The following is a 57671-nucleotide window of genomic DNA, read 5'->3' on the forward strand; positions in this document are numbered from 1 at the left end:
CAACAATTCGTTTTGAGCAAAATCTCTGGCGGCTTGTTGAATCATTAAATGTTCTTCGGTAAGATTGAAATCCATAGTTATCTTATTTTATTGTTTTGCTAAACCCAATTTCAAATATTTGATTTAGATGATGGTTATTTTTGTTTTTTGAATTGTTTTATTTCCTTAAAAAGGCTTTCAAAGATAATTTTTAAATGTGAAATTAACAATGCGCGCATATAAATTTAATAGATCAGCAACAATTACGATATCGTTTTCGTAATAATGATGAAATTTAGCAATACACACGCTAAGTTTGCAATGTTTTCTATAAAAATTAAGAATATAAACACAGTTAAAAACAGCGTAAAACTTAAAGTTTAATGTATACTACAATTCTAAAATGATTAAACAATTCACAAAACACGTAAAAGTACGTAAAACTAGTCTTACTAATTTGATTATTAATATCATAGGTCCAAAAAAAAACAAATTACAGAATAAAAAAACATACTTAATAATGACCAATAATTAAGAAATTAACATTATTTTTGCCTAAAAATTATAAAATTGACAGAATATGAAAAAGATTTTACCACTACTGATACTCCTTTTAATCATACCTTTTTCTACAATCTTTGCCCAAAACCAATTAGAGGTAAACGGAGTTACAGTTCCGCGAAAAATTGAATTTCAAAGCAAAACTTTACAACTTAACGGAGCCGGAGGAAGATCTAAAATGTGGCTCGAAGTTTATGTTCAGGCACTATACCTATCACAATTAAGTCAGGATCCGCAATTTATTATCGACAGCGATACTGAAATGGCAATTCGTATCGAGATTACATCTTCTATGGTTTCTTCAAACAAACTAACGAAAGCAATGAATACTGGTTTCGAAAAATCTGCAGGAAACAATCTTGAAGAATTACGCCCCAGAATAGAAGAATTTAAAAAACTGCTGAGCGATCCTATTACAGAAAAAGATGTTTTTATTTTAGGATATAATCCGCTTGACCAAACAATCAATGTGTATAAAAACGAAGTTCTAAAAGGAAAAGTTTCCGGATTTGATTTCAAAAAAGCATTATTCGGCATCTGGCTTTCTGACAAACCGGTTGACGAAACGTTGAAAAAACATTTATTAGGAATATAATAATTATCCTAATTTTTATAGAATCGTAAAGCCGAAAACGCATTGTTTTCGGCTTTCTTTTTTTTGTTTGTTAAAATTGCCATGAAATACATTATTCGCATTATTCTATTTTATACTTTTACACAAACTAAACATATCTCAACAAAATGAAAGATTTATTACAGCAATTTGAAAATAAAGCACCTGAAATTGTTTTTAACTGGAAAGATTCTGAGACAGAAGCTGAAGGCTGGACTGTTATTAATTCACTTCGCGGAGGAGCTGCAGGTGGAGGAACAAGAATGAGAAAAGGCTTAGATATGAATGAAGTTTTATCATTGGCCAAAACCATGGAAGTAAAATTTTCAGTTTCGGGACCTGCAATTGGAGGCGCTAAATCCGGAATTAATTTTGATCCTAATGATCCTCGCAAAAAAGGCGTTTTACAGCGTTGGTACAAAGCCGTTTCACCTTTATTAAAAAGTTATTACGGAACCGGTGGAGATTTAAATGTTGATGAAATTCACGAAGTAATCCCTATGACAGAAGAATGTGGTGTCTGGCATCCGCAGGAAGGTGTTTTTAACGGACATTTTAAACCAACCGAAGCAGATAAAATAAATAGAATTGGTCAATTACGTCAGGGGGTAATTAAGGTTATCGAAAATCCTAAATTCTCTCCGGATGTAACCCGAAAATATACCATTGCCGACATGATTACAGGTTATGGCGTTGCCGAAGCGGTACGTCATTTTTATGCCACTTATGGCGGAGACATCAAAGGTAAAAAAGCAATCGTTCAGGGCTTTGGAAACGTAGGTTCTGCAGCTGCTTTTTACTTAGCCGAAATGGGAGCAAAAGTTATCGGAATTATCGATCGTGACGGAGGATTAATTAAAGAAGAAGGCTTTTCTTTTGAAGAAATTAAAACGCTATTTTTAAATAAAGACGGAAACAAATTAGTCGCTGACAATATGATTCCGTTTGACGAAATCAATTCAAAAATATGGACAATTGGTGCTGAAATCTTCACACCATGCGCTGCTTCAAGATTGGTACAACAAACCCAAATCGATAGTTTAATTGCTAACGGATTAGAAGTTATTTCTTGTGGAGCGAATGTTCCTTTTGCAGACAAAGAAATTTTCTTTGGTTCGATCATGGAAGAAGTAGATCATAAAGTAAGTTTGATTCCGGATTTTATCTCAAACTGCGGAATGGCAAGGGTTTTTGCTTATTTTATGGAGAAAAAAGTTCAAATGACAGATGAAGCGATCTTTAATGATACTTCTGAAATTATAAAAAATGCGATTGTAAAAGCCCACGCTTTAAATCCATCTAAAACCAATATTAGTGCAACCGCTTTTGAAATTGCATTGAAACAACTAGTATAAACTTTTTATACTTTAATTCTAAACGAGTCAAATAATCTTTGGCTCGTTTTTTTTGTTTAACCGCAAAGTGCGTAAACCCTTGCACGTTTTGCGGTTAAATTCTCTCTTTGTTTCTAAACAATTTTTACTACTTTTAAACGTTTTTATTAAATACAATTACAAAACTCAGAATCAAAATGACTTTTACGGATTCTTCAGACAAAAAGAAATCGCTATTAATATCTACAGCTATTTATGCTGTATTACTATTGCTTCTATTTTTCATTCGCTTTTGGCCTCCATATAATCCTGAAAATAATTCAGCACTTGCTGCTGGCGGTGGCGGTGGCGGCGTAACGGTAAACTTTGGAGACAGCGATTTAGGCTCCGGAGCAAACTATAAAAGCGAAGTTCTGAATGTAAAAAATGAAACCAAACAAGCTCCTGCAAAAGCAACTCCCGACGAAGCAGTTATTACGCAGGAAAATACAGCAGAAGATAAGAATGATGTTGTTATCCCGACAAAAGAAAAGCCTAAAAAAGCTACACCAGTTGTAAAACCGGAAGCAAAACCTGTTCCTGAAAAACCAAAAGTTTCTAATTCTACAAACGATGCTTTATCAAGCATTTTAAAAGGTTCTAACAAAGGTGGTGACGGCGATGATAAAGTGGCAGGAAATAAAGGAAAAGCAGGCGGAAGTTTAAGTTCTAACGGATATTACGGTAGCGGTGGTTCCGGAGGCGGAACAGGCGGAGGAAATGGTACAGGAAATGGCATTGGTACTGGAAGCGGTTACGGAGCCGGAAGCGGCGGAGGTTCTGGTGGCGGATCAGGATATTCTTTAGGAAACAGAAGAGCATTATCAAAACCGGCACCAAAATATACCTGTGATGAAGCCGGAAAAGTAGTTGTAGAAGTTACCGTAGACCAAAACGGAAAAACAATAAGTGCAACGCCAGGAATAAAAGGAACAACAAATACAGCAAGATGTTTACTGGATCAGGCCAAAATTGCAGCCATGAATACCAAATGGGATGCTGATGCCGATGCACCGGCAAAACAAGTAGGTAAGATTATTTATAATTTCAGTTTGGATTAAAACACCAATTTCACTGATTTACATTAATTGTAATAAACATAAAAAAAGGCTTTCTGAAACATTCAGAAAGCCTTTTTTCTATTGTCTTTATTCTAATATTTTATGATTAGATTGTCATCCTGGCCGAAGTCGAAGGACACACAAATAACTCCCCAACGAAAATCCAATCTTTGTAGAGCTTCTCACGAGGATTTCTCCTTCGTCGAAATGACATACTCTACAGCTACTCTTTCTTCTTTACTCTTTACTCTTTACTCTTTACTCTTTACTCTTTACTCTTTACTCTATTCTCTTTACTCTATTCTCTTTACTCTATTCTCTTTACTCTATTCTCTTTACTCTATTCTCTTTACTCTATTCTCTTTACTCTATTCTCTTTACTCTATTCTCTCTCTTTTTTTCCGCGTGAGGGATAGAAGGAAGCTACCGCAGTAGCCCGGATAGCCCGACCACAATAAAAAAATGGGCGAATCAACGTTATGCTGATTCGCCCATTTTTTTATTGTGGTCACGCCCTAATGATATTTTTACTTCGGACTTGTAGCAATCACAAACTTTAAATTGTTCTTCACTCCTATTTGCAATACATCGACTAAATCCTGTACCTGCAAATTAAACGGAATTCTAACAACAACGGTTTGATCTTTATCTGCTCCTATTTTCGACATTAAACTGGTTTCCAGATTTTCAAATTCAACCGGCTCTTTGTCAATGTAGAACTTTTTATCTTCGGTAACTGATAAGCTGATGAGTTGCTTATTGGTTTTTTCATTTGATTTCGCTTTCGGCAACGTCATTTTAATAACATTAGGATTTGCAAGCGTTGAAATAATAAGAAAAAACAACAGCAGGAAAAACATAATATCACTTAATGATGAAGTCGCCACTTCGGCATGAAATCTTCTTTTTCTCTTAATAGACATACCTTATGCTCTTTGAATTATATTGACAAATTCTAATATTTGTTTTTGGATTTTTAAAGCAAAATCATCAATTTTTCCGTTCAGTAAGTGGTAAGCACTATAGGCAATAATACCTACAATAAGACCTGATCCTGAACTGATCATTTTCTCGTATAAACCTCCGGAAATGTTTCCGATACTAATATTCTCTGTAACTGAGATACTGTAGAAAATCTTAATAACTCCGGAAATTGTTCCAATAAAACCTAATGTTGGCGCAATACCGGCAATAAGCCCTAAGTGACCTAAACGTCTTTCCATTTCACCAATTTCGATATCGGCAGCACGGTCCATGTTTGATTCAATTTCTGCAATTGGTCTTCCGATCACTAAAACCCCTTCTTTCAATATATTTCCGGCTGCAGTATTACTTCTCTCGACAATTGTTCTGGCCAATTCGATATTTCCGGCATTCAGTTTATCCCCAACATCCTGCATTAATCTGGCATCAATTCTGGAAGCTTTACTAATATATAAATAACGTTCTATGATAACATAAAAAGTGTAGAACAATAAGATAGCGATTGGAATCAGGAAAAAACCTCCCTTTAAGATAAATCCTAAAACAGAGATCTCCGTATTTGGTGCAATTTTTTCGATAACTACGTTAGATGCGTTTGCAATGGTATCTGTTTGTAATTGAATAAAACTAAACATATATTAATTCTGGTTTTTAATAATTAATTCTAAAAAATATTTGAAATTTGCAATAAAGATAATTTTCGCTCTAATATAAAACTAAAAAAATCGAAAATTATTTCAATCGACAACTATTTTATCCTAAATACATGAACTATCAGGAAACTACGAATTGGATGTTTAATCAACTCCCAATGTACCAACTTCAAGGCGCTTCGGCATATAAGGAGGATTTGACCAATATTAAGTTATTGGCGGCACATCTTGATCATCCTGAAAATCAGCTAAAATGCATTCATGTTGCGGGAACAAATGGCAAAGGCTCTACTTCGCATATGCTGGCTTCGGTTTTGCAGGAAGCGGGATATAAAGTGGGATTGTATACTTCGCCTCACTTAAAAGATTTCAGAGAGAGAATCAAAATTAACGGTGCAGAAATTTCAGAAGATTTTGTTTGTGAATTCGTTGCCAGACATAAAGCCTTTTTTGAAGCTAATGATATGAGTTTTTTCGAAATGTCTGTAGGTTTGGCTTTTGATTATTTTGCTTTTGAGGAAACTGACATTGCTATTATCGAAGTTGGTTTGGGCGGAAGACTTGACGCAACTAATATCATTACACCTTTGGTTTCGGTAATAACAAATATTGGTTTAGATCATACCCAGTTTTTAGGCAATACGCTCGAAGCCATTGCAGGTGAAAAAGCTGGCATCATAAAACCAAATGTGCCTGTTGTTATTGGTGAATATACGAATGAGACTCAACCGGTATTTTTGGCTAAAGCCGAAGAAAATAAAGCCCCCATCTATTTTGCCTCTGATTTGATTTCAGAAATTTTTCTTTCTGATTTAATTGGAGATTACCAATTTCATAATAAGAAAACCGTTCAACAAACGATTGCCGTTTTGAATTCACAAAATGAATTTAAAGTTTCAAACGAAAGTCTACAAGAAGGCTTATTGAATGTTGTAAAGAATACAGGTTTACTGGGCAGATGGCAGCAATTGGGCGAAAATCCTAAAATTATTTGCGACACGGCACATAACAAACACGGATTAGCCGTTGTAATGAATCAGATTCAGAAAGAAACTTTTGACAATCTACATATTGTTTTGGGAGTTGTAAATGACAAAGACCTGGATTCTATTTTACCGCTTTTTCCTAAAAATGCACAATACTATTTTTGCAGACCTGACTCGTCAAGAGGTTTAGCCACTGAAATCTTAAAAGAATCGGCTAAAAAATATGATTTATCAGGAGAGAAATATGATTCTGTAGCCGAAGCTTTCGCTGCCGCGAAGCAAAATGCCTCACAAAATGATTTTATTTATGTTGGCGGAAGTACTTTTGTTGTTGCGGAATTACCATTAAACTAGCAAAATTTTAAATTATCAGAAAAAGACTAAAAAAACGTATTTTATAATAAATTCAATTACAACGAGATAGAAAAAACTTTAAAAAAACTTTAAATTTTTAGCGGTTTTTGTTTGCAGAACTGAAAAAGTGCCTTATATTTGCACTCGCAATCACAAACGATAGCAACCTAATAAAATAGGGCGATTAGCTCAGCTGGTTCAGAGCACCTCGTTTACACCGAGGGGGTCGGGGGTTCGAACCCCTCATCGCCCACCAAAAAACTCCTTAAGAAATTAAGGAGTTTTTTTATGGCTTATATTTTCGAAATTCTATAATATGAAGATCAATCAAATCATTTTTTTTCTTTTTATAAGTTTCAAAAGGTAGAAAGCCAAGTTTCTCAGGAATTTTCCTGCTTCTAATATTTTCTTTATCAACAGGATAAATTATATAATTAAACTCAAAATTTTGTTCTACAAAATCAATTAAAACATTGATTATCTCTGTTCCAAAACCTTGATTTTGATATTCTTTTTTCAACCATAATCCAAGTTCAACAGATTCTTTATTAATGTTATGTATTCCACAGCAACCAAGGAATTCTCTTTTTAAATTAAGAACTACAAAAACAATATCCGTTTTTTGAATTAATTTTTTCTTAGCGCTCTCTACAAAATTTATGATTTCATTTTTATCTCCATTGGGATTAAAAGGCATGTACTTTGTGACTTCTTGTGTAAAGCTTAAATTGATATCATCAATATATTTTTCATGAATCGGCTCAAAAATTAATCGATTTGTATTAATTACTATGCTTGAATTAAACTCCATTATAAAAATATTTACTTTACTAAGAGAAGAACCTGGTCTTCATAATTAGAATTACACCAATTGTATTTTTCTAAAAAGGCTTTACGCACTTCGATGCCTTTTACCTGATTATCTTCCAATATAAATTTTACCTGAAAATTATTAAGTTTTCAGTTCCTCTTTCCATTTTCATCTGTTTTTTCGCAATATAAATATATTGTACTACAATTTAATCTTTTTGCATTTAATCATAAAAAACGGAAAACTCTCATCAAGTTCTATAATCTCAAACAATCCAAACTTACCAAACTCTTCGTGAACTGATTCTCTATCATAAAAGAACATTTGTACTCCGTCGAATATTTCGTAGCGATCTTTGCTCATAAATTTACCTTTACCATAAGTCTGAGCTTCTTTGCTAATAACAGTAAAAACCATATATCCGTTCTCTGATAATTGATTGTAACAATCCTGAATTAGTTTTTTCCTGTCTTTACTATCTAATAAATGAATTAAGGCATAACAAAATATCCCATCGTATTTATTACTATCAAAAGGCATATCAGTTACAGAACCGTGGTAAATGTTCAGATCCGCCCCGTAATGTTTCTTTGCAAGTTCAATAGCCGTTTTTGATATTTCAATTCCCGTTACCGTTATTCCCTCATCCCTAAAAACCTGAGCATTTCTTCCGTATCCAATTCCCGGAATGAGAATGTTCTTAACTGAATTCTCAATAAAAAAATCCTTTGTCGATAGTGCTGACTTTGATGGCTCAAACCCCCACATTTCCTGTTTTTCAATAAAATTATCTTCCCAGAATTCTGCCATCGTTTTTTTATTTATTTTTTTTGCTTTTTACGCACTTCAGCCAAAGTTAGCAATAATTTAAATTATCGCAACAAAATTGCATTAACAATTATGATTACAATATAAAAATTCCCCGATTGCCCTTCATTATCATACTGCAGAAAAAAAACTCGTCAAATTTAGAGTACGCTTCAAATTTTCATACATTTGAAAAAATAAAAACAATGAACAGAAAAGGTTGTCTTCCTCCGCCAAGAGTTTAATTTCTTTCTAAAATGAGATGAAGTTACAAGTTGATTTTTACATCAACTGATTCTGTATACTTCATATTTAACTAGTAATTAATTAAATCTTGTTCGGTTTCGGGCAGACAATTTTCATGAAAAAATCCTATTTAAAGTTACACTTAGCTGTACTACTTTCGGGCTTTACCGGTATTTTTGGTAAACTCATTTCTCTTAATGAAGGTCTTTTAGTTTGGTACAGAACCTTCTTTTCTGCCATTATTTTATTTTTTCTTATCAGGCTGACCAGGACATTGGCACAAATCAATATCCAGGAAAAACTAAATATCGCTAAAATTGGTGTTTTTATAGCCATTCATTGGGTGTTTTTTTACGCCAGTATCAAATATTCTAACATTTCTATTGGTGTCGTTTGCTATTGTTTAACGAGCTTTTTTACAGCAATCTTTGAACCGCTCCTCAATAAAAACAGACTCATTTTTTCTCAATTGCTCTTTAGTGCCATAACGCTATTTGGAATCAGTTTGATTTTTCATTTTGACAGTTCTTATCATGCGGGAATTATTTTAGGCTGTATTTCATCTGCATTTGCCGCGCTTTATACGATTTACAACGAACGATTGGTAAAAACATATGACAGCAAAATCATCAATTACTATCAGATGATTGGAGGCACAATTTGTCTGGGAGTTTTAATGCCTTTGTATCTCATTTTTTTTCCTGTTTCAAGTTTAATTCCGAATGAGAGTGATTTCTTCTACCTGATATTATTATCCTTATTTTGTACGGTAGGACTTTACGTTTTATTTGCAGAAGCATTAAAAAAAATACCGGCTTTTACTACCAATCTTACCTTTAATCTGGAACCTATTTATGCTATAATTTTAGCATTTCTATTTTTTAATGAAGGCAAAGAAATGAGCAAATCATTTTATATCGGATTGTTTTTCGTAATGATTTCGGTCATTCTGCAAACCATTATTTCATTAAGAAAAAAGAAATAAAACAAAGAAACCTCCAAAGTCATTGATTTTGGAGGTTTCTTTATTTAGAATAATCTTCTTTTATTTACCAAGGGCTTATTCCGGTTTCATCTTCTATATCATTACTAAAAAATTGTCCCGTAGGTCCGTTTTCATCTGTAAGCGTATGTTTAAGAATAAAAGCTGCAGCACTCCCTACTGAACCGGGACCACTATGATGATTGAAATCTGTTGCAGTATAACCCGGGTCAATTGCATTTATTTTAAATGAATCTTTCAATTCATAAGCCAATACGATAGTATAAGCATTCAAAGCTGCCTTTGAAGTAACATAACTTGTGGCTTTAAAATTATAATACTTCCAGTTTGGATCGCTGTGCAAAGTCAAAGATCCTAATCCTGAAGTAATATTAGTGATTCTTGGGCTTTCAGATTTTTTAAGCAAGTCTAAAAACACTTGTGTTACACTGATAACGCCAAAGAAATTTGTGTCAAATACATTCTGAATATCCGCAATAGATGTGTCTAAAGCACTTTGAGGAAGTTCGCCGCTAATTCCTGCGTTGTTAATCAGGACATCTAATTTTCCCTGTTCCCTTTCTACAATATTCTTAGCTGCCACAATTGTGTCCGGATTGGTAACATCAATTTGAATGGGTTTGATGTTTTGAAATCCGTTGGCGCTTAACTCTTTTACTACTGCCTGTCCTTTTTCAAGATCACGAGTACCTAAATAAACGAACAATCCTTTTTTAGAAAATTCTTTTACCAGCTCTAAACCAATGCTTCTATTTGCTCCTGTAATTAATACTGAATCCATTTTTTTTCGTTTTAAATTATTAAAGCAAAGGTGATTCGTTTACAGACAAAACCATTTGCCATTTGACAAAAAGCATTTTTAACGTATGTTTTTTCTAATTCTGCTCAAAGAAGATTGGGTAACACCTAAATAGGAGGCAATGTAAGATAACGGGATCCTGTTGATGACATTGGGATAAATTTTCAGAAACATAAGATAGCGCGTTGTCGCATCTTCTGACACCAAAGGACTTCTTCTTTCTACTTTTTGCCTCAATGCTTTTGAAATAATTTTGTGCACAATTGCTTCCCACGGAATAATCGTATCTAAAAGTTCCTGCCAGTCTTTTCTGGAAAAAACCAATAGTTTGCAATCAGTGATTGCCTGCACGTAAGCATTTGAGCAAATTTCGTTGTCAAAACTTTCCAAATCTACCACCAGATTATTTTCTTCAATAAAATATTTGGTGATTTCTTCGCCCTTGTTGTTGTAATAACAAACGCGTATAATTCCATCTAAAATAAAACCTACTTGCTGCGCTACTTTTCCTGCTTCCGAGAAATATTCATCCTTCTTAAGCTCTAGTTCAGTTCCTTTCGTGAGAATTAAATCAATTTGTTGTTGGTTTAAATTTCCGAACTGCAAAATATAATCTATAAATACTTTCATAGCACCAAGGTAATCAAAGTTATTTTTACAGAATTTGTCATTTGACAAAAAATAACACAAACAACAAATTCAAAAAAGTGAGTTACGATTGATCCGCTAATTCCCCGTTAACTTTTCTGTTTGAACCAAAAATGCTTCGGTGACTTCTTCTATATTAATATTCATCCTTTCTGCCAAAATCGTAAGCCACCATATAGATTCTCCTATTTTATGCTTCAATTCTTCTTCGGTATTTTCTTTTGGCCATCTTCCTTGTTGCGACATGACGTAACGTCCTACCAAGCCTGCATCCGTTAAAAAAGCCAATGCATCTTCTTCGACAGTCCATTCAGTTCCATGATGTGTAAGCTCTAATTCGTGATAACGCTGTCTTATTTTTAAAGAACGTTCTTTCAGTTGTTCAAAATTTAGTGATGCCATAATTTAATTTTTATTGAATAATTCTTTGAATGCAATTGGACTGAGATTTGTTTTTTTCTTAAACAATTTATTAAAAGATTGGGGATGCTCGAATCCTAATTTATATCCAATCTCTGAAACTGACAAAGTACCTGTTGCAATATATTCTTTTGCTTTCTCGATTAATTTGTCATGAATAAACTGTTGAGTATTTTGTCCAGAAACATTTCGCAGCAAATCACTGAGATATCTGGGAGACAAACTCAATTGTTCTGCTAGAAACTGAACAGTTAATACTCCATTTAATAACGTTTTTTCGTCATCAAAATAATCATTTATTACCGTTTCTAATTTAGCCAGTACGTCATGATTAAAGGCTTTACGGGTAAGAAACTGTCTATTATAAAAACGATTACTATAATTTAGCAACAATTCGATTTGTGATATAATTACATCCTGACTAAAGTGATCTATCCGCTCATTTAGCTCATTCTGAATAGATCCAAAAACACCCAAAATAGTTTCCTTCTCTTTCTCTGACAAATACAAAGCTTCAGAAGCTGAATAATTAAAAAAGCCATATTTTTTAATGTTACTATTTAAAGAATATGGACGAATAAAATCAGGATGAATATGCAAGGACATTCCGCTATAATCTGCTTCTTCATCCTGCATCTTCAAAACTTGCCCGGGAGAAACAAAAGACATTCCGCCTTCTTCAAAATCATAAAAATCGTGACCATATCGAAGCTTTCCTTTAAAATGAGTTTTAAAAGAAATCTTGTAATAATCTAAAATAATTCCCTGTTCAAAATCCTTTGCATCAAAAATAGCTTCTCCGTAATTCAGAATACTAATAAGCGGATGCATGGGTTTCGGCTGCCCCATAGCAGTATGCAGTTCAGCTATAGTGCTGAATATTTTAGGCTGATTTTTCATGATACTGAATTCGTTATACCTCCCTTTTTCTAATCCTTATTACACAAACTTACAAAATGCTCTATTGGTGCAATATTCCAACTTACCGTACTTTGATCAATTAGATCGTGAACAGCAGCATCACTTAGTTCTGTCATCAATTTATGCATGGCATTTGTACCATCTTCAGTACTTTCCCATACCAAAAGATCATAGACAACATCTTTTTTCAATTCAAAAATACTTCTGGAAACAAATCCTTTTTGTCGTTTCAAAAATTCATCAACCTCTTGATTAGCTGCAATAAATTGTAGTATTGTACAATTATTTAATTTAAAGGTAGTCAGTTCTGTAGCTTGATTTTTCATATTTGTCTAAAATTTAAAAAGTAAACATTGTTTTAATATTCTGAACCTGTGTTTCAATACCCGATTTTAGTCGTTCATCATACAATAAATTAGCATCATCACCCGCAACATATCGCAATTGATTTTTTTGGTCCGTAGCCGCTTGATAGACAATTTCAGCTATATCTTCCACTTTTGTATAATTACTAATTTTCTCAGCACTATACCCTTTACTCACTTCCTCACTTAATTTTTCATAAGCTTCATGTTGCCCCAGTTCCATAGACCGAACAGCAAAGTCAGTTTGCATTCCTCCGGGCGCAATAATTTTTACTTGTATCCCAAATTGAGCCAATTCATAAGACATGCTTTCTGAAAAACCGTCGACAGCAAATTTAGTCGCACTATAAATGGAACAAGTTGGAAATCCCATCAATCCAAAAGTAGAAGTAATATTAATAAACGTACCGCTCCTCTTTTCACGAAAGTGAGACGTGAAAGCTTTAGAAACTCTAATAACACTAAGCAGATTAGTCGTTATCTGACGTTGTATTTGTTTATCGTCTAAAGATTCCAACACACCAATCAGACCATAACCCGCATTATTCATCACAACATCCACTGAATACAAATGAGTGACTTGTTCTATTGTCGAAATAATTTGCTCCGGATTGGTCACATCCAAAGGAAGTAGTATTACATCTTTAAGTTTATTTAATTCGGTTTCCTTTTCAGGATTACGCATTGTGGCTATCACGCGCCAGCCTTTAAGCTGAAATAATTTTGCTGTAGATTTTCCCAAACCCGATGAAGTCCCTGTGATAAAAATTGTCTTTTGCATTTTTTTATTGTTTTAAAATTACAATACAAAAGTCTAAAGAAGTACGACTGAGAATGTAGCCATTTTGATGTTTGCATTAGCCAAAATGACGAGAGCAGATAATTGGCTTACTAATAACAAAAGTTTTCTATTGATTCCAAATCCGTTATCAAAAAATGGTTCTTTTTATAATACCCCTTGTTGATTGTTTAATAAAAGCAATAATCCTGTCGCGTTCTAATGTTGGCACAAAATTTTGCTCTATTGATTCTAAAGCAAAAGTAATATTACGTTTTTCCTCAAAAACAATGCGATAAATATCTTTTAACTCCCTTATCTTATCACTTGCGAACCCTCTTCTATTTAATCCTGTAATATTCAATCCAACATAGCTTAAAGGTTCACGGGCTGCAATTATATAAGGCGGAACATCTTTTACAACGCGACTCATTCCGCTAATCATACAATGTTCCCCAATAATTGAGAACTGATGTATTGCTGTCAAACCACTTATGTTAGCGCAATCACCAACGATTACTTCTCCGGCCATCCCAACATTAAAACCAATAATACAATTATCTCCTATACAACAATCATGACCAATATGAGAATTTGCCATAATTAAATTACCCTGACCAATTACAGTTCTTCCTTTAGACGCAGTTCCTTTGTTAATCGTAACAAATTCTCTAATAACACTATCACCTCCAATATCGAGCAACGTATATTCTCCCTTGTACTTTAAATCTTGCGGTATTCCACCTAAAACAGCACCAGCATGAACTTGACAGTTTTCTGCAATCCTGGTACCACTCAAAATATTTACATTATTTCCAATCCAGGAATTATCTCCAATTACAACATCGTTTTCAATCGTTGTAAAATTTCCAATATATACATTATTACCAATGAAAGCCTTTTTTCCTATTATACTATTTTTCAATTTTATCTATTTTATATAGAATACAAATATTGAAAAGAATAAAAACTTTTTTATTGACCTACAGTCAAGTAATTTCACTTCTGATTCTACTTAATGTTTCGGGGCTCACACCAATCAATGATGCAACATGTTTCAATTTAGCTTTTAATATAATTTGAGGAAGTAAATTCAGGAGGTATAAATATTTTTCTTTAGCGTTCATTGACGCATACAAATGATGAAATTCATTTAATTTAGAAAGATAAAGCCTAAGTAATTTGATATGAAATTTAGCAAACAATGGGTATTCCAATAGAATTTGTTCATCGTGATAAGACAGAGAGTACACTATAGTTTCTTCTGAGGCCTGAAAAGTTTCAAAAGAAGGTTTCTTCTCAAAAAAACTACTCAAAGATGTAATAAATTGATTATCGGTATAAATCCATTTGGTCACTTCGATTCCTCCCTCCAAACAAAACCTCCGAACCAAACCCGACTTAATAAAATAAATCTTTGAACAGATTTTACCTTCACGAATAATAACTTCATTCTTTTCAAATCTTTCTTCAACAAAGTACCTGCTTATCGCCTGCTCTGTTTCTAGATCTAACACCTGAAAGTTATTGATTAAATTTAATAATTCTGTCATGATCTAAACTATTGCGAAAACAAATTTATCAATATAATTTAAGAATAATCCAAAAACACATTTCATTGGTTGAGAATTATTCTACCCAACAATTAGCCGAAGTAAAAAGAGGAGATTTGGAAGCACTTTTTCCTCTTTATCTATTATCACACAAAAACTCCAATAAAAGCTAAAAAACACACTTAAAATAATAGTAGCCATGGCGTTTCCCTTCGGGTCGGGCTGTACGCTAAATCTTTTGCGATAGCGGTATTGGTTTGCTTCGCCAGAGGGGTTTTAGTATCGCAAAAGGATACCGCTTCCATCCCTAACGCAGTCTTCGATAAAGAGAAATTTCAAATTTTAAAAATCCAAATTCCAAAGTATTATACCTGCAAAAGCTTACCAGGCGATTTATAGAATTTCGCAAACCTTGCCAGTGGTTTGAACTATCGGAGCTCACAATATATTGTCATAATTCTGATAAATAGATTTTTTTACCGCAAAGCCCCCAAAGTAAAACCGTAAAGTTCGCAAAACTGTAAAATTAAGCCTTGCGAACTTTGCGGTTTTCAGTAGATTCTAAAACTTCCTTGCGATCCTTGCAGTCAAATTACCAACCCATATAAAACAAAAAATTCCCTCCCGATTTATCGGGAAGGATTCTTTAAAAGAAAGGCAACGACCCCCGATAGCTATCGGGGCTCCCGCATAACTGCAGTATTTTGTAAAATAAAAAATCCCTCCCGATAAATCAGGAAGGATTCTTTAAAATAAAGGCGACGACCCCCGATAGCATCGGGGCTCCCGCATAACTGCAGTATTTTGTAAAACAAAAAATCCCTCCCGATAAACCGGGAAGGATTCTTTAAAAGAAAGGCGATGCCCCCCGATAGCTATTGGGGCTCCCGCATAACTGCAGTATTTGTAAAACAAAAAATCCCTCCCGATAAATCGGGAAGGATTCTTTAAAAGAAAGGCGACGACCCCCGATAGCTATCGGGGGTCCCATATAACTGCAGTGTTTTGTAAAACAAAAAATCCCTCCCGATAAATCGGGAAGGATTCTTAAAAGAAAGGCGACGATCCCCGATAGCTATCGGGGCTCCCGCATAACTGCAGTATTTTGTAAAACAAAAAATCCCTCCCGACAAATCGGGAAGGATTCTTAAAAGAAAGGCGACGACCCCCGATAGCTATCGGGGCTCCCACATAACTGCAGTATTTGTAAAACAAAAAATCCCTCCCGATAAACCGGGAAGGATTCTTTAAAAGAAAGACGACGACCCCCGATAGCTATCGGGGCTCCCGCATAACTGCATTATTTGTAAAACAAAAAATCCCTCCCGATAAATCGGGAAGGATTCTTAAAAGAAAGGCGACGACCCCCGATAGCTATCGGGGCTCCCGCATAACTGCAGTATTTTGTAAAACAAAAAATCCCTCCCGATAAATCGGGAAGGATTCTTAAAAGAAAGGCGACGACATACTCTCCCACATAACTGCAGTACCATCTGCGCAGGCGGGCTTAACTACTCTGTTCGGGATGGGAAGAGGTGAGCCCCGCCGCAATAACCACCTTAAGGTTGTTAGTCTAAAGTCAAAGTTCTTAAAGTTATAAAGCCTTTCGACTTTATGACTTTTATCTTTTGACTAAAAGACTGCCCGCGACGGGCAAATATCTTAACATACTGAGATAAAGAAAAGTACTTTTATTTACTATTTTTAGAAAGTTTCTTCCCCACACCGTAGTGTGGGGAAAAGGGTGTACATAAGCTTACGGATTATTAGTACTACTCGACTATGACATTACTGCCTTTACATCTATAGCCTATCAACGTGGTCATCTTCCACGATCCTTAAAAGAAATCTCATCTTGTGGTGGGTTTCGCGCTTATATGCTTTCAGCGCTTATCCCTTCCAAACGTAGCTACTCTGCGATGCTCCTGGCGGAACAACAGATACACTAGAGGTTTGTCCAATTCGGTCCTCTCGTACTAGAATCAGATCCACTCAAATTTCTAACGCCCACAGTAGATAGAGACCGAACTGTCTCACGACGTTCTGAACCCAGCTCGCGTGCCACTTTAATGGGCGAACAGCCCAACCCTTGGGACCTTCTCCAGCCCCAGGATGTGACGAGCCGACATCGAGGTGCCAAACCCCCCCGTCGATATGAGCTCTTGGGGGAGATCAGCCTGTTATCCCCGGCGTACCTTTTATCCTTTGAGCGATGGCCCTTCCATGCGGAACCACCGGATCACTATGCTCTACTTTCGTACCTGATCGACCTGTATGTCTCTCAGTCAAGCTCCCTTATGCCATTGCACTCTACGCACGGTTACCAAGCGTACTGAGGGAACCTTTAGAAGCCTCCGTTACTCTTTTGGAGGCGACCACCCCAGTCAAACTACCCACCAAGCAATGTCCCCCGCAAAACGGGGTTAGGCCTCAGATAAACAAAGGGTTGTATTTCAACAATGACTCCACAACGCCTGGCGACGCCACTTCACAGTCTCCAACCTATCCTACACATCATTTATCCAAGGTCAATACTAAGCTATAGTAAAGGTGCACAGGGTCTTTTCGTCCCACTGCGGGTAAACGGCATCTTCACCGTTACTACAATTTCACCGAGCTCATGGCTGAGACAGTGTCCAGATCGTTACACCATTCGTGCAGGTCGGAACTTACCCGACAAGGAATTTCGCTACCTTAGGACCGTTATAGTTACGGCCGCCGTTTACTGGGGCTTCAATTCAATGCTTCTCCGAAGATAACATCTCCTCTTAACCTTCCAGCACCGGGCAGGTGTCAGGCCCTATACTTCATCTTACGATTTTGCAGAGCCCTGTGTTTTTGATAAACAGTCGCCTGGACCTCTTCACTGCGGCCAGCTTGCGCTGGCGACCTTTCTCCCGAAGTTACAGGTCTATTTTGCCTAATTCCTTAGCCATGAATCTCTCGAGCACCTTAGGATTCTCTCCTCAACTACCTGTGTCGGTTTACGGTACTGGTACTAATTACCTGAAGTTTAGAGGTTTTTCTTGGAAGCCCTTAGGCGCACTATCTCTTTGTCCGAAGACTCCGAGTACTATCGTATTTCCCCAAGATCTGTGGATTTGCCTGCAGATCTTATAGGTAGGTACTTCAACGAACTATTCCGTCAGTTCGCGGCGCTTTCATCACTCCGTCACCCCATCACAGTAATTAGTAGTACGGGAATATTAACCCGTTAGCCATCGACTGTCCCTTTCGGGTTCGCCTTAGGACCAGACTAACCCACAGCTGATTAGCATAGCTGTGGAAACCTTAGTTTTTCGGTGTGCGGGTTTCTCGCCCGCATTATCGTTACTTATGCCTACATTTTCTTTTCTAACCAGTCCAGCATGCCTTACGACACACCTTCAACCCTGTTAGAATGCTCCCCTACCACTTAGAGTAAACTCTAAATCCATAGCTTCGGTAATATACTTATGCCCGATTATTATCCATGCTCGTCCGCTCGACTAGTGAGCTGTTACGCACTCTTTAAATGAATGGCTGCTTCCAAGCCAACATCCTAGCTGTCTGGGCAGACAAACCTCGTTCTTTCAACTTAGTATATATTTGGGGACCTTAGCTGATGGTCTGGGTTCTTTCCCTCTCGGACTTGGACCTTAGCACCCAAGCCCTCACTGTTAGTGAACATTATATAGCATTCGGAGTTTGTCAGGAATTGGTAGGCGGTGAAGCCCCCGCATCCAATCAGTAGCTCTACCTCTATATAACTTTATAACTAACGCTGCACCTAAATGCATTTCGGGGAGTACGAGCTATTTCCGAGTTTGATTGGCCTTTCACCCCTACCCACAGGTCATCCGAAGACTTTTCAACGTCAACCGGTTCGGACCTCCACTATGTGTTACCACAGCTTCATCCTGCCCATGGGTAGATCACACGGTTTCGCGTCTAACACTACTGACTAAAGCGCCCTATTCAGACTCGCTTTCGCTACGGATCCGTGGCTAAACCACTTAACCTTGCCAGCAACGTTAACTCGTAGGCTCATTATGCAAAAGGCACGCCGTCACCCCACGAAAGGGCTCCGACCGCTTGTAAGCGTATGGTTTCAGGATCTATTTCACTCCGTTATTCACGGTTCTTTTCACCTTTCCCTCACGGTACTGGTTCACTATCGGTCTCTCAGGAGTATTTAGCCTTAGCGGATGGTCCCGCCAAATTCAGACAGGGTTTCACGTGCCCCGCCCTACTCAGGATACCACTATCTATTACATTTATTACCCGTACGGGACTATCACCCTCTATGGTGTCACTTTCCAGTAACTTCCGGTTCTGCATGCATAAAATATCGTGGTCCTACAACCCCAACAATGCCGTAACATCATTGGTTTGGGCTAATCCGCGTTCGCTCGCCACTACTTACGGAATCACTTTTGTTTTCTTCTCCTCCGCCTACTTAGATGTTTCAGTTCAGCGGGTTTGCCCACCTATCGGTGTACTATGTCTTCAACATAGTGGGTTGCCCCATTCAGGTATCTGCGGATCAATCGGTGTGTGCCCGTCCCCGCAGCTTTTCGCAGCTTATCACGCCTTTCATCGCCTCTGAGAGCCAAGGCATCCCCCATACGCCCTTATTTTGCTTATTGTACCAATCATAAATTAATATGACCGTTTTTTTTGTCTTTTATTATTCGTATTGCTACTTATAACAAAAAACGCTTTCTACTTTTTATTATTTTCTTATCTCAATATGTCAATGAACTTTATTTATGTCGAAAGTTGTAAAGCCTAAGGTCATAAAGTCATACTTTTGACTTTCAGACTTTAGTCTTTCGACTAAATTTGTGGAGAATAACGGAGTCGAACCGTTGACCTCCTGCGTGCAAGGCAGGCGCTCTAGCCAGCTGAGCTAATCCCCCATTTTTCAATCTTAGATTGTAGAATTCAGATTTTAGATTCTTGAATTCTTCTCTAATCTCTTTTGGTGAATTCCAACTTCCAGAATTTCCTTTTTTTAAGAGCAAAATAGTTGTCTCGGACAGACTCGAACTGTCGACCCCTACATTATCAGTGTAGTACTCTAACCAGCTGAGCTACGAGACACTCTTATTCTTAAAATTTATTATTTGAACTAACAGCAAGAGTAAAATAGTCTTAAAATCAAAACCTTTAAAGCTTCTTCTTTTTTCCTCAGCGTGCATTACTGCTAACACTCGAGGCTCTAGAAAGGAGGTGTTCCAGCCGCACCTTCCGGTACGGCTACCTTGTTACGACTTAGCCCTAGTTACCAGTTTTACCCTAGGCAGCTCCTTGCGGTCACCGACTTCAGGCACCCCCAGCTTCCATGGCTTGACGGGCGGTGTGTACAAGGCCCGGGAACGTATTCACCGGATCATGGCTGATATCCGATTACTAGCGATTCCAGCTTCACGGAGTCGAGTTGCAGACTCCGATCCGAACTGTGACCGGTTTTATAGATTCGCTCCTGGTCGCCCAGTGGCTGCTCTCTGTACCGGCCATTGTAGCACGTGTGTAGCCCAAGGCGTAAGGGCCGTGATGATTTGACGTCATCCCCACCTTCCTCACAGTTTGCACTGGCAGTCTTGTTAGAGTTCCCGACTTGACTCGCTGGCAACTAACAACAGGGGTTGCGCTCGTTATAGGACTTAACCTGACACCTCACGGCACGAGCTGACGACAACCATGCAGCACCTTGTAAATTGTCTTGCGAAAGTTCTGTTTCCAAAACGGTCAATCTACATTTAAGCCTTGGTAAGGTTCCTCGCGTATCATCGAATTAAACCACATGCTCCACCGCTTGTGCGGGCCCCCGTCAATTCCTTTGAGTTTCATTCTTGCGAACGTACTCCCCAGGTGGGATACTTATCACTTTCGCTTAGCCACTGAAATTGCTCCCAACAGCTAGTATCCATCGTTTACGGCGTGGACTACCAGGGTATCTAATCCTGTTCGCTACCCACGCTTTCGTCCATCAGCGTCAATCAATTAGTAGTAACCTGCCTTCGCAATTGGTATTCCATGTAATCTCTAAGCATTTCACCGCTACACTACATATTCTAGTTACTTCCTAATAATTCAAGTCTAACAGTATCAATGGCCGTTCCACCGTTGAGCGATGGGCTTTCACCACTGACTTATTAAACCGCCTACGGACCCTTTAAACCCAATGATTCCGGATAACGCTTGGATCCTCCGTATTACCGCGGCTGCTGGCACGGAGTTAGCCGATCCTTATTCTTACGATACCGTCAAGCTACTTCACGAAGTAGTGTTTCTTCTCGTATAAAAGCAGTTTACAATCCATAGGACCGTCATCCTGCACGCGGCATGGCTGGATCAGGCTTGCGCCCATTGTCCAATATTCCTCACTGCTGCCTCCCGTAGGAGTCTGGTCCGTGTCTCAGTACCAGTGTGGGGGATCTCCCTCTCAGGACCCCTACCCATCGTAGCCTTGGTAAGCCGTTACCTTACCAACTAGCTAATGGGACGCATGCTCATCTTTTACCGTTGTGACTTTAATAGTGGTTTCATGCGAAACTGCTATACTATGAGGTATTAATCCAAATTTCTCTGGGCTATCCCTCTGTAAAAGGTAGATTGCATACGCGTTACGCACCCGTGCGCCGGTCTCTAAATCCGAAGACTTATACCCCTCGACTTGCATGTGTTAAGCCTGCCGCTAGCGTTCATCCTGAGCCAGGATCAAACTCTTCATCGTATATTGTTGATCTGATTTGAATCAGATCGTATTGTTATTCGAATCAGTCTCTATCGGTTCTTTTCTAATCTCTCGATTATCTTACTCTTTATTCTTTTGCCCTAACATCTCTGTTAAAGCGGCTGTCAATTCAATATGTCTACGAACGTGTCTTCTTTTTTAATAGCGCTTGTTTCTCAAAGCGGGTGCAAAAGTAGAAAATTTATTTTAACCGGCAAGTAAATTTTGAAGTTTTTTTTAGAAAATTTCTTTTCCTTTTCTTCTCATCTCCCAACCAGCCTATCAATGAACTTTCCGTATTTTGCGGGGTGCAAAGGTAACATCTGTTTTCAAATCTCGCAAGCTTTTTGAAATCTTTTTTGAAAATAAATTCTCAGTTTTGATTCGTTGTGCCTGCCAGTATTTCAGTGAACGTCTGTCGTTGTTGCGGGTGCAAAAGTACACTCTTTATTTACATTTACAAGCCTTTTGTTTATATAATTTCCACCTTTTTTAAAACTTTTTCTTAACACTCTGATAACACCAACCTTAAGCTTTTACCTTTTTCCGGATTTATACGAATTTTCGCAAAGGATTTGTGTTTTTCGTAATATCAACTTTGGAAGAAGTGTCATTTTTATGGACTTCATAGCTTTTTCAGCGCTTATTACATTACTTTATAGTTGTCTTGAGTTTGCTTTTATTCGCGCAAAGGCGCAAAGTCACTAAGTTTCATTTTCATTCCTCTCCTTCTTATGGAAACTTCCGCCCTAGCCCCGATAGTAGTGGAAATCCTTTTGTGCCGGGGTTCGGCACAAAAGATTGGAACGGATAGCGGGAAACAGCTCCTAAATCAAATTCTAAATTCCAAAAATAAAAGACGCATTGCTTGTCTTTAATATATGATAGAATAAAAAACCCGTCAATTGGACTGACGGGTTTATGAGTTTATGAATTACTATTCGAAACGAATGGCTTTGACTGGGGAAATCTTCGTTATAATATAAGAAGGAATTAAGAGCACTACAAAACAAACTGCAATTGTGAGTAAATTTAGCAAGACGATATATCCCCAATTCAAATAGACCGGTGCCTGATTGACGTAATAGTTTTCAGGATTTAACTGAACAACCCCAAATTGCTGCTGAATAAGCAATATCGCAATACCAATTAAGTTACCCCAGAACAATCCTCGTATAATAAGATAGAATGCGTTATACAAAAATATTTTTCGAACCGTCCAGTTATTTGCACCCATTGCTTTTAATATTCCTATCATTTGCGTTCGCTCTAATATAAGAACTAATAAGGCCACCACCATATTTATCGTTGCCACCAAAATCATGACCCCAAGGATAACGACGATATTAAAATCAAACAACTGCAACCAATCAAAAATATAACTGTATTTTTCGATTATAGTCTTAGTGTCTAAATTGGATGAAGTTTGCTCGTAAATTTGACTACCGGTTGCTTTAATATTATCGAAGTCTTTTACAAAGATCTCAAAAGCCCCCACCTGATCCGAACTCCATTTATTAATTCGCTGAATATGCCGGATATCACCAATGATATAGGTAGCATCGAATTGCTGAAATCCTGAATTAAAAATACCGGCAATTTTGAATCGGCGACTGTTAGGCATTTTACCTTGTTCTTCTTTAATGAAAAAAGTATTAAAATTGTCTCCAACTTTTAAATTAAGCCGATCTGCGAGAAGCCTGGAAATTAAAACTTCTTCATTTAAGGCTTTAGAAAAATCAGGCACTTTACCATCAACGATATACTCTTTTATATTGTTCCAGTCATAATCTGCACCTACTCCTTTAAAAACAATTCCTTCGAAAGCATTTTCGGTTCTAATAATTCCTGCTTTACTTGCGATGGCCTGAATATGACTTACCTCTGGAACTGATTTAAAATTGGGATAGAAATCCTGATTCTTTGAGACAGGAGTCAAAGTCACTTCAGAATTATTATTATCATAATTGGATATAATGATCTGACCATTGAAGGCCGAAACTTTATCACGTATTTTTTGCTGTAAACCTATTCCGGTCGCGACTGAAACTATCATCATAATAATACCAATAGCAATGGCCGAAATGGCAATTTTTATAATTGGCGCCGATATACTGCTTTTATAATCTTTGGCAGTAATAAGTCTTTTGGCTATGAAATATTCTAAACTCAAATTTCAGTTGTCTTTTATTAATTATTATAATGGATTTTAACTATCCGAATCAAAAATACATTTAAAAAAGCAAAAACAAATTGCTCTTAAAAACAATTACAAAATTTTTAAGTTCTTACAACGGAAGTTTCTTTTTCATTTCTTCGACTATATTATAGGCTGCAGGACAAATGGCAACATTCTTTAAAGTAAGATCTGTAATTTGATTAAACTTTTTACGATCTGTATGCGGAAATTCTCTGCATGCCTTTGGGCGAACATCGTAAATCATGCAATAATTCTCGTTATCCAGAAAAGTACACGGAACACTTTTTAAGACATAATCTTTGTCCTCATCAATTCGCAGATATTGTTCTATGAATTGTTGCGGCTTTTGCCTGAACGATTTTGAGATTCTTTCGATATCTGCCAAAGTAAATAATGGGCCGGTTGTTTTACAACAATTAGCACATTGCAGACAATCTGTCTTTTTGAATTCAGCATCATGCAAATCCTGCATAACGTAATCCAAATTCTTTGGCTGCTTCTTTTTTAACTTATCAAAATACTTTTTGTTTTCGATATGCTTATCTTTGGCTAACTTATTTAAGTTATTTAAAATTTGTTTCAAGTTTGCTTTTTAAAGTTGATCTGCAAAATTAAACAACTTTAAACTTGAAACCTTAAACTTTGAATTAAAATACAATGAAAGACCTATTTGGAAAGGCGATGTTCGACTTTCAAACCAATAATTCGCCGGAAGACATCATTACAGAGACCACCATTTCTGAAGAAGACGAAATGAGCGTGGATTATTTGTTTCGTTCTTATAACGAAATGCCCAAACTTGAACAAAAAGCATTACAACTGGCAACGGGAAAAATATTAGATGTAGGCTGTGGCGCCGGAAGTCATAGTTTGTCACTACAAAATGATCGTAATTTAAACGTCACTTCAATTGATATTTCACAAAAAGCAATTGAAACCTGCAAATTACGAGGTGTAAAAAATGCAAAAGTTCAGGATATACTGGATTTTGAAGGTGAAAAATTCGACACTATTATTTTACTAATGAATGGCGTTGGGATTTTCGGCAAATTAGAACACTGCAATAAATTTTTATCGAAACTAAAATCACTTTTGAATCCGGGCGGTCAAATTTTATTAGACAGCTCAGATATTATATATATGTTTGACGAAGACGAAGACGGCGGAAAATGGATTCCGTCGAATAATGATTATTATGGAGAACTTGTTTTTAACATCTCTTATAAAGGAGAAAAAGAAGAACCCTTTGACTGGTTGTACCTGGACTACAACACACTTCAGAATGCCGCTCTTGCAAACGGACTTAAATGCGAGCTTATTTTAGAAGGAGAACATTATGATTATCTGGCAAGACTTTACATTTAAAAATAAAACCTATGCATCATGACAGCACCAGATTTAGAAAAATTAAAATATCCAATAGGAAAATTTGAATTTCCAGTTGAATTTACACCTGAATATCTTTCAGCTCAAATTGATGAAATCGAATCTTTCCCAGAAAGATTAAAAAAAGAGACACTTCATCTGACAGACGAACAATTAGATACTCCCTATCGACCAGGCGGCTGGACAGTTCGACAAGTGATTCATCACTGCGCCGAAAGCCACATGAATTGCTACATACGAATAAAATGGGCTTTAACCGAAAACAATCCGGTCATAAAAGCCTATGATGAAACTTTATGGTCTGAATTAAACGACAATTTAAATATGGCTATTCAGCCTACCCTGACTCTATTAGAGGGGCTACATTATCGCCTGACCTATATCATGAGAAATCTGTCCGAAACAGATCTGGAAAAATCTTTTATTCATCCGGAAAATAATTCAGAATACAGAATAAAGCAATTAATAGGAACGTATGCCTGGCATGGCAATCATCACTTAGCACATATTACTACTCTAAAGAAATACAAAAACTGGCAATAAACAGTATCGTTTCTTTTTTACACACTGTGTATTATTTACCGAAAACAAAAAATCTCTTCAGATGAAGAGATTTTTTTATAGTCTTTAAGGGATATTCAAATATTTATGAGTCTGAAGCGAAACCCTCCACTTTGGATTATTCATTACATAATCAACAATTAATGGCGTCATTTCTTCTTTTTTACTCCACTCCGGCTGAAGGAACAAAATTGCATTGTCATTTACCAACTCCGCCTGTTCCTCTGCAAAGATAAAATCATGCTTATTATAAATAATCACTTTTAACTCGTGTGCATTATCATAAACGGTTTGCGTTGGCAATTTATTCTTTTTAGGCGAAAGACAAATCCAATCCCAGGTACCCGTCAACGGATAGGCTCCGGAAGTTTCTATATGAACTTTTAAATTTCTATTTTTCAACTCCTGAGTCAACAAGCCCATATCCCAGGTTAAAGGCTCTCCTCCAGTGATCACCACAGTATCTGCCGAACTTGCAGCATTATTAACAATTAAATCAACACTTGTTGGCGGATGTAATTCTGCATTCCAACTCTCCTTCACATCGCACCAGTGACAACCTACATCACAGCCTCCAATTCGTATAAAGTAAGCAGCTGTACCAGTATGAAAACCTTCTCCCTGAATGGTATAAAATTCTTCCATCAAGGGCAACATCGCTCCTTTATTTACTTCTAATTGTATTTCTTTTGATAACATTATTTCATTTTAAAGTGCAAAGATAGTCAATTAAATACGGAACAAAAAAAACCGATAGTCCTAAAGAACTATCGGTTATATATTTAATAAAAGATCTTAAATTATTTTAAGGCTTTTACAGATTGTGCAGCATAAGCATTTGCAGGATCTAAAACCAAAGTTTTATTGAAATATTCAATTGCTTTCGCTTTATCTGTATTTGCATAACTTGCACCAATACTATTGTATGCTTCTACGATTTTTTTAACCGTTGCAGGTTTTGCCAATTCTTCAGCACCTTTTGCAGTTGTTCTTGTTACGTACTCTTCGTAGTTTTTAATAATCAAGTCATCTTTCTCTAACAAGTTATTGATTCTACCTTTGTACAAGTAAGCCTCATCATAAGTTGGAGAAGCCTCTAAAATTCTATCAAACGCAGCATCAGCTTTAGCTAAAGCAGCAGCATCAGGAGCTCCGTTTGCTTTATTTGCATTTGCATAATAAATAGAAATACCGTAATAAACATTATCATCTAAATAATTTTTAGACTCTTTATTGCCAGTTCCTAATTCAAAAATAGTAGCTGCTTGTGCGTATTGTTTTTTACCAAACAAAGCTTTTCCTAAATCAGCTAGTTCTTCTACTACTAAAGGCTCTAATTCAATTGCTTTTTTAATGTCAGCAACACCAGCATCAAAAGCAGCCTGATCAATAACACCGTCAGCACTAGTTCCTTTCTTAATTTTTGACAAACCTAAATATAAGTAATCTCTACCAATTACTTTATTTGAAGGTACTTTCATAAAATCTTCTATAGATTTAATTGCCACATCTACATTTCCGTTTTCATAAGCAGCATACCCTAAGTATCTGTAAATTCTTGGATTTACTTTATCCTCAGCAATCATTTTATTCGCAACAGTCTCTAGAGTTTTATAATCTTTTACTAAGATTAAGAAATCTGCATGACGCATTTTAGAATCTAATGAATAATCTGTAAGGCTTAAATATTTCTCATAATTTGTAATTGCATTTTGCATATTAACCTTCGCAGTAGATGTCTTGTTTCTTCCCCACTTGTAATACGTCTCTGCTAATTCTCTATAAACCGGACCATAATTAGCATCTAATGCAATAACTTCATTAAAAGCCTTAATAGCCTCTTCATAAGATTTAGCTCCTTTTAACAAAACTCCCAACTGCATTTTTGCTCTCAAAAGTGTTGGATCAGCAGTAAATGCATCACGATAAGCTTTATAAGCATCATTTTGATTATTTGAACCATAATAAGCATCTCCAATTGTTAAAAGCGCGGTTGCATTTTGAGGTTCAATTGCTAATGCACGTTTTAAAACGGCAATTGCAGCAGGATAATCAGGACTAGTTGAGTTGATATACGCTCTACCGATGTAAATAAATTCATCTACATCCTTACGTTTCATATCTTTTGTAGCCAAACCAAAATTAGCCTGAGCCGCAGTAGCATTTTTACTATCAAGATCGATTTGACCTAAACCAATATAATTTAAGTTTTTCTTATCAGATGCCTGTAATCCATTTGCGTAATAAATTTTAGCAGAATCAACAATAGATTGATTTAAATATATATTACCTAAAACAAAATTGGCTTCTCCATCAGAAGGTTTCGCTTTGATGATTGATTTAAGCAAAGACTTTGCTTTTTGAAATTGTTCAGCATCGATTGCTTTTTTAGCTTCTTTGATATCTTGCGCTTGTGAAACAGTAGCCGAAGCAACTAAAGCAAGACTAAAAATTTTAAATTTATTCATCTTTAATTGTAATTAATTTATTCTTTATCGTTAATAATTTGATTTCTAATTTTAAGGTTTCTACCCGGAGTCCTAACAGGCAACAATCCTGATTTTAAAACAATACGCTGACCAATGTCTCCTGAAATGAATGAAGCGAACCCCATTCCTAAACCAGTATACCCCTGACAATTTACAATAAACAAATCACGTGCCAAAGGATATTTCATTTCGCCGAGATCATTTTGAGTAGGGTCGTAATATTTATCACCGTTTATACCTTTAACACTCATAACGTTTATTTTTTTAATAATATCAAGCATATCAGGAGATGGCTGATAAAGCCAATCTACTCCTACTACTCCAATCATACCATCATTCTCTGAAACGAATTTAATTACTTCGCCATTTGTTTTAAAAGAAAAAACATTGCTTGAAGGAATATCTTTCACATGGGCCAATTCTTTCATATACCTTACCGTACTCGAATTTGGATTATCAAAAACAAGACCTTTTATTCCAGAACCTGATTTACCTTGCAGAAAATCAATTACGGTTTTCAACGCAATTAATGTGTCTTTATTGCTTTTGTTGGTAACAAAAGCAATTGCATCTTTAGCAAAGGGCGTAACCCTGGGATTAATCTTACTCTTTGCAAATCTGTCTCTTTCCTCTTGAGTCAGATCTCTCGTCATTACAACAACTTTCGCTTTTTGATTCAATAGATCATTTACAAGTTCTGCCTCAGATTTTGGTTTAATTGAAATCTTTGCTCCATAATAAGTCCCTTCAAAAACAGCTATCATATCTTCAACAATAGGTTTTATTGTCTCATCTACAGTAATATCAATTGATCCTTTTAAAATTGTTTCTGAATCAGCTTCATTTTTGCTTTTTTGGTTACACATGGCAAACAAAAAAACAAAAACAACTAACCCTGCAATTTTACTATATTTTACCATAATTATTCGGCATTTGAATTAATTAATCTAAGGAAACGTATTGCTGAATACACTATCAATAAACCACCAAAAGCATATCTGTATCTAGGTTCCATATCTAAAGGAAGTTTCTTCCAAAACATAATCATTAAACCCAGTACAAGATATATTAAAAAAAAGAGTATTCCTAAAACAAGAAGAAATCGCTCTTTGAGCGATTTCTTCTGAATATTATTAAGCATATCTTTTAACATTATTCTGCAGATTGAATAGTAATAGGAAGAGAGTAAAGAACCCTAACTTTTTTACCATTTTGCTCGCCAGGAGTCCATTTTGGACATTTTTTAAGAACACGAATTGCTTCTGCTCCTGTACCGTAACCGATATCCCTTAAAACTTTAATGTCGGTTAATGAACCGTCTTTTTCAACTACAAAAGTAACATATACTTTTCCTTTTAAACCTTCTTCTTCTGGAGTCTTGTAATTATTTCCTACGAATTTGTAGAATTTCTCAATTCCTCCAGGGAAATCAGGTTTTACTTCGATACCAGCAGTATTATAAACATTGTTATCTTCCTGAATGATCTCAGTAACTGGTCCTTTACCAACTGGCTCATCAACAGTTAAAACTGCATCCGGATCTCCTTTAATGGTTTCGTTACCAACCTTTTTATCTTTAAGATCCACAATTTTTGGTGGGTCTTCAGTAATTTCATTTGCTTTAGCAACCACTGGTTTCACAAACTTAACCTGATCCACTTTTGGTGGTGGTGGTGGTGGTGGTGGTTGATTTGGCTTAATTTCCTCTTTTTTAGGAGGTAATTTTACTGTCGCGATTTTAATATCGTTATTTACCACTTCTTCCTCAGAATCCGGCAACAAGCTTGCAATAAGAGGAGCTGCAACAGCAAAGCTGAAGATAAGCGAACCAATGACAAGCGCCTTTACAGTCGTCTTACCATTCGATTTTCTTAACTCATATGCACCATATATCTTATTACGCCCTTCGAATACGATATCAAGCCACTGATTTTTAATTATATCTAATTTCATTTTTCTTGATTATTAAGGATTAAAACAAGATTACTCTGGTTTTTTATCTATCAATTTCGTTTCTTCTGGAGTAAACTCAGGAACAATAGCATAAGTTTCTACACCTGAAATAGCCATCTCATCCAAAATATCAACCAAATTACGGTAATTTGATTTTTTAGTTGGCTTAATAATAACTATAATTCCATTTTTAGGTTTCCCCAAAGCTGTAGAATAAGCTAATACTGCTTTTTTCTGAGTTAATAATTCTCTACGAATTCCGTCTTTACCATAGGCAATATCTTTAGGTCCAACTTTAGGAGTTGCAAGCAATCCCATGTAATAAACCATTTTGTTATCTGCACCTAGAATAACTGTCATCGTACGATTCTCATCTACTTTAGTGTCCTTGTTATCTTTCTCGTTAGGATCTTTATCTGGCAGAGACAAATCCATCGATTGAGGTTTTGACAACGATGTGGTTAACATAAAGAACGTGATCAATAAGAATGCCAAATCCACCATCGCAGTTAAATCGACTTTAGAATTCTGCTTTTTACTTCTTACTTTTCCACCTTTTCCGCCACCACCGTCGCCGGTATTTAATTCAGCCATTTTAGTGTATATTTTTTAAATTAAAAGTCTCTTCCTCTCGTACCTGTAACTAAGTTAAAGGAATTGATTTTCTGATCTTGTAAAATATCCATAATCTTTTTGATTTGTGGATACTGTTCTTTAGCATCACCTTTTATAGCAATTTTCAATTCTTTATCATCAAGATCAATTGCAGCTCTTCTTGAAATCAAGAGCCAGTCTTTTAATTGATTATCTAATGAATCGATTGGAACTCCAGGTTGATTTGCTTTTGTTCTATCAGCCGCTTTCATGTCGATGATTTGTTTCAAATTTGTTACTGGTACACCGAAGTCATCCATTAAAGCAAATTTAGTTTTATCATCTTCTGAAAAAGTCACACCGTATTTTGCGCCCATTCCTTCAAGAGTTCTTTTACGAATCTCTCTTCCTTTAATGTCGAAAAACACTTTGCTTTTCCCGTCAGCACCTTTTCCTACTGTAATAATTGCTAAATCAGAATCCGGCAATTTAGTTTGAGCAACAGAAGAAGGCATATCTACAGGAAGTGCTTCTGGCACTTTAGCAGTAGCGGTCAAAATAAAGAACGTAAGCAAAAGGAACGCAACATCACACATGGCAGTCATATCTGTCGATGTTGACTTTTTTTTCATTTTTATTTTAGCCATTATCTTTTATTTTATTTTGATATAATTAATTGTAATTAATACTAATCAAAAATTAATTATTGTTTCAAACTTCCTCTGAATCTTCTGTAAGTATTTACAATTGTAGTACCAGCCTCATCAATTGAGTAAGTTAAATCATCAATTTTAGCAGTAAAGAAGTTATAAGAAACGATCGCTAAGATTGAAGTAGAGATACCTGTTGCAGTGTTGATCAATGCCTCAGAAATACCTGTTGCAAGAGCAGCCTGGTCTGGAGTTCCAGCAGAAGCTAACGCACCAAACGCTTTAATCATCCCTGATACAGTTCCTAATAATCCTCCTAAAGTTCCTAATGATACTAAAGTAGAGATAATAGTCATATTTTTTTCTAACATTGGCATTTCTAATGAAGTTGCCTCTTCGATTTCTTTGTGGATTACTTCTGCAGCTTCCTCACTGTTGAAACCTTCTTTTTTAACATCTTGGTATTTTACCAAAGCAGATTTAATTGCATTTGCAACTGAACCTTGTTGTTTGTCACATGAAGCGATAGCAGCCTCGATGTTTCCTTCTTTGATGTTTCCTTGTACATTTTTCATAAATGCATCTAAGTTAGCTTTTCCAGCTGCTTTACCGATAACGATAAATCTTTCAATAGAAAACACAACAACCATTAAAAACATACCTAATAAAACTGGTACGATAAAACCTCCTTTGTATACTTGTCCTAATGTATTGATTGGGTGACCTGTTTCCGGATTACCTCCTTCGAAGTTAGAAGCATCTCCCATAATTACTTTCCAAATAAACACCCCAACTAAAATACACGCTACAATAATGATTCCTGTAATCATTCCTCCTCCATTTGAAGTGCTTTCTTTTTTAACTTTAACGTTTGCCATTTTTTTTAATTTTAATAGTTTTAAATAATTTTATTTTTTAGTTATATTTAACTTGTAGAGGAGCAAATTTATACGTTTAGTTTAAATAAAAAAACTTTTTTTAATTTAATTGAATGAAATTTAACGTCGATTTAAAAAATATCTCATTAAATTGCTGGCGTCATTTTTTAGATAAAACAAAAAACAAGGCGATTAATGGGAAAATTACAACGTTTTAGTAAATATTCAAACATTCCTTTGATATCTTCTTAAAAAGTTGCGAAATTATTTTTTATATTTTTTTCAATCAAAAAAAGCTTTTTCTTACTAAAAATAACGAAGCCAAAATGTTAAAAAATCGAGCAATACTCTTATAATCATCTAAATTACAAATAAAACATGAATAAAAAGGATAATTTCATTCAAGATATAAACAATGGTTACATGTCTAAAGGTGATAACATAATTCTGGGAGGGGCTATTTTTGACGGAGAGCCAATCGCAGAAGTTCATGTAAAAATCCCACTAAAAACGCTCAATCGCCACGGACTTATAGCAGGCGCAACCGGAACAGGGAAAACAAAAACGATACAGGTTTTTTCTGAGCAACTCTCAAATGCTGGAATTCCTGTTCTGATGATGGACATCAAAGGAGATTTTAGCGGAATTGCCAAAGAAGGAAAAGAGGAAGGATTTATTACAGAACGACATGCCAAAATAAACATACCTTATAATGTGGCTTCATTTCCTGTTGAATTAATGTCCCTCTCTAAACAAAATGGCGTTCGGTTAAGGGCCACGGTTTCTGAATTTGGGCCTGTTTTATTTTCCAGAATTTTAGATTTGAATGACACTCAGGCAGGTGTTGTCGCAGTAATTTTTAAATACTGTGACGACAATAATATGCCTTTACTTGATTTGAAAGATATCAAAAAAGTCATCAATTATATTACCGAAGAAGGCAAAGCAGAAATTTCAGCAAATTATGGCAAAATTTCGACTGCAACCACCGGAACTATTTTACGCAAAATAATAGAATTAGAACAACAGGGTGGCGATATCTTTTTTGGAGAATTATCTTTTGAAATTGATGACTTAATGCGAATCGACGAAAACGGAAAAGGATATGTAAACATTATCCGCCTGACCGATATTCAGGATAAACCTAAATTATTCTCTACCTTTATGTTGAGTTTATTAGCCGAAATTTACCAGAAAATGCCTGAAAAAGGAGATGTTGCCCAACCTGAACTGGTCATTTTTATAGATGAAGCGCATTTAATTTTTAATGAAGCCAGCAAAGCACTTTTAGACCAAATTGAAACGATTGTAAAACTGATCCGTTCTAAAGGCGTTGGTATATATTTCGTAACTCAAAATCCAATGGATGTGCCAAGTGGTGTTCTCGCTCAATTAGGATTAAAAATTCAGCATGCTTTAAGGGCTTTTACGGCAAATGACCGTCAGGCGATTAAAAAAACAGCTGATAATTATCCTACTTCACAATATTACAAAACAGATGAATTGTTAACCAGTTTAGGAATCGGAGAAGCCTTGGTAACTGCTCTAAACGAAAAAGGTATTCCAACACCGCTTGTTGCTACGATGATGCGTTCACCAATGAGCCGAATGGACGTTTTGACTTCAGATGAAATCGATGCAATTAACAACAAATCGAAATTGGTAAAAAAATACGAAGAAGAAATTGACCGCGAAAGCGCTTATGAAATCCTGAACAAAAAAATAGCCGATGCTGAACAAGCTTATACAGAGCAACAACAGCAAGCTCCTGCAAAATCTTCAAAAGCGGAACCGAGCACTACAAGTGTAGTAACAAAATCAGTCCTAAAAGTTTTAACGAGTGCTACTTTTATAAGAGGTGTTTTTGGTGTGTTATCAAAAATGTTTAAGAAGTAAATACAACAATATCAAAATTCAATGTCAATTACAATATCAATTTCGAATTTTAAATTGATCTTGTAATTGATTTTTGATATTGTATTGATTTTTATTTCTGTAACAACTCCAAAATCTTGTTTTCGACTTCAGGAGTGTTCCATATATTTTCAATATTATCAGTTCTTAAAACCTCTTCCATAATTCCGTTTTGAAAATCACCAATCGCCAGGGCTTCAGAATACGGACGATCACTAAAAGTTACACGACTGTAAAGCGGAATCCATTTATCAGGATGTTTGTCAGAGAATGCTTTTTCAATTTTCTTTTGTAATAAGAATTTCTCATCAGCAGTTTTGGTACTCATTTCCATGAAATTTCGATACGAAAGTTCTGCAATGGCATCAGCATTTGGTTTGCGTGAAATTTCATATTCAGAGAAAATCTTCTTCCACTCGTCTCCATACTTTTCGATCATTTCATCTAGAACAGTAATATCTTCAAAACCAGCATTCATCCCTTGTCCGTAAAACGGAACAATAGCGTGACAGGCATCTCCAATCAAAGCAATTTTATTTTCATACGTCCATGGAAAACACTTCATCGTTACTAAAGTACTCGTTGGGTTTTTGAAGAAATCCTCTGCCAATTTTGGAATTACTTCAATCGAATCCGGGAAGTTTTTCTCAAAGAAATCTTCGACCATTTTACGATCTGTTAGCGAAGCAAAAGAATTTCCTCCCTCAAATGGCATGAACAAAGTACAGGTAAAACTTCCGTCTAAATTAGGAAGCGCAATCAGCATGTATTCGCCGCGTGGCCAAATATGAAAAGAATTTTTATCCAGCTTATGAGTCGCATCAGCATTCGCCGGAATATTTAATTCCTTATAGCCCATATTCAAAAATTCCTGTGAATAATTGAACATACTCTGACGTTGCATTCTGTGACGGATTCTTGAAAAAGCACCATCGGCGCCAAAAACCATATCATATTTTTTCTCTTCCCACTCGCCTCTTTCGGTTTCGCCAATATGCAAAGTCGCATCGCTTAGCGTAACATCCCAGATTTTCTGCTCAAACAAAAATTCTGCTCCGGCTTGTTCTGCGAGATCAATCATTTTTCGGTTTAAAGCACCTCTCGAAATTGAATAAATTGACTCGCCTTCTTGTCCGTAATTCTGAAAATTGAGTTTGTCGACCAAATGAATCGCACGTTTGTCCATCGGGATCGCAATTTCACGAACCGATTCGCCAACGCCAACGCCATCAAGCGCTTTCCAGCCACGGTTAGACATTGCCAAATTTATAGAACGACCCGAAAAATTAATTTTACGAATATCAGGACTACGATCATAAACATGAACGGTGTGACCTGCTTTTTTGAGATAAATTGCCAATAGTGATCCTACCAATCCAGAACCTACAATAGCAATTTTTAGTGGAGTTTGCATCAAGAAAAATCTAAATATAAGATCGTAAAAATAAGTAATAATTATACAGGAGCTTTAAAATAAAGTAAATATTTATGATTTAATCGGGGCATGACGTGTAGAAAAAAACAGATTGGGTTCTTCATCACATCTTTTGTGACTAACAATAGCAACGCTCATTGCTACAAAAGGATGCCGTTCCTATCCGTTATGCCATACTTGTTTTCATAACAAAATTCTGTTTTTTAATGATTTATTAGAAACTCTAAAAGGAGTACTTTAGCAAAAAGAAATAATCTCACAAAATCGCGAAAGCGCAAAGTTTATTCACTTTATCTATCATTCCGAGGAGCAAGACACAAGTGATAGTGAAAAGACGAAGTAGATCTCCGCAAGTAACTCCGTTCTCAGCATTACCAATCTTTATAGAATTTCTTACGAAGATTCCTCGTTCCCCGGAATGACAAACAAGTACATTTAAATCATTACTTAAATACAAACTTTGCGTCTTTATGACTTTGTGACTAACATACCGCAAAAAAATGAAAAGCGAACTATTACAATCTGATATCATTTTAGAAAACGAAAGAGTTTTATTACTCCCATTCGAAAACGAAAGAAACACCGAACTCAAAGAAATTATTTTCGATGACGAAATCTGGCAATACATGGGAATGTACGTTCGAAATGATGTTGATTTCGAAAAGTATATCCAAAATACTCTAAAACAAAAAGCAGACGGAATTTGTTATCCTTTTTTAATAATTGACAAAGCAACCAATAAAGTTGCCGGAAGCACACGTTATGGATACCTCAATCACGCAAGTCAAAAATGTGAAATTGGCTGGACGTGGTACGGAAAAGATTTTCAGGGAACAGGCTTAAACAAAGCTTGTAAATATGAATTACTGAATTTTGGTTTCGAAAACATTCAATTTAAAAGAATGCAATTCAGTGCTGATCTTGAAAACAAAATATCTCAAAGAGCAATTGAAAAACTAGGCGCAGTAAAAGAGGGAATCTTTAGAAATAATTATATCGACTCTGAAGGGAAGAGTAAAGATGATGTTTATTATAGTGTGATTTTGGAAGAATGGGAAAATACTAAACGAGAATATTTTTCTGAGTTCAACAAGAATTCTATATTTTAGCCAAACATTAAATGAATAATTTCTTCAAAAACCAAACCTAAAACATGGAAACAATAAGCTTAGCGGTTTCTTTAATGTTGTTTGCATTTATTTGGTACATCACACTTGTCTATCCTCCAGCCCATAGAATTTTACGAAATAAAAAAACTTATAATTTATTTTTATATTTTTCAATTTTATCACCGATACTCTCTATAATTGCTTATAATAATGGAATGCTTCAAAATAGAAAAGAAACTTCTTTTTTATCTTTGTATTTTTTGATATTTCTTATAATGTATAAATATTTTGATAATTACATTTTAAAAAAGAATGGTCGAAATCTATATTTCAAAATAAAATATAATACTGTTTGGAATGATGAGGAATCTGATAAAACTACATCCATTGAAGAATGGTTTCAAATTTCATTAACCATTTTACCATTACTTTTGTGTTATTTTTTAAAATACATCATATTAGATATTATAATAAAAATTTACTTTTAATAAACCACAGACAGCAGACCAAAACCCATTAATTATTCCAAAATGAACCTATATTCAGAACATTACGTAAGTCAAAAAGCTGAAAGGTTTGTCAATAAAATTTGGTGTCTCGATAACAGCATCGGCGAAAGCCTGATCGAAAACAAACTCGTTTTACCCAATGGCTGTTTTAATCTGGCAATCGTAAGCGGGAATGCTATAGAAGTTCATACCAGTAAAGGCAAATACGAAATGAACGAAGGGCTTTACTTTTGTTCTCAAATGACGAATAAAGTTTTGGTTAATATTCAACCTAAAACTAAAGTTACCATCATTCAATTGCATACCTGGACACTTTCGATGTTTCCTCATTATGATTTGAGCAATTTTACAGATGCTATTATCAAAATTGCTGCCTCGGAATTGCCTTTTCAAACTAAAATTGCAACGGGTTTAAGTAGTGATATTTTAGAATTATTAAGTACTATTAATCATTATTTTGAAGAATTAAGTGCTTCACACCCCAACAAAAACGCAGTCGAAAAAATCTGCGAAATTATCAAACTTCAAAATGAAGAAATTACAGTTGCAGAAATTGGAAAAAATCTAAATTCTTCGCAAAGATCACTTCAGATCAAATTCAAAGCAGCTACCGGACTTACGATCAAAAATTATATCCAGATTCTGAAATTCAGAAAATCGGTCGATCAAATGGTCAATTCCGACTTAGAGAAATTAAAACTAACCGATGTTGCGCTTTATAACAAGTATTTTGATCAGTCACATTTTATCAAAAAATTCAAAGATGTGACGAAAACCACACCAAAAATGTTCAATTCGGATTCCTATTTTCTTTCTAAAAAAAGATAACATTTCGCATTTGTACAATTTTGTTACATTTGATTGCATTAATATTGCAAAATCATCAATCAATCAAATCAATCAAAAATGAAAATCAACAAATCATTTTTTCTGCTAAAAGCAATTTTAGTTGGAATACTGCTCTTCCAATTCCATATTGGGTTTTCTCAGGAAGAAAAAAACTCAGAGCTTTACAAAACCATAATGTCAAGAGACAGTCTTCTTTTTAAAGTTGGCTTTAATACTTGCGACGTTTCACAATTCGAAAATTTACTAAGCAACAATTTCGAGTTCTATCATGACCAGGACAGCATACAGGACAAAGCTTTATTTCTAAAGAACATTCGAAAAGGTTTATGTGGTTCTACCAAAACATATCAAGCCAGAAGAGATTTAGTAGAAGGCAGTACCGAAATTTATCCTTTAACTAAAAATGGTGTCTTATATGGTGCTTTGCAAATTGGAATTCATCAGTTCTTTGAACCTTCACCGGGAAAAAAAGACAAGTTTGGGAGTACCGCAAGATTCACCCATCTCTGGATACTGGAAAATGGAGTTTGGAAACTAAGAAGATCTTTAAGTTACGATCATCAGAATGTTAATACCGTAGGAACCAAATCAAGTCTTTTTGATAATGATTTGGAAATTGAAAAATGGCTGAAACAAAATAATGTTCCAACTCTGGGAATTGGTGTAATCAATAACGGAAAACTTCAGCAAATAAAAGTATTTGGTGAACTTCAAAAAGGAGTTACAGCGCCCTATAATACGATATGGAATGTTGCTTCCTTAACCAAACCGGTAACAGCAATAGTTGCTTTGAAACTGGCGAGTTCAGAAAAACTAAATTTAGACGAGCCGTTATATAAATACTGGGCAGATCCGGATATTGCAAATGATCCCAATACAAAACTTTTAACAGCAAGAATCATTTTAAGTCATCAGACCGGTTTCCCGAATTGGCGATACATGAACGAATCCGGTAAATTGGACTTTAAATTCAAACCTGGAACAAAATATCAATATTCCGGAGAAGGATTTGAATATTTAAGAAAAGCACTGGAAAAGAAATTCCATAAAACACTGGAGCAGTTAGCAGATGAATTAATTTTTAAACCGTTAAAAATGACGGATACCAAATTTACATGGAATGCTATTACTGATGCTTCAAGGTTTGCCACTGGATATGACAATAAAGGAAATGCATATGAGCCTGTAAAAAACAAAACCGCAAACGCTGCCGATGATTTATTAACGACGATTCAAGATTACGGTACCTTTTTATGCAGCGTAATGAATAGCGACGGACTAAGTAAAAAGGTATTTGACGATATGACATCGCATCAGGTTGAAACCAAGAAAAATAAATACTTTGGGCTTGGTTTCGAGATCTACGATTTAGGGAATAACAGTTATGCTTTATCGCATGGAGGAGCAGACAAAGGTGTTCAGACTATTGTTTTAATGTTGCCAAAAACGAAACAAGGCCTGATTATTTTTACCAATGTTGACGATGGCTACAAAGTCTATGAGAAAATAGTGAATCACTATTTGGGTGAAAACGGAAAAAAAATAGTTGAAATCGAAACGAAATAAAATGGATAATAACAAAAAAAAAAGTATGCCACCTATGGTAAATGTAATAGTGCTTTTTATTTTATTTTTAAGTAGAGAAGCAATCGCGCAAACTAACAGTCAAGATCTTAAAATGGATCTTCTAAAAACTGAAATCCTTAAAATGGACAGTTTACTTTTTGATGTTGCCTTCAATCAATGTGATGCTGCAAAATTTAAAAAAATAATAGCGGATGATGTTGAATTTTATGATGACCGTTTTGGCTTAAATACTTCTAAGGAAAATGAAATAAAGTCATTAAACGCAAAATGTGCGAGACCAGAAAAACTGACTAGAAAATTAAACTCTTGTACCATCGATAAACTTGGTGATTTTGGAGCCGTACAAATTGGTGAACATACTTTTTATATTGATGGAAAACCGGAAGGAACCGGTAAATTTATTCATATTTGGGAACGAAAAGATAAAGATTGGAAATTGAAACGAATTGTGAGCTACGAGCATAGACCTATTAAAAAATAGCAAATATGCCTTACTCGATATTAAGCTATTTGGAATAAATGAAAAAAACTGACTGATATTGAAACCTAATTGAAAGTTTGTCGTCTAACAAAAAGACGCCTATTTAATCGCATCAGATTATAAAGTTTCAATCATCAAATCAAAAATCGATTCATTAACCATAATTACTTAATCATCAATCATTATGAAAAAACCAATCAAACTAATTGTTCTCCCTCTTTTCCTCTTCTTTTTTGCCTTAAACATTTCTTTTGCTCAGGACAAAGCAAAACAAATTGAAGAACTGCTAAGCAAGTACAATCAATACGGTCAATTCAACGGGGCTGCATTAGTTGCCGAAAATGGAAAAGTTATTTTAAAAAAAGGATTTGGTTCTGCTAATATGGAATGGAATATTCCAAATCAGACCGACACAAAATTCCGATTAGGGTCTGTCACCAAACAATTTACAGCTTTCTTAATTGTAAAATTAGCGGAAGAAGGAAAAATCAAGCTGGACGTTCCTATCACCACTTATTTACCGGATTATCCAAAAGCAACCGGTGATAAAATAACTATTCATCATTTGCTTACACACACTTCCGGAATTCCAAATTATACGTCGTTTCCTAATTTCTTTAAGGATCAAAGCAGAAATCCTTACACTCCTGAAGAATTTGTAAAAACATTCTCGAGTTTACCTCTTGAATTTACACCTGGCGAAAAATTTAATTACAGTAATTCAGGATATTTTTTATTGGGATACATTATAGAAAAGATTTCAGGAAAAACATACGAGCAATATTTACAGGAAATCATCCTTACTCCACTAAAAATGGTTAATACAGGATATGACCATAGCGATATTATACTAAAAAACAGAGCTGCCGGTTATGAAAAAAGAGGAAAAAAAATCATCAACTCTCCTTATCTTGATATGAGTATTCCGTATGCGGCAGGTTCTTTGTACTCTACTGTAGAAGATCTTTATCTTTGGGATCAGGCCCTTTATACCAACCAATTGCTTTCATCAAAATCAATGGAATCTTTGTTTAAAGCTTATATCAGCGCCGGAAAAGGATCTTACGGATATGGCTGGTTTATTGAAGAAGCTGACAATGGTGCTGCAGGCAAAGTAAAAGTTACAGAACACGGCGGTGGAATTAATGGTTTTAACACGATCATTTATCGCATTCCGACAGATAAGAATCTAATTGTTTTACTGAATAATACAGGCGGAACTGTTTTAAACCAGATGAGTGAATCTATTCGTGCTATTTTATACCATCAGCCTTTTACTATGCCAAAAATGTCCCTGGCACTGGAACTGCTCGATGCATTCTCAGATAAAGGAATCACAGGTGGTTTAAATCTGTATAACAAACTTAAAAATGATCCTACTTATACTATTTTAGAAGGTGACATGAATAACGCCGGATATCAGTTACTACAAACAGGAAAAACAAAAGAAGCTCTTGAAGTTTTCAAAATAAATGCAGAAACGTATCCAAAATCAGGAAATGTTTATGATAGTTTAGGCGAAGCTTATTTGACAGATGGGAATAAAAAATTAGCAATTGTCAATTATAAAAAATCAGTTGAACTTAATCCAAAAAAAGAAGGTGCTAAAAAAGCACTTGAAGAACTTTTGAAAAAATAACACCTAAGAAAGACCAACGCTAAATAGCGGTAATCTTTATCCTACCAACTCCGATAGTCCTGATTAAAAACCAGAACTATCGGAGTTTTTTTATCTGAAAAATGTTTTTCCCATTCTATATTTAGTATAAAAAAACTATTTTAGCCCTGCCCAAAATAAGAATATTAAAATCCCAAACCAACCTGATTTACATCTCTTAAAGCTGTAAACACTATTTATTTAACCTATGAAAAAATTAAAGAAGCAACCTCTTTTAGTTTTATTACTATGTCTGTTTATCCCAACGCTTTGTATTTCTCAAACAGCTGCCAAAACAGTTCCAATGCCTACTCAACAAAACAAAATCATAATCGATAAAATTGTCGAAGCTGCACATTACAAAAACTATGTTGTCGATTTTTGCTTAGAAACCATTAACGAAGCTGCACTCAAAGAAAAATGGAATGACCAAAAAACAGTCGAAATAACAGAAAGTATTAATTATAAAAACTTTCGAGATGCTGTGTACAATATGTTCGCATTTTATAACGAAATAGAATTAGAAACGTTATTAAAAACATACCAACAAGATACCGCTTATCAAACTTCAAATGTTATGATTGCAAATGACGCTCTTGGTTATAATTTAGAGATATTTGCCAATGATATTGTTAGGGGGAAATATAAATAAAGGTTATGAGGGGCTAAGTTGCTAAGGTTCTAAGCTTTTTTTAGGAAGGTTCAGAGGGAGCAAAGGTTTCTTTAATACCGAAATTTTTGTCAAAGTTTTAAACTTTGACAAAAATTTATACAATTCAAAGCTATTTATATAAACTTTGCGCACTTTTGACAAAAAAACAACCCAAAAATCTTTGCGAATCTTTGCGTAAAAACTTTGCGCACTTTGCGGTAAAACCACACAAGCAAACACAAGCCTGAAACTTGAAACCTGAAACTCAAAACTAAGAAAACTACTCCTTCTTCGGTTTTAAAACCAATTTCGTTGATGTTTGTACAATCTCCTTTTTATTCAATTTCATTTTTCTGAATCTACCGGCGTTGTACATTTCCGCCTGATCGTCGTAATGTTTACTAAATGGATTTCCGGATTGTCCGGTTGGCAAAATACTCCAGCTGTTTTCGACATCAGAGAAATCAACAACTCTTCTGGTTGATGGGCCTCCTTTTACATAGTATTTGCCTTCTTTGTTAAACCCGAAGAATTGATTGTTTATTACTTCATTGGATCCCGGCGCTGCAAAAGGGCCTACATCAAAAAGTTTACGCAAAGCTGCTATTTTTCCTAGCGGATGCTCATGTTCTACCGTATGTACCTTTCCCCAGTTCCAATCGGCAATGTTATCTCCCAATTGTTCCTGAAGCGCTTTAACGGACTCATGAAATGATTTTGAAACGATCTCGCTTCTGGTTTCTTTTACATTTTTAGTTTTGATATTATCCCACCAAACTGAATTTTCATTTTCTATTTGTCTGGCAATAATTTGTTTTCCTAAAGATAATCCCAGAAATAAATTAAAATTATCCTCTCCCATTTCATCCTCAAAAGTATTTTTTAGATATAAATAAACCCATTTGTTGTAAATTGTCGGTGCCACATCTTCCAGATTATTGGTTCCCTTCCATGATTGCAAAACCGTAATCACTTCCTTTTCTTTTGCTGAAAGTGAAGCCGTATTTACATTCGAAATTAAACGCTGAACAACGCCCGGAGCAACCGGAGAAGTATTATCAAAAATCATTTTACTGATCGCTTCTTTATCCCAATCTGATTTTGCATCCATTAAACTAGAAATCCTTTTAGCACGATCTTCAGGTAAATAATATCCCGGATACAAATAGCCATCTATCGCTTCCGGCTGATTATTTGCGGAATATACATAGCCCCATTTTGGATTTTCGGCTGATGGATTTTTAGAAAAATCCAGATATTCCTTAATATCGTCCTTTCCACTGGCACCGTCTAAAATAAAAAAAGAATTCACTCCTTTATCATGTTTATAAAGAGTTCCTGTCGCCCACCATACTACATTTCCTTTTGCATCTCCGTACATAACATTCAGTCCCGGTGCTGCAACTAGCTGAACCGCTTTCCTAAAATCTTCTTTGCTTTTCGCATGCGAAAGTCCGTAAACGGCATCTAAAATCTGTATGGGCTGTTGGGTATAAATCCAGGACATGGCAATTGGTTTTTTTTTATCCAAACGTTCCAATAAATCATTCATAATTGGTCCGTGTCGGCTTGATTTAACCGTCAAAACTACATCTGAAGTGTCTTTTACTTTGATGGTTTTCTTTCTGGTTTCATAAGTTGCAAAACCTGTTGGTGTTTGATATTGTTTTGCATCTCCCACCTTATTTTTTTCCTGATAAAAATCGATATCATCATTTTCGAACATCGTTAATCCATAAGCATAATCGCGATTGTGCGCCAGTAACGGATACGGTGTTCCGGCCAAATAACAACCGTACAACTCAAACTCAGGCGTAATTAAATGAGCCTCATACCAGGTTGCCGGTTGTGAAAAACCAATATGCGGATCATTGGCAAAAATTACTTTTCCACTTTTGGTTTTCGTTGGTCCTGCAACCCAACTGTTACTTCCCACAAAAGGAGGAATTGGCGAATTATCCAGTAATGCTGCTACAGATTTTGCGATCGTAGTATATTCTTCAATATGTTCTTTAGAGCTTTTAATTTGTGTCGTATTAAACTCGCCTTCAATTCCTAAATCTTTCAAATATTCAGCTCCATATCTAATACGGATATCAGTCAATAACGGATCTGTTTTTTGAGCCATAGCAAAACTAAAAGACATGTATCCAAAAATATTATAAACGTCTTTTATCGTAAATTTCTCTTTCTTAACCCCAACCAAAGTAAACTCAATTGGCGTTGTTCCCTCTTCCAGATACTGATTAATTCCATCTAAATAAGCCATTGTCATTTTATAACTCTGACTGTTTTTGTCTAGCTTGGCTATTGCTTTCGCCGAAGCTTCCTCGATACCAATTCCGGAGAAAAACTTATCATTTTTGAGTGCAACAGATCCAAAGATTTCTGACAACCTTCCTGGTGCGATTCGACGAAGTAATTCCATTTGCCACAATCTTTCCTGCGCATGAACATAACCCAAAGCTGTCATCGCATCTTTTTCAGAATTAGCATAAATATGAGGCACACCAAAATCATCAAAATAAACTGTGGTCTCCTTCTCAAGATTTTTCAATTGAATTTCCCCTTCGTATTTGGGTTTCAAATGAAAAATATACGCACATAAACCTATTCCAAGAACAACAATCAAAACGAATAAAACCAGCAGAATTTTTTTAATTTTTCTCATATTCAAAAAAGTATAATGATAATGATTGGGTAATAATGTAAATTAAAGATGTAATCGTGTAAAAAACATCGCTTTTAAAAATCTAAATTTATGTATTTAAAATCAATATCATAAATGTCAATCTGTAAAAAAATAGCGATCGGTGTAATTTCTGTCTTCCTTTTTGTGATTTTACTCAATATTGGTCTTAATTATTGGATAAAAAAACAATTACCCATAATTGTTAACGAAAAAAACAAAACAGCCTACAACATTCACTATGAAAAAATTGAAGTTTCACTGATCTCCCGAAATATTAATGCCACGACATTATTAGTAAGTCCAAAAAATCAGCCAAAAGACAGCAAAAACGGGCTTTTCTGTAAAATAGAATCTATCACGATTAAACATTTTAATATCTGGGATTTGGCTTTTCATGATATTATTCAGGCCGAAAGTATTATTATCAATAAACCCCGTGTGATTCTTTATAAAAAAGGAGAAAAACTTTTGAATAACAGCAAAAGCATAAAAAATGAAATCATTGAACCTTTCCGCAAAATTGTTGCTGTTTCGAATATTTACCTCAATGAAGGAACAGTCGATGTGGTTTCATTAGATACCGACAAACCAATTCTTAGTGTTAAAAAAATCATTTTAAAGCTTGAAGGCATTTTACTTACGGATGCAACCCTGAAAGAAAAAATCCCAATGCGTTTTAATAAATACGTTTTGGTGTGCGATAGTTTATATTACAAACCAAGCGCCTTTTATCATCTGAATATTGGCCAGATAAGTACCGAAAATAATTTCCTGAAGGTTAAGAATTTTTCTTATTTACCTGAATTTAACCGTAAAGTATTTGTAAGTAAACTGGATAAAGAAAAAGATATTTATACTATTAAATTAGATTCGGCACACATTGAAAAAATGGATTGGGGATTTAAAAATGACCTCTTTTTCTTCAAAGCAAATTCGTTAATTGCCAATCATATCGATGCTAATATTTATCGCAATAAAATGCCAAAAGATGATTTGAGTAAAAAGTACCTGTACAATCATTTATTACGAAAAATTAAATTCCCACTCCAAATCGATACGATACAAATTCTAAAATCAAAACTGGTTTACGAGGAAGAAATTGATTTCTCGAAAGGTCCCGGAATTTTGAATTTTGATCGTTTTAATATGCAGGTCACGAATTTAAAAAGTGGTTTTGGCTATAAAAAAATGTCTGATGTAAAGATCAAAGTCAATTGCCTTTTCATGAAAACATCTCCTTTAGATGTTGACTGGAGTTTTAATGTCCTGGATCTAAAAGACAGTTTTCATATTCAGGGAACGATCGCAAATTTTAATGTTATGGCGATGGAACGATTTACAAAACCTTATATCAACACTACTTTTACGGGAAAATTTAATAAATATCATTTTAATTTTTACGGGAATGACAATACCGCAAAAGGAAATGCCACGCTTGATTATGAAGATTTAAAAGTAAAATTATTCAAAAAGAAACATCCTGAAAAAGAAGCCAAATTAAAATCAGCCGTTGTAAACTTATTACTAAAAAATGACTCTAACGACGAAACTAAAAAGGCGGATGTTGAGTTAGAACGCATTCAGGAAAAGTCATTTTATAATTTTCTTTGGAGAAGTATTGCAGAGTCTTTCAAGAAGATTTTGATTTAGTTTTTTCGCTTTGTTTCTGCCACGAATTTCTAATTGTTTTGATTTAAAAATAATTCGCTAAAATTCGTAAAATTCATGGCAACCCTTTTTCTTCATATCATTTTCAACTATTTTAAAACCTGACAATTATCAGGTTTTTTGAGGGTAATTTTTCCAACATTTGCTTTTATTTTTAATTTAAAAACAAATGACAAAGCCACCTTTACATACTTTTCATATTCCCGTAATGGGACTCGCCTATACAATCGACAGCCCTATTCGAGTGGCACAATATGGAATTTCATCTGTAGTTTCTATAGCTGATGATGATTTAATTGAAAAGATGCGTAATTTTTACAGCACCAAATTCAATCTTCCGTACGAAGAAATCAGTCAGAAATTTCATGATTACAGAGCGCAAAGAATTACATCTTACCTTAACCTGGTTGACAAAATTGTAAAAGAAAAATTCGATAATTTTAAAGCGGAATTAATCGAAAGCAAAACTGCAGTCGAAAATTATATTGCGATGTTATCCAATACTTCGGATATCAAAAAAGGTTTTCAAAGTCTATTAGATGATGGTATTTCTTTCAAAGAAAACATTCAAAAGTATATCGAATCCCATCTCTCACCGGGAGCAATCGATGTGAATATCATGACCAAACTGGATAAAGATAATTTCGAGAAAAACGAACCGCTTCCTATTGAATTTAACGATGCCCACGCGGCCTTAAGAGGTTTTGCCAATAGCAATCTTGAATCTTCGGTTGTGCTGTCTGCCGGTATGAATCCGAGATTGTTTAGCTATTTTGAAAACTTTTCAGATTTTTTTCCGAATCTTAATAATGAACTGAAAAAGAAAATCATTTTAAAAGTTAGTGATTTCAGATCTGCTATGATTCAGGGGAATTTTTTAGCGAAGAAAGGTCTTTGGGTTTCTGAATACCGAATTGAATCGGGATTAAATTGCGGAGGACATGCTTTTGCCACTGATGGCCTTCTGTTAGGACCAATATTAGAAGAGTTTAAACAAAAAAAAGATCAGCTTGTTCACTCCGCACATGAGCTGATGACAAAAGTGTTACAGCAAAAACAAATTCATGCACCTGAGAATCCCTTACCACTTAAAATCACCGTTCAGGGTGGTGTAGGAACTGCTGAAGAACATGAATTTTTACTAGAAAATTACAAAGTGGATTCTGTAGGATGGGGATCTCCGTTTTTATTGGTTCCTGAAGCAACTTCTGTAGACAAAGCTACCCGCGAATTATTAATGAATGCCAAAGAAGAAGATTTTTATTTAAGCCATATTTCGCCATTGGGAGTTCCGTTTAATACTTTGAGAGGAACTACAAATGAAATTTTAAGACAAAAAAGAATCGACCAAAATAAAGCCGGAAGTTCTTGCCCTAAGAAATTCTTAGCACTTAGCAAAGAATACGATCTCCACGGAATTTGTACTGCTTCGAAAAAATTTCAGGATCATAAACTTGCAGCATTAGAAAACGCAAAAGATACGATGTCATATCAGGATTTTGAAAAAGCAAAATTTGCTATTACTGAAAAATCTTGTTTGTGTGTGGGCTTAGCCAATGCCTCCTATTTAGAGAATGATATTAAAATAAAAGGACAAGCACAAGGAGTTATCATCTGTCCTGGGCCTAATATGGCGTATTTTGACCAAGAAGTTTCGTTGTCTGACATGGTTCGCCATATTTATGGAAACAAATCGATTCTAAGGACAAAAAACAGGCCAAACTTATTTGTAAAAGAATTAAAAATGTATGTGGATTATTTTAGAAATGAAATTGACAATATTTCAGGGGATATTACGAATGCACAACTAAAAAAATGGAACACCTTTAGGGCTAATATTCTGGAAGGAATCGAATATTACCAAAATTTATTATCGCCTGCTTTATACTTTAAAAATGATTTAAGCAAGATTAAAAAAGATTTGGATTTTTATAAATTAGAATTGGATGAAATCAAGATTCCAACTTTAGAGTTAGCTTAAAACACAAAACCCCGATTTATATTAAATCGGGGTTTATTTATATATAATAATTGTTTATTCTTTTTTCTTTTTGCTATCGATTACAGCACCGGTTCCGGTTCCTAAAGCAGCACCGGCTAAACCACCAATAATGGCACCTTCTCCTTTTTTCTTACTTACAATAGCTCCGGTTGCAGCACCAACTCCAGCACCAATTACGGCTCCTTTAGCAGTAGCACTCCATCCCTTTTTCTTTTTGGTAGTGGTTGTAGTGGCGGTTCCATCAGCTTGTTGTTGATGTACTACCACAACCTTTTGAGATTCTACTTTCTGCTGTTCTACTCTTTGCTGTTCTTTTAGGTTTGCCATTTCTGTTTTCATTGAATCAATAACTCTTTGTTTATTAATTTCAACCTTCATCGAATCAATGCTAGCTTGTTTTGCTTTATTCAATTCTTCTTTTCCCTGATTCTGACAAGAAACGATTGATAAGGCGGCGAATAATATATATAAGGCTTTCATGATTGTAGTTTTTAAATTATTACACTACAAATTAAAGAATATTCGTTTTGCTGAAGTTACATGATTTGACGTAAAGGTTACAGAATTTGAAGATCATGGCTAAAATTAGACGCAGATGAAACGGATTGCTATCGACACGGATTTAAAACGGATTTTTTTATGGGCAGAAAGTTTTCACGCAGATTTAAAAAGATTTAAACAGATCGTTTTTTAAGTTACAATCTAAAAAAATCTCGCAAGTCGCACTCCCGATAGCTATCGGGAGCAAAGTTTCTTTCTCATTTTATGTCATTTCGACGAAGGAGAAATTACACTAGAAGATCAACAAAGATTGAATTTTTCGTAGCGGAGTTACTTACGGAGATTTCTCCTTCGTCGAAATGACAAACAGCACAGTACTGTCTTTAATTAAAAACTTTGCGCTTTCGCCCTTGCGAGATTAATTAATTTTTATTTCGCTAAAATTCCTTTTTTCAGGATTTGCCCAAAGTCGTACATGTCTTCATAAGAACAATATAACGGAACAGGTGCCAGACGAATTACATTTGGTTCGCGCCAATCTGTTATAACTCCGTTTTTCATTAAATAATCGAATAAACTTCTTCCTTCTCCATGTAAAAAAACTGATAATTGAGAAGCTCTTTCTTCCGGATTTGAAGGTGTGATGATTTCGAAATTCCCTTTTACTTCTTTATCAATTTCATGCAAAATGAATTCTAAATATGCTGTGATTTGATCTCTCTTTTTGATTAAAACATCCATTCCAACTTCTGCAAACATTTCTACCGAAGCTAAATAAGGCGCTAAAGAAAGTACCGGTAAATTACTAATCTGCCAGCCATCAGCACCATGAACCGGATCGAAATTAGGCTCCATCTTAAAACGGCGTTCTTTATTATGTCCCCACCAGCCAGCAAATCGAGGTAAGTCAGGATTATTATGGTGTTTTTCATGTACAAAACAACCTGAAGCATTTCCAGGTCCTGAATTCATATATTTATAACTGCACCAGGCAGCGAAATCGACATTCCAATCGTGAAGTTCCAGTTTGATATTTCCGGCAGCGTGCGCCAAATCCCAACCTACTTTTGCTCCTGCTTTTTGTCCGGCTTCGGTGATTGTTTTAATATCAAAAACTTGTCCGGTATAGTAATTTACACCACCAATTAAAACCAAAGCCAGTTCATCTCCTACTTCTTCAATTTTTGCCAGAACATCTTCCAGACGAATATTATGTTCGCCTTTACGACGTTTGATCTCTACAATCGCGTCTTCTGTTTTATATCCATGAAAATGTACCTGACTCTGAAACATATACTGGTCCGAAGGAAATGCTTTTTCCTCGCAGATTATCTTATAGCGCTTTCCTTTTGGCTGATAAAAAGAAACCATCAATAAATGAAGATTTACCGTTAAGGTATTCATCACTGTAACTTCCGATGGTAAGGCGCCCACAATTTTACTCAAAGGCGCTGCAAATCTTTCCTGATAATCCCACCAGGGTTTTTGAGCATAAAAATGACCTTCGACAGCAAGATCTGCCCAATCGTTCATTACTTCATCAATATATGCTTTTGTTCTTTTTGGTTGTAATCCTAAAGAGTTTCCAGTAAAATAAATAACGCGTTTGTCATTTACTTTCGGAAAAATAAATTGATCCTGATATTGATTTAAAGTATCCTCTGAGTCCAGTTGTTTTGCGAATTCGCGTGTATTTTGAAAAGTCATTGTATTTGTTTTGAGTCGTAAAAATAGGAAATAGTTTTTTTGTTTCAAGTTTCAGGTTTCAAGTTTAACGTTCTCCAAAGCCTGAAACCTGAAACTTGAAACAAAAAAAAAAACCCGTCATCACTGACAGGTTTTATATTTCATTCTAAATATCTCATTAGATAATCAGCATCGCATCTCCGTAAGAATAGAATTTGTATTCTTCTTTGATTGCTTCTTCGTATGCTCTTTTCATTAAATCATGACCACAGAAAGCAGAAATCATCATTAATAATGTTGATTTTGGTGTGTGGAAATTGGTAATCATACAATTTGCAATACTAAAATCGTGAGGAGGGAAAATAAATTTATTTGTCCATCCTTCATAAGGATTTAAAGTATTTTGAGATGAAACTGAACTTTCGATAGCACGCATAGAAGTTGTTCCTACAGCACAAATACGTTTTTTAGCTAATTTAGCAGCATTTACGATATCACAAGCTTCTTGTTTGATGATCAATTCTTCAGAATCCATTTTGTGTTTTGACAAATCTTCTACCTCAACCGGATTAAAAGTTCCTAAACCAACGTGAAGTGTAACTTCAGCAAAATTTACTCCTTTGATTTCTAATTTTTTCAAAAGGTGTTTTGAGAAGTGTAAACCTGCAGTTGGTGCAGCTACAGCTCCTTCTTCTTTTGCGTAAATAGTTTGGTATCTTTCAGCATCCTCAGGAGTTACTTCTCTGTTGATGTATTTAGGAATTGGAGTTTCTCCAAGTTCTGTTAATTTATTTCTGAATTCTTCGTAAGAACCGTCATATAAAAAACGTAAAGTTCTACCACGAGAAGTCGTGTTGTCGATTACCTCAGCAACTAATGAATCGTCATCACCAAAGTAAAGTTTGTTTCCGATACGGATTTTTCTAGCCGGATCAACCAAAACGTCCCAAAGACGTTGCTCAGAATTTAATTCTCTTAATAAGAAAACTTCAATTCTTGCTCCTGTTTTTTCTTTGTTTCCGTACAAACGTGCAGGGAAAACTTTTGTATTGTTAAGAATCAAAACGTCACCGTCATCAAAATAATTGATAACATCTTTAAACATTTTGTGCTCTATAGTTTGTTTTTGACGATCGATTACCATTAAACGAGATTCGTCTCTGTTTTCTGCCGGGAATTCTGCTAAAAGTTCTTTCGGTAAATTAAATTGAAAATGTGATAATTTCATTTGAGAAAGTTATGAGTTATAGATTTCGATCAGGATTATTTGAAGACCTGATTTTTAATCGTGTGCAAATATACGATTGTGAGATAGGCGTTGTCAAGTGTTTTGATGTTTATTTTCAAAAGTCGTTGATTTGCTGCTGTTTGATAGTAATTAAAAATGAAGTTTTTGTATATTTTTTAACATATAAGAAATATAATTGCATTTTACTTCGATTCTGCAAAAAATTATTGGTGTTTTTATTTAGCTAAAGCCGAGAAGTTTGCGCATAAAAAAACCTCCAGTTTTAACTGGAGGCTATTCAAATATACTCATTTTATTAAAATGAACTTATATTTCTTATATGGTTCACTATTTTTTACAATTCTGAAATTTGGAAATCTAAAGCTTTTAAATCATTCCAGAAATCAGGATAAGATTTTGAGACTACCTCAGCATCTTCGATGATAATGGGTACTTTTAATGCTAATGGTGCAAATGCCATTGCCATACGATGATCGTTGTATGTAGCAATTTTCACATTATGATTAATATTTTCTGAAGCTGTCAAAGTCAAACTATCATTTGTTACTGAAATGTTTGCCCCTAATTTTGTCAACTCAATTCTCAGTGCTTCAAGCCTGTCTGTTTCTTTTATTTTTAAAGTATGAAGACCGGTTAAATGACAACCAATTCCTAATCCTAAACAGGTTACTACTATAGTTTGTGCAATGTCAGGTGTATTGTTTAATTCAAAATCTATGGTTTCAAATCTAAAATTCTCCTGTTTTACCAAAGTCATTTTGTTGTCCTGAAACGTCGTTTTTACTCCTAATTTCTCATAAAGCGAAACTAATTCAGAATCTCCCTGCAAGCTGTTTGCTTTATAACTGCTCAATGTGATTGAAGCTGTATCTGCCAAAGCCACTAAACTAAAAAAGTAAGAGGCTGAACTCCAATCTGATTCTACAACCATTTCTTTTGATGCAACCTCAGCTTTCGGGTAAACTTTAATTACATTTCCCTCAAAAGTGGTTTGAATATCTAAATCATTTAGTAAAGCTAACGTCATTTTGATATACGGAATTGAAGTAATTTCTCCTTCTAAAGTCAATTCTAAACCATTTTCTAATTTTGAAGCCACTAATAAAAGTGCCGAAATATATTGACTGCTAACATTGGCTGCCAAAGTAACTTTTGATGCGGTCACTTTTTTTCCTTTGATTCGAATTGGCGGATAACCTTCTTCTTTTTCATAAGAAATCTCCACTCCCAATTGTCCTAAAGCTTCCACTAAAATCTTAATCGGACGTTCCTGCATTCTTCCTGAACCTGTCATTACCACTTCGCGGCCTTCGTTTACAGCAAAATAAGCGGTTAAAAAACGCATTGCTGTCCCGGCATGGTGGATGTCTACAATTTCGTCATTGCCAATAAGGGCTTTTTGCATTACTTCACTGTCATCAGAGTTTGAAGTATTCGAAAGTGTAATATTTGGAAACAACGCTTTTAGTAATAATAAACGATTGGTTTCGCTTTTTGATCCTGTTACTGCAATTTGACCTTTTAAGTTATGTTGAGTTGTCTGAAGTAGTAAATTCATTTTTTTAATTGTAAGTTGTAAATTATGAATTATGAATGATTAGGAACATAATTCAGTCACGCAATTTACTACTCCCCATTCATAATTCAAAATTCAAAACTGATAATTCAAAACTTATGCGTGATATTTCACAATTATTTTAATTTATCGTTGTTTTTATGGCGGTCCTTATCTCTAATTGATTTTAAATCCATCTTTTTATCAAAGGCGGCCTGTAAATCAATTCCGGTTTGGTTGGCAAGACATAAAACTACAAAAACCACATCAGCCAGTTCTTCGCCTAAATCTTTGTTTTTATCACTTTCTTTTTCTGACTGTTCACCATATCTTCGGGCAATAATTCGGGCAACTTCACCAACTTCTTCCGTAAGTTGTGCCATATTTGTCAATTCATTAAAGTAGCGAACACCGTGTTCTTTTATCCAGGTATCAACATCAAGTTGTGCATTTTTCAAGTCCATAGTTATATTTTTTTAAGAATAATTTTTTCATTTTGACTAACAATCATCTTCTCGAAAAGATCTTTTAATCCATTATACTGATCTGCTGCAAAAATACTATTGTTAATTTCTTTTGAACTACTTATTTGAATTTTATTGCCTTCACCTAATACATTTAATACATAGACGATCTCTTTATTCTCTGATACAATCTTAACAGGAGTTGGTAACGACTCTATTGCATATCCTTCCGGAATTTCTAAATTCAAATTGAATTTTTCCTGAGTTGGATATCCAAAATAAACTGGCATTTGTCTCACTTCCTGAGTAAAAGGATTTTTAGATCTTGTAAAAAACAATAACGGGTTTATAAAAATTTTACCTCCAATAATTTCTATTCTGTTGTCTGACATTAAAGAAAATGTTTCAATAACCGGCTCCTGAAAATTCGTTTTTTTATTCTCAATGGTATAACTGGAGATTTTCAGATCTCCTAATTGCTCTTCTAATTTTTCGAGATAACTTTCCTGATTTCTATTGGCGTTTTCAACTCTAAAACGATAGGCATCATAATCTGTCCTTTGAATTCTAATCTTGCCTTCTACTTTGCCCAGGTTATCAATTTTGACCATCAGATTCGAATATTCTTTTGATACTACAGCAGGTACTAAATTAATTTCTTCCGAGGTTCCATCATCTTTTATCAGCCTTCCTCTCCAATTCAAAACATTTAAGGGCAAAATCCCCGGATAGGTGAATTTATGTGTTGCATCCAGTAAAATTTGGTTCCCGTCAATTTCCGCGGCAGCTATCACATAATTAAAACCTGTTCTTGTGGGATAAACCGGAATTCCATTTTCTGTCGTACTTACCAAAACCGGATTCACCTCTATTCCTGCCAGTTTTAACATACTGATTAATATAAAATTAATCTCGGCCACATTTCCGGTCTGATCTGCATACGCTTTTTTTACACCCTTGTCTGTGTAATAATCATTCACTTCATTCCAATTCATTTTATTCTGAACGAATTTAAAAACGACATTCAATCGCTCCTTTTGAGACTCAACATTCGTTAATAATCGTTTAACATCTTCCAGTAAAAAATCCCTCTCGTTAAGTTCTTTTCCAAAACTTTTATCTTTAAAAATAGTAGTTGCCACGCCTTCCCAGGTTACCGCATAATCTTTTACAGGCTGATCGGGATAACGAACCCTGTCTAATTCATGCTGAATAGATCCTCTGTAATTTTCTATATTATCTACATACGGCTCTATTATTAAAGCCGGAATATCTTTTCCTTTATAAAAAGCACTTATTTGTTTATACGAAATTCCTTTTGATCTGTTATAATCATCTTCAAAACTTTGGCTGCCGTTGGTCAATTTTGACTCTGTTTCGACTTTATGACCTCCAACCAAAATGGGTTTATAGATGTAATACTCCGGAATGTCTGTTTTATATTCAAAGTAATTGACCGGAATTTCATATTGAAAATCGAAATCCGGTAATTTTACAATGTTCTCAGATTTCAAAGTGTATTTGTATTCTATAATCGATCCTACTTTTACATTAGGAAGGGTTATTGTTTTTTCATTCCAAAATTTATTTACTTTTTTCTTAAAAGTTCCCTGGTTATCCAGTTTTGTCTTTACAATTGATCCATTTTCTAAATTATAGGTAATTGCGTTTGAAAACTCTAATCGGTCTTCGCTCAAAGTTTCATAACCTATATAAAAACGCACTTTTTGATCGGCCCATTTTACTCCTTCTTTTTTGTAAATTTTGATTTTAAATTCATAAACATGATTCGCTGAGAAACCTTTGTCTTTATTAAACGTAAAAAATGTTTTTCCTTTTTTAAATAAAATTGCAGCAGGCGCAGTCGTATCTTTTGGATTGACTTTTTCTTTTAATTCTGCAACAGTAACTTTTCCTAAATCATAATTTTGCGCCGTGACTTTTGAAATTCCAAGAAATAAAAAAACAACTATTATTAAGTGTTGAAACTTCATATTAAATTCTCTTTAAAACAATTTTCTCTGTTTCTTTTGCTATCATCCCTTTATAATACTCTTTAAGCATTTCGTATTTTTCAGTAGAAACTATCGCATCATTGATTTGATGTTGAATACTGATCTGCAATGCGTTGCCTGTCGAAGCAATATTAAACTTAAAGCTACCTAAATTATTCTCCATATTCATGACTAATGGCTCAGGTAATACCTCTGTCGTATATCCTTCAGGAATTTGAATCGTAATATTGTATTTATCTATAAAAGGGAATCCAAAATCAACCGGATATTCTCTGACTTCCTGCTTAAAAGGATTTTTTTCGTTAGTCAAAAATAACATTGGGCTTACGTATATTTTTCCGCCTATTACTTCGCATAAATTATTCCCTGTAAACGAATAAGTTTCTATCGTAGGTAATAATAATTCTTTTTCATTTGTTCGTGAATAATCGCTTATCTCGATTTTATTATTTTGATTTTCAAGTTTTTCTAAATATTCTTCTTCCTTTATACCAGCAATCTTATCTCTTGTTATCATGGCATTATAATCTGTGCATTGTCTTCTGGTTTTTCCTGTTACCTTACCTTCGGGATCAATACTATAATTCATAAAAACAATGTCGTTTGATGCTTTTTTAGGCATTAAATCGACTTCTTCAGAACTTCCGTCTTTTCTTATCAATCTTCCTGACCAGTTTAAAGCTCTAAAAGGCAAAACATTAGGAGTTGAAAATTTATCAGACGCATCTAACAAAACATTTCCATTTGGTGTTTCAACAGCGGCAATTACATAATTAAATGCATTTCTATTCGGGAAAATTGAAATTCCGTTTGAACGTGTACTTATTAAGACCGGATTTGCGGTTAGACCAGCATAACGCAACATTGCGGTTAGCATTAAATTGATATCGGCAATGTTTCCTGTCTTTTCTTTATATGCTTTCTTAACACCACTATCACAACTGTAACCGGTGTAATCATTCCATTTTACATTCGCTTTTACGTGATTAAAAATCGCCAGAATTTTTTCTTCACTAGTATTTTTATCTGCTAATATTTTCTTTAGATCTTCTTCAAAATATCCTGTTTTATTTAATTCGGGACCAAAATCATCGTAATCATAAATAGTTTTTGCAACTGAATTCCAGTCAGTAGAGTACATTTTTATTTGTGAATTTGGATATTTTGTCATTGATAATTCATGCTGAACACTTGAAGTATAATTGTCAATATTATTGACATATGCTTCATCTTTCATCGCAGGAAAATCTAAGGCTAAATAAGTAGTTTGCGTTTCTGTATAATCTAATTTATCTGTCG

Annotated in this window: 49 protein-coding genes, 3 tRNA genes and 3 rRNA genes (2 of these 55 only partly in view); 18 read left to right on the top strand and 37 right to left on the bottom strand. The window is 35.0% G+C overall.

The genetic code is table 11. The annotated features are described in order from the left end of the window. Nucleotides 1-75, bottom strand: partial view of an acyl-CoA dehydrogenase gene (locus ACQY44_RS16655; RefSeq protein ID WP_072960457.1) — the 5' portion only. 1068 nt of this gene lie to the left of the window's left edge; only the first 75 of its 1143 coding nucleotides appear in the window; it begins with the start codon at nt 73-75; its stop codon lies off the left edge, out of view. A 484-nt stretch (nt 76-559) separates the two neighbouring features. Here ACQY44_RS16655 and ACQY44_RS16660 point away from each other — a divergent pair, with 484 nt between their 5' ends. The 3 genes from ACQY44_RS16660 (at nt 560) to ACQY44_RS16670 (ending at nt 3587) form a co-directional block, all read left to right on the top strand. Continuing rightward, nucleotides 560-1135, top strand: coding sequence for a chalcone isomerase family protein (locus ACQY44_RS16660; RefSeq protein WP_428231431.1), 576 nt, complete (start codon nt 560-562; stop codon nt 1133-1135). A 146-nt stretch (nt 1136-1281) separates the two neighbouring features. Continuing rightward, nucleotides 1282-2508 carry a Glu/Leu/Phe/Val dehydrogenase dimerization domain-containing protein gene (locus ACQY44_RS16665; RefSeq protein WP_428231432.1) on the top strand — a complete coding sequence of 409 codons (1227 nt, stop codon included), beginning with the start codon at nt 1282-1284 and terminating at the stop codon, nt 2506-2508. A gap of 176 nt (nt 2509-2684) precedes the next feature. After that, entirely contained in the window at nt 2685-3587 is a 903-nt protein-coding gene (locus ACQY44_RS16670) for an energy transducer TonB (protein ID WP_428231433.1), read from the top strand. 527 nt (nt 3588-4114) lie between these two features. On the opposite strand, the gene ACQY44_RS16675 is transcribed toward ACQY44_RS16670, so the two are convergent. Next, entirely contained in the window at nt 4115-4510 is a 396-nt protein-coding gene (locus ACQY44_RS16675; RefSeq protein ID WP_428231434.1) for an ExbD/TolR family protein, read from the bottom strand. Between the two features lie 3 nt (nt 4511-4513). Then, on the bottom strand, nt 4514-5206 hold the full coding sequence (locus ACQY44_RS16680; RefSeq protein WP_428231435.1) for a MotA/TolQ/ExbB proton channel family protein: 693 nt from the start codon (nt 5204-5206) through the stop codon (nt 4514-4516). 131 nt (nt 5207-5337) lie between these two features. Here ACQY44_RS16680 and ACQY44_RS16685 point away from each other — a divergent pair, with 131 nt between their 5' ends. Beyond that, nucleotides 5338-6564, top strand: a complete 1227-nt coding sequence (locus tag ACQY44_RS16685) for a bifunctional folylpolyglutamate synthase/dihydrofolate synthase (RefSeq protein WP_428231436.1) — start codon at nt 5338-5340, stop codon at nt 6562-6564. Nucleotides 6565-6742: 178 nt separating this feature from the next. Then, nucleotides 6743-6820: transfer RNA gene (locus ACQY44_RS16690), tRNA-Val, on the top strand. Between the two features lie 30 nt (nt 6821-6850). On the opposite strand, the gene ACQY44_RS16695 is transcribed toward ACQY44_RS16690, so the two are convergent. Beyond that, the gene (locus tag ACQY44_RS16695; RefSeq protein WP_428231437.1) at nt 6851-7375 is read right to left on the bottom strand and encodes a GNAT family N-acetyltransferase; all 525 of its coding nucleotides are present in this window, start codon (nt 7373-7375) and stop codon (nt 6851-6853) included. Nucleotides 7376-7576: 201 nt separating this feature from the next. Beyond that, on the bottom strand, nt 7577-8185 hold the full coding sequence (locus ACQY44_RS16700) for a class I SAM-dependent methyltransferase (protein WP_428231438.1): 609 nt from the start codon (nt 8183-8185) through the stop codon (nt 7577-7579). A 358-nt stretch (nt 8186-8543) separates the two neighbouring features. Between ACQY44_RS16700 and ACQY44_RS16705 the strand changes: the two genes are divergently transcribed. Next, the gene (locus ACQY44_RS16705; protein WP_428231439.1) at nt 8544-9413 is read left to right on the top strand and encodes a DMT family transporter; all 870 of its coding nucleotides are present in this window, start codon (nt 8544-8546) and stop codon (nt 9411-9413) included. Between the two features lie 64 nt (nt 9414-9477). On the opposite strand, the gene ACQY44_RS16710 is transcribed toward ACQY44_RS16705, so the two are convergent. The 15 genes from ACQY44_RS16710 to ACQY44_RS16780 all read right to left on the bottom strand — a co-directional run bounded on the left by ACQY44_RS16710 (nt 9478) and on the right by ACQY44_RS16780 (nt 24419). After that, nucleotides 9478-10212: an SDR family NAD(P)-dependent oxidoreductase gene (locus ACQY44_RS16710; protein ID WP_428231440.1), complete on the bottom strand. Its 735-nt coding sequence runs from the start codon at nt 10210-10212 to the stop codon at nt 9478-9480. 78 nt (nt 10213-10290) lie between these two features. Continuing rightward, entirely contained in the window at nt 10291-10860 is a 570-nt protein-coding gene (locus tag ACQY44_RS16715) for a Crp/Fnr family transcriptional regulator (RefSeq protein ID WP_428231441.1), read from the bottom strand. A 96-nt stretch (nt 10861-10956) separates the two neighbouring features. Beyond that, complete coding sequence (locus tag ACQY44_RS16720) at nt 10957-11280, bottom strand: MazG-like protein (RefSeq protein ID WP_428231442.1); 324 nt, start codon at nt 11278-11280, stop codon at nt 10957-10959. Nucleotides 11281-11283: 3 nt separating this feature from the next. Next, on the bottom strand, nt 11284-12198 hold the full coding sequence (locus ACQY44_RS16725; protein ID WP_428231443.1) for a helix-turn-helix domain-containing protein: 915 nt from the start codon (nt 12196-12198) through the stop codon (nt 11284-11286). Nucleotides 12199-12227: 29 nt separating this feature from the next. Then, the gene (locus ACQY44_RS16730; RefSeq protein ID WP_428231444.1) at nt 12228-12545 is read right to left on the bottom strand and encodes a hypothetical protein; all 318 of its coding nucleotides are present in this window, start codon (nt 12543-12545) and stop codon (nt 12228-12230) included. A 13-nt stretch (nt 12546-12558) separates the two neighbouring features. Next, nucleotides 12559-13365 carry an SDR family oxidoreductase gene (locus tag ACQY44_RS16735; protein ID WP_428231445.1) on the bottom strand — a complete coding sequence of 269 codons (807 nt, stop codon included), beginning with the start codon at nt 13363-13365 and terminating at the stop codon, nt 12559-12561. A 148-nt stretch (nt 13366-13513) separates the two neighbouring features. Beyond that, a complete protein-coding gene (lpxA, locus tag ACQY44_RS16740; protein ID WP_428231446.1) occupies nt 13514-14287 on the bottom strand; it encodes an acyl-ACP--UDP-N-acetylglucosamine O-acyltransferase in 774 nt (257 codons plus the stop codon). A gap of 64 nt (nt 14288-14351) precedes the next feature. Continuing rightward, nucleotides 14352-14915: a Crp/Fnr family transcriptional regulator gene (locus ACQY44_RS16745; RefSeq protein WP_428231447.1), complete on the bottom strand. Its 564-nt coding sequence runs from the start codon at nt 14913-14915 to the stop codon at nt 14352-14354. Nucleotides 14916-16367: 1452 nt separating this feature from the next. After that, nucleotides 16368-16477: ribosomal RNA gene (gene rrf, locus ACQY44_RS16750) — 5S ribosomal RNA — on the bottom strand. 184 nt (nt 16478-16661) lie between these two features. Beyond that, nucleotides 16662-19543, bottom strand: a 23S ribosomal RNA gene (locus ACQY44_RS16755). 199 nt (nt 19544-19742) lie between these two features. Continuing rightward, nucleotides 19743-19816, bottom strand: a tRNA-Ala gene (locus tag ACQY44_RS16760). Between the two features lie 110 nt (nt 19817-19926). Beyond that, nucleotides 19927-20000 (bottom strand) — tRNA-Ile (locus ACQY44_RS16765). A 122-nt stretch (nt 20001-20122) separates the two neighbouring features. Beyond that, nucleotides 20123-21636: ribosomal RNA gene (locus ACQY44_RS16770) — 16S ribosomal RNA — on the bottom strand. The 16S, 23S and 5S rRNA genes sit together here with 2 tRNA genes alongside, the layout of an rRNA operon. A 937-nt stretch (nt 21637-22573) precedes the next feature. After that, on the bottom strand, nt 22574-23809 hold the full coding sequence (locus ACQY44_RS16775; protein WP_428231448.1) for an ABC transporter permease: 1236 nt from the start codon (nt 23807-23809) through the stop codon (nt 22574-22576). Nucleotides 23810-23924: 115 nt separating this feature from the next. Then, nucleotides 23925-24419 carry a YkgJ family cysteine cluster protein gene (locus ACQY44_RS16780; RefSeq protein ID WP_428231449.1) on the bottom strand — a complete coding sequence of 165 codons (495 nt, stop codon included), beginning with the start codon at nt 24417-24419 and terminating at the stop codon, nt 23925-23927. 74 nt (nt 24420-24493) lie between these two features. On the opposite strand from ACQY44_RS16780, the gene ACQY44_RS16785 reads away from it, so the two are divergent. Next, the gene (locus tag ACQY44_RS16785) at nt 24494-25201 is read left to right on the top strand and encodes a class I SAM-dependent methyltransferase (RefSeq protein WP_428231450.1); all 708 of its coding nucleotides are present in this window, start codon (nt 24494-24496) and stop codon (nt 25199-25201) included. 18 nt (nt 25202-25219) lie between these two features. Further along, nucleotides 25220-25765 (top strand): YfiT family bacillithiol transferase, encoded by a 546-nt coding sequence (locus tag ACQY44_RS16790; RefSeq protein WP_428231451.1) that lies wholly within the window; start codon nt 25220-25222, stop codon nt 25763-25765. Between the two features lie 84 nt (nt 25766-25849). On the opposite strand, the gene ACQY44_RS16795 is transcribed toward ACQY44_RS16790, so the two are convergent. From ACQY44_RS16795 to ACQY44_RS16830, 8 genes are all read right to left on the bottom strand, one after another. Further along, entirely contained in the window at nt 25850-26482 is a 633-nt protein-coding gene (locus ACQY44_RS16795) for a 7-carboxy-7-deazaguanine synthase QueE (protein ID WP_428231452.1), read from the bottom strand. Nucleotides 26483-26583: 101 nt separating this feature from the next. Then, on the bottom strand, nt 26584-28251 hold the full coding sequence (locus tag ACQY44_RS16800; RefSeq protein WP_428231453.1) for a tetratricopeptide repeat protein: 1668 nt from the start codon (nt 28249-28251) through the stop codon (nt 26584-26586). 17 nt (nt 28252-28268) lie between these two features. Further along, nucleotides 28269-29192: a PstS family phosphate ABC transporter substrate-binding protein gene (locus tag ACQY44_RS16805; RefSeq protein ID WP_428231454.1), complete on the bottom strand. Its 924-nt coding sequence runs from the start codon at nt 29190-29192 to the stop codon at nt 28269-28271. A 2-nt stretch (nt 29193-29194) separates the two neighbouring features. After that, nucleotides 29195-29425: a hypothetical protein gene (locus ACQY44_RS16810; protein WP_428231455.1), complete on the bottom strand. Its 231-nt coding sequence runs from the start codon at nt 29423-29425 to the stop codon at nt 29195-29197. After that, a complete protein-coding gene (locus ACQY44_RS16815; RefSeq protein ID WP_428231456.1) occupies nt 29425-30225 on the bottom strand; it encodes an energy transducer TonB in 801 nt (266 codons plus the stop codon). Before ACQY44_RS16815 ends, ACQY44_RS16810 begins: the two co-directional genes overlap by 1 nt. Nucleotides 30226-30255: 30 nt before the next feature. Continuing rightward, nucleotides 30256-30819 (bottom strand): ExbD/TolR family protein, encoded by a 564-nt coding sequence (locus ACQY44_RS16820; RefSeq protein ID WP_428231457.1) that lies wholly within the window; start codon nt 30817-30819, stop codon nt 30256-30258. A 20-nt stretch (nt 30820-30839) separates the two neighbouring features. After that, nucleotides 30840-31466 carry an ExbD/TolR family protein gene (locus ACQY44_RS16825; protein ID WP_428231458.1) on the bottom strand — a complete coding sequence of 209 codons (627 nt, stop codon included), beginning with the start codon at nt 31464-31466 and terminating at the stop codon, nt 30840-30842. 56 nt (nt 31467-31522) lie between these two features. Further along, on the bottom strand, nt 31523-32347 hold the full coding sequence (locus tag ACQY44_RS16830) for a MotA/TolQ/ExbB proton channel family protein (protein WP_428231459.1): 825 nt from the start codon (nt 32345-32347) through the stop codon (nt 31523-31525). Between the two features lie 378 nt (nt 32348-32725). Between ACQY44_RS16830 and ACQY44_RS16835 the strand changes: the two genes are divergently transcribed. Beyond that, nucleotides 32726-34243: a helicase HerA-like domain-containing protein gene (locus ACQY44_RS16835; RefSeq protein WP_428231460.1), complete on the top strand. Its 1518-nt coding sequence runs from the start codon at nt 32726-32728 to the stop codon at nt 34241-34243. A 91-nt stretch (nt 34244-34334) separates the two neighbouring features. On the opposite strand, the gene ACQY44_RS16840 is transcribed toward ACQY44_RS16835, so the two are convergent. Continuing rightward, nucleotides 34335-35675 carry an FAD-dependent oxidoreductase gene (locus tag ACQY44_RS16840; protein ID WP_428231461.1) on the bottom strand — a complete coding sequence of 447 codons (1341 nt, stop codon included), beginning with the start codon at nt 35673-35675 and terminating at the stop codon, nt 34335-34337. Between the two features lie 521 nt (nt 35676-36196). Here ACQY44_RS16840 and ACQY44_RS16845 point away from each other — a divergent pair. The 7 genes from ACQY44_RS16845 (at nt 36197) to ACQY44_RS16875 (ending at nt 42540) form a co-directional block, all read left to right on the top strand. Continuing rightward, nucleotides 36197-36805, top strand: coding sequence for a GNAT family N-acetyltransferase (locus ACQY44_RS16845; RefSeq protein ID WP_428231462.1), 609 nt, complete (start codon nt 36197-36199; stop codon nt 36803-36805). 44 nt (nt 36806-36849) lie between these two features. Further along, nucleotides 36850-37293, top strand: coding sequence for a hypothetical protein (locus ACQY44_RS16850; protein ID WP_428231463.1), 444 nt, complete (start codon nt 36850-36852; stop codon nt 37291-37293). A 42-nt stretch (nt 37294-37335) separates the two neighbouring features. Further along, a complete protein-coding gene (locus ACQY44_RS16855) occupies nt 37336-38142 on the top strand; it encodes a helix-turn-helix domain-containing protein (RefSeq protein ID WP_428231464.1) in 807 nt (268 codons plus the stop codon). 78 nt (nt 38143-38220) lie between these two features. Then, entirely contained in the window at nt 38221-39729 is a 1509-nt protein-coding gene (locus tag ACQY44_RS16860; protein ID WP_428231465.1) for a serine hydrolase, read from the top strand. 1 nt (nt 39730) lies between these two features. Continuing rightward, nucleotides 39731-40231 carry a nuclear transport factor 2 family protein gene (locus ACQY44_RS16865; RefSeq protein WP_428231466.1) on the top strand — a complete coding sequence of 167 codons (501 nt, stop codon included), beginning with the start codon at nt 39731-39733 and terminating at the stop codon, nt 40229-40231. Between the two features lie 184 nt (nt 40232-40415). Continuing rightward, nucleotides 40416-41870 carry a serine hydrolase gene (locus ACQY44_RS16870; RefSeq protein WP_428231467.1) on the top strand — a complete coding sequence of 485 codons (1455 nt, stop codon included), beginning with the start codon at nt 40416-40418 and terminating at the stop codon, nt 41868-41870. A gap of 226 nt (nt 41871-42096) precedes the next feature. Then, nucleotides 42097-42540, top strand: coding sequence for a hypothetical protein (locus ACQY44_RS16875; protein ID WP_428231468.1), 444 nt, complete (start codon nt 42097-42099; stop codon nt 42538-42540). Between the two features lie 280 nt (nt 42541-42820). Here the strand turns inward: ACQY44_RS16875 and ACQY44_RS16880 are convergent, their stop codons facing one another. Continuing rightward, on the bottom strand, nt 42821-45211 hold the full coding sequence (locus tag ACQY44_RS16880; protein ID WP_428231469.1) for a penicillin acylase family protein: 2391 nt from the start codon (nt 45209-45211) through the stop codon (nt 42821-42823). Between the two features lie 114 nt (nt 45212-45325). Here ACQY44_RS16880 and ACQY44_RS16885 point away from each other — a divergent pair, with 114 nt between their 5' ends. Together ACQY44_RS16885 and ACQY44_RS16890 are read left to right on the top strand one after the other, a co-directional pair. Further along, entirely contained in the window at nt 45326-46882 is a 1557-nt protein-coding gene (locus tag ACQY44_RS16885; protein ID WP_428231470.1) for a hypothetical protein, read from the top strand. Nucleotides 46883-47069: 187 nt separating this feature from the next. After that, nucleotides 47070-48881, top strand: coding sequence for a hypothetical protein (locus ACQY44_RS16890; RefSeq protein WP_428231471.1), 1812 nt, complete (start codon nt 47070-47072; stop codon nt 48879-48881). Between the two features lie 54 nt (nt 48882-48935). On the opposite strand, the gene ACQY44_RS16895 is transcribed toward ACQY44_RS16890, so the two are convergent. The 7 genes from ACQY44_RS16895 to ACQY44_RS16925 form a co-directional block, all read right to left on the bottom strand. Then, entirely contained in the window at nt 48936-49382 is a 447-nt protein-coding gene (locus tag ACQY44_RS16895; protein WP_428231472.1) for a YMGG-like glycine zipper-containing protein, read from the bottom strand. 450 nt (nt 49383-49832) lie between these two features. Beyond that, nucleotides 49833-51110 carry a kynureninase gene (kynU, locus tag ACQY44_RS16900; RefSeq protein WP_428231473.1) on the bottom strand — a complete coding sequence of 426 codons (1278 nt, stop codon included), beginning with the start codon at nt 51108-51110 and terminating at the stop codon, nt 49833-49835. Between the two features lie 157 nt (nt 51111-51267). Then, nucleotides 51268-52317: a tRNA preQ1(34) S-adenosylmethionine ribosyltransferase-isomerase QueA gene (gene queA / locus ACQY44_RS16905; protein WP_428231474.1), complete on the bottom strand. Its 1050-nt coding sequence runs from the start codon at nt 52315-52317 to the stop codon at nt 51268-51270. Between the two features lie 355 nt (nt 52318-52672). Then, entirely contained in the window at nt 52673-53896 is a 1224-nt protein-coding gene (aroA, locus tag ACQY44_RS16910; protein WP_428231475.1) for a 3-phosphoshikimate 1-carboxyvinyltransferase, read from the bottom strand. Between the two features lie 134 nt (nt 53897-54030). After that, nucleotides 54031-54357 carry a nucleotide pyrophosphohydrolase gene (locus ACQY44_RS16915; RefSeq protein ID WP_041518431.1) on the bottom strand — a complete coding sequence of 109 codons (327 nt, stop codon included), beginning with the start codon at nt 54355-54357 and terminating at the stop codon, nt 54031-54033. Between the two features lie 2 nt (nt 54358-54359). Beyond that, a complete protein-coding gene (locus ACQY44_RS16920) occupies nt 54360-56351 on the bottom strand; it encodes a DUF3857 domain-containing protein (RefSeq protein ID WP_428231476.1) in 1992 nt (663 codons plus the stop codon). 1 nt (nt 56352) lies between these two features. After that, nucleotides 56353-57671 carry the 3' portion of a transglutaminase domain-containing protein gene (locus ACQY44_RS16925; RefSeq protein WP_428231477.1) on the bottom strand. Its footprint extends 700 nt past the window's final position, so only the last 1319 of its 2019 coding nucleotides appear in the window; the start codon falls outside the window, past its right edge — the gene reads right to left on this strand; the stop codon is at nt 56353-56355.

It is taken from the genome of Flavobacterium sp. (assembly GCF_965277525.1).
Classification (GTDB): domain Bacteria; phylum Bacteroidota; class Bacteroidia; order Flavobacteriales; family Flavobacteriaceae; genus Flavobacterium.

Bases quoted from the DNA above. Each gene is read 5' to 3' on its own strand.
- ACQY44_RS16660 (WP_428231431.1), top strand. From the start codon at position 560: ATGAAAAAGATTTTACCACTACTGATACTCCTTTTAATCATACCTTTT.
- ACQY44_RS16665 (WP_428231432.1), top strand. From the start codon at position 1,282: ATGAAAGATTTATTACAGCAATTTGAAAATAAAGCACCTGAAATTGTT.
- ACQY44_RS16670 (WP_428231433.1), top strand. From the start codon at position 2,685: ATGACTTTTACGGATTCTTCAGACAAAAAGAAATCGCTATTAATATCT.
- ACQY44_RS16675 (WP_428231434.1), bottom strand. From the start codon at position 4,510: ATGTCTATTAAGAGAAAAAGAAGATTTCATGCCGAAGTGGCGACTTCA.
- ACQY44_RS16680 (WP_428231435.1), bottom strand. From the start codon at position 5,206: ATGTTTAGTTTTATTCAATTACAAACAGATACCATTGCAAACGCATCT.
- ACQY44_RS16685 (WP_428231436.1), top strand. From the start codon at position 5,338: ATGAACTATCAGGAAACTACGAATTGGATGTTTAATCAACTCCCAATG.
- ACQY44_RS16695 (WP_428231437.1), bottom strand. From the start codon at position 7,375: ATGGAGTTTAATTCAAGCATAGTAATTAATACAAATCGATTAATTTTT.
- ACQY44_RS16700 (WP_428231438.1), bottom strand. From the start codon at position 8,185: ATGGCAGAATTCTGGGAAGATAATTTTATTGAAAAACAGGAAATGTGG.
- ACQY44_RS16705 (WP_428231439.1), top strand. From the start codon at position 8,544: ATGAAAAAATCCTATTTAAAGTTACACTTAGCTGTACTACTTTCGGGC.
- ACQY44_RS16710 (WP_428231440.1), bottom strand. From the start codon at position 10,212: ATGGATTCAGTATTAATTACAGGAGCAAATAGAAGCATTGGTTTAGAG.
- ACQY44_RS16715 (WP_428231441.1), bottom strand. From the start codon at position 10,860: ATGAAAGTATTTATAGATTATATTTTGCAGTTCGGAAATTTAAACCAA.
- ACQY44_RS16720 (WP_428231442.1), bottom strand. From the start codon at position 11,280: ATGGCATCACTAAATTTTGAACAACTGAAAGAACGTTCTTTAAAAATA.
- ACQY44_RS16725 (WP_428231443.1), bottom strand. From the start codon at position 12,198: ATGAAAAATCAGCCTAAAATATTCAGCACTATAGCTGAACTGCATACT.
- ACQY44_RS16730 (WP_428231444.1), bottom strand. From the start codon at position 12,545: ATGAAAAATCAAGCTACAGAACTGACTACCTTTAAATTAAATAATTGT.
- ACQY44_RS16735 (WP_428231445.1), bottom strand. From the start codon at position 13,365: ATGCAAAAGACAATTTTTATCACAGGGACTTCATCGGGTTTGGGAAAA.
- ACQY44_RS16745 (WP_428231447.1), bottom strand. From the start codon at position 14,915: ATGACAGAATTATTAAATTTAATCAATAACTTTCAGGTGTTAGATCTA.
- ACQY44_RS16785 (WP_428231450.1), top strand. From the start codon at position 24,494: ATGAAAGACCTATTTGGAAAGGCGATGTTCGACTTTCAAACCAATAAT.
- ACQY44_RS16790 (WP_428231451.1), top strand. From the start codon at position 25,220: ATGACAGCACCAGATTTAGAAAAATTAAAATATCCAATAGGAAAATTT.
- ACQY44_RS16795 (WP_428231452.1), bottom strand. From the start codon at position 26,482: ATGTTATCAAAAGAAATACAATTAGAAGTAAATAAAGGAGCGATGTTG.
- ACQY44_RS16800 (WP_428231453.1), bottom strand. From the start codon at position 28,251: ATGAATAAATTTAAAATTTTTAGTCTTGCTTTAGTTGCTTCGGCTACT.
- ACQY44_RS16805 (WP_428231454.1), bottom strand. From the start codon at position 29,192: ATGGTAAAATATAGTAAAATTGCAGGGTTAGTTGTTTTTGTTTTTTTG.
- ACQY44_RS16810 (WP_428231455.1), bottom strand. From the start codon at position 29,425: ATGTTAAAAGATATGCTTAATAATATTCAGAAGAAATCGCTCAAAGAG.
- ACQY44_RS16815 (WP_428231456.1), bottom strand. From the start codon at position 30,225: ATGAAATTAGATATAATTAAAAATCAGTGGCTTGATATCGTATTCGAA.
- ACQY44_RS16820 (WP_428231457.1), bottom strand. From the start codon at position 30,819: ATGGCTGAATTAAATACCGGCGACGGTGGTGGCGGAAAAGGTGGAAAA.
- ACQY44_RS16825 (WP_428231458.1), bottom strand. From the start codon at position 31,466: ATGGCTAAAATAAAAATGAAAAAAAAGTCAACATCGACAGATATGACT.
- ACQY44_RS16830 (WP_428231459.1), bottom strand. From the start codon at position 32,347: ATGGCAAACGTTAAAGTTAAAAAAGAAAGCACTTCAAATGGAGGAGGA.
- ACQY44_RS16835 (WP_428231460.1), top strand. From the start codon at position 32,726: ATGAATAAAAAGGATAATTTCATTCAAGATATAAACAATGGTTACATG.
- ACQY44_RS16840 (WP_428231461.1), bottom strand. From the start codon at position 35,675: ATGCAAACTCCACTAAAAATTGCTATTGTAGGTTCTGGATTGGTAGGA.
- ACQY44_RS16845 (WP_428231462.1), top strand. From the start codon at position 36,197: ATGAAAAGCGAACTATTACAATCTGATATCATTTTAGAAAACGAAAGA.
- ACQY44_RS16850 (WP_428231463.1), top strand. From the start codon at position 36,850: ATGGAAACAATAAGCTTAGCGGTTTCTTTAATGTTGTTTGCATTTATT.
- ACQY44_RS16855 (WP_428231464.1), top strand. From the start codon at position 37,336: ATGAACCTATATTCAGAACATTACGTAAGTCAAAAAGCTGAAAGGTTT.
- ACQY44_RS16860 (WP_428231465.1), top strand. From the start codon at position 38,221: ATGAAAATCAACAAATCATTTTTTCTGCTAAAAGCAATTTTAGTTGGA.
- ACQY44_RS16865 (WP_428231466.1), top strand. From the start codon at position 39,731: ATGGATAATAACAAAAAAAAAAGTATGCCACCTATGGTAAATGTAATA.
- ACQY44_RS16870 (WP_428231467.1), top strand. From the start codon at position 40,416: ATGAAAAAACCAATCAAACTAATTGTTCTCCCTCTTTTCCTCTTCTTT.
- ACQY44_RS16875 (WP_428231468.1), top strand. From the start codon at position 42,097: ATGAAAAAATTAAAGAAGCAACCTCTTTTAGTTTTATTACTATGTCTG.
- ACQY44_RS16880 (WP_428231469.1), bottom strand. From the start codon at position 45,211: ATGAGAAAAATTAAAAAAATTCTGCTGGTTTTATTCGTTTTGATTGTT.
- ACQY44_RS16885 (WP_428231470.1), top strand. From the start codon at position 45,326: ATGTCAATCTGTAAAAAAATAGCGATCGGTGTAATTTCTGTCTTCCTT.
- ACQY44_RS16890 (WP_428231471.1), top strand. From the start codon at position 47,070: ATGACAAAGCCACCTTTACATACTTTTCATATTCCCGTAATGGGACTC.
- ACQY44_RS16895 (WP_428231472.1), bottom strand. From the start codon at position 49,382: ATGAAAGCCTTATATATATTATTCGCCGCCTTATCAATCGTTTCTTGT.
- kynU (WP_428231473.1), bottom strand. From the start codon at position 51,110: ATGACTTTTCAAAATACACGCGAATTCGCAAAACAACTGGACTCAGAG.
- queA (WP_428231474.1), bottom strand. From the start codon at position 52,317: ATGAAATTATCACATTTTCAATTTAATTTACCGAAAGAACTTTTAGCA.
- aroA (WP_428231475.1), bottom strand. From the start codon at position 53,896: ATGAATTTACTACTTCAGACAACTCAACATAACTTAAAAGGTCAAATT.
- ACQY44_RS16915 (WP_041518431.1), bottom strand. From the start codon at position 54,357: ATGGACTTGAAAAATGCACAACTTGATGTTGATACCTGGATAAAAGAA.
- ACQY44_RS16920 (WP_428231476.1), bottom strand. From the start codon at position 56,351: ATGAAGTTTCAACACTTAATAATAGTTGTTTTTTTATTTCTTGGAATT.